The sequence below is a fragment of the Novipirellula aureliae genome, assembly GCF_007860185.1.
GTDB lineage: Bacteria > Planctomycetota > Planctomycetia > Pirellulales > Pirellulaceae > Novipirellula_A > Novipirellula_A aureliae.
Genome location: NZ_SJPY01000005.1, coordinates 230,685 through 288,355, shown reverse-complemented (window position 1 = coordinate 288,355; position 57,671 = coordinate 230,685). Strand labels below are relative to the sequence as shown.

Below are 57,671 nucleotides of genomic sequence, written 5' to 3'. Positions count from 1 at the left end.
AACGGGGCTTTTTTCGTTTTTCCCTGTTTGCAAGGAACCTTTCCCATGAACCAAAACGACCTCAATCGTGCCGTGGCGGCAGCTACCGGAGACACGGTCACCGCAGTCAAACGCCTCGGCTTCATGATTCTGGACCCGTCCATTCCAATCGAAGAACCGACCGATCCCGTGCACGGCGGTCGGGTCATCGACTGGGACGACTTCGACCTCTTTCGCAAGGATCTCGATGAAGGCCGCTTCGACCCCGAAGCCGCACTCTGCTAACGCGATGAAACCTCATCGCAAAAAGCACCCAACCGTAACGAACCGTCGCTTCCCCATTCGGGGACAGCGGCGGCTTCGTTTTTCCAAACGTAAGTTTACTTCCCAGAAACCAAAGAGAACCAAATATGAAGGTACTGCTCATCTCAAATGACGCCGGAGGCTACGCTCACCACGTCGAAGCTCCCGACAACACTACCGTCCAACAAATGTTCGAGCGGCACGTCGGCACATTCCATGCCGACAGCTATTTGATCCGCGTCAACCGCCAACCCGCTGCGGCAGATCAACCGCTCCGCGACGGAGACCGCGTTTCGTTCACACCGCTCAAAATTGAAGGCGCTATTTGATATCCGCATTCATTGCCCAGTCGGGCTGGTCGGTTTGTAAGTGGCTGGCCATCTCGATTGGGCTTCTTTTGGAGCCAATGCAATGAAGAAGGAACTCAAGAACGATTACCGGGCGGCAGTCGATATCCTGCAAGCACTTCAAGGCGTTCCAACCCCCAAGGCGATGACTGCACTGGACGAATCGTTCAATCAGTGTCGTCGCTGGCGAAGACGGCTTGAACTAGCCAATGCAAGGAACTGGAAGGCCGCAGCGAACGATTCCGCCGACAGGCTGGGTGGGGCACTCGACATTCTGCGAATGCGGTCGACTCACGCCATCGACAATTTGACTCGCCAGACCAAGCCGCATCTCGAACCGACGGAAACGTCCGTCTATCGGGACATCGAAGGGCTCCGCGGCGAGTTTGAACACGTGACGATCGATCGTGCAAACCAGCGAATTACGGTTCGGACATCAAGTATCTCACTGGAGTACGTTGAACTGGGAAGTTTCGAGATTTTCTTGAACTGGAAATTTATCAAAGAGACGTCGCCCTACGACGTGCTCGCAGTGGAACCGAACTACCCATCATCCAACCACAGCGTTACCCATCCTCACGTGCAAGGCGAATCGCTTTGTGAAGGGGAAGGTTCCGACGCGATCCGGCGTGCCCTCGATGAGGGCCGCATCTATGACTTCTTCTGCATCGTCGATCACGTGCTTCGGAATTACAACCCCGATTCGGCCTACGTGCAAATCGAAGATTGGAACGGAGTCAGTTGCAAAGCATGCGGCGACAACGTCGACCAAGACAAAGTCGTTGGCTGCTGTAAATGTGAAACCGAACTTTGCCTGGATTGCAGCACATCGTGCGATTCGTGCGGCGACCGGTTTTGCAGTGAATGCATCTCGTCCTGTGGTTGCTGTGTCGATGATGTCTGTCAAATGTGCCTGAAGTCGTGTAACGACTGCGGCGATTCTTTCTGTAACACCTGTCTCTTTGAAGGAACCTGTGATGATTGCATCAGCAAACAAAACGAAGCGAGCGAAGAAGAAAGCCGCAACACCGTACAAACGGTCGCTGCGGTTCACGCCATATGCGATGGCAAAGCTACTGTACCTGCGTGACGTCGGCCCCAGCGAAGTCGGCGGGTTCGGCATCTCCAACGCTGACGATCTGCTACTCGTCGAAGACATCCAACTTGTTGAACAAGTCTGTTCGGTCGTCTCGGTCGAATTCGACGACGACAGCGTCGCGGACTTCTTCGACCAACAGGTCGACATGGGACGACAACCAGAGCAATTCGCCAGAATCTGGATTCACACACACCCCGGTGCCTCGCCGTCTCCAAGCGGCACGGATGAAGAAACGTTCGAGCGTTGTTTCGGAGGCGTAAATTGGGCGGTGATGCACATCATCGCTGTAGAAGGCAACACCTACACGCGAGCACGTTTCAACGTCGGCCCCGGCACCGAACGACGCCTGCGGTCTCGTGTCGAGTTCGACTTCGAGTTCCCCGCAGCCGATCACGAAGCGTGGTTTATCGAATACTGTGACAACGTGACCGTCGACGATCCGTTTACGTCGCGTCGTCCGTTTGCCGAGTCTTACGACTTGGACTGGTGGGAGCAAACTCCTTCAGCAGCCGATCGCTGGAGCGACAGTCTCTTGGAGGCGGTCAGTTGAACGTGGCTCAGAATCGTTTTGAACGTCAAAGCCAACTGGTCCCCATGGACCGGTTGGCGGATGTCACCGCAACGGTGATCGGCGTCGGCGCTATTGGTCGTCAAGTTGCGTTGCAACTCGCGTCAATCGGAACGCCGCGAATCCAATTGATCGACTTCGACAGCGTTGACTTGTCCAACACGACAACGCAAGGTTACCGAAAACATGAAATCGGCTGGTCGAAACCGTTCGCAACCTCACAAGCCATTAGTGAAATCGACCCCACCATCGAAGTCATTCGGGTGGAAGATCGCTTTCGCCCACGTCAAGAGATTGGCAACGTGGTATTCTGCTGCGTCGACTCGATTATGGCGCGCACGGCGATTTGGCGTTCGATTCGATCGCGAGTTGGTTTTTGGGCCGATGGCCGGATGCTCGGCGAAGTGCTGCGAGTGCTTTCCGTTACGGATAGCGATGCCGAAGCCCACTACGCTTCCACACTCTTTGCTGCGTCCGAAGCCCAGCGAGGGACCTGCACATCGCGAAGCACGATCTATGCCGCAAGCATCGCCGCGGGGATCATGGTCCATCAGTTCACACGTTGGCTCCGCGACATCCCAACGGACGCCGACACCAGCATCAATTTGCTATCCGGCGAATGGACCGTCCGCGACGCATCCTAACGAAACGAATGGGTCATTAGCTTTCAACAAGGCACCCAGCCCCGCACATTCTCGATTGAGGTCAGATGGAAGGTCTAGCAGGATGGATCCTCATCGGCGTCGTCGCATGGTGGTATTACAAGTCCAGCAAACTCAGTCGCCACCACCGCCGCAAACCACCGGAACGTCGTGGCCGCCCTTCGGGGCGGTCACAGCGTTCCTTTTTTAACTATCAGTGGCCACGTAAAGGAAAAATCAATTGGAAAAATCCAAAGTCTGCCTTTCCATGGACAGATCTGAACGCTAAACATTCGCACGGTCGAAAAGACCGGAGCATCCGGCGTCGGCCACGAATGGCACGTAGTTATCGCTAACTCGTTTCACTAAAACGACATATACAAGAAAGGCCTCACTTGCTTAGATGGGTTTACCACAACTTCATCTTCGGCAAGGAGGCCTCTGTGATGGGCAGTTTGAACCATAGTGCATTCCGTGAACAGATCAGATTCTTGCGTCGTCAGTTCTTACAGGGCGACGGTCTACCATTCACCGACGTTCTTTCAGAACGGTCTATTTCCGATGCACTGTCTCAAAATGGCGTCTGTTGGAAAGAAAGGGTCTACTCGCCGCTCGTAACTCTTTGGGTATTTCTTGGGCAAATCCTGAGCACCGATCAGTCGTGTGCATCGGCTGTCGCCCGGTTAATTGCTCACAGGATCTCACGCAATCAAAGCCCTTGTTCGGCAGAGACTTCCGCCTATTGTCAGGCACGAAAACGACTGCCTGAGAAGTTCTTTTCAGATGTTGCACGCAGAACAGGGCGCGCCCTTGATGAGATTGCTAAAGCTGAGTGGCTGTGGCATGGTCGCCGCGTCTATCTGTACGACGGCACGACGGTAAAAATGCCGGACACGGCAGATAATCAATCAGAATATCCCCAGCCGTCGTCTCAAAGGCCGGGTCTAGGGCGTCCAATGGCGAGAGTGTGCACTATCTTTTCACTTTCGTGCGGAGCTGTCGTCGACATGGCAATTTGCGCATACTCGGGTAAAGGCCAAAGCGAACTCGGTTTACTCCGTCGATTAATGGATGTCTTTCGTTCGGGTGACATTATGGTAGCAGATCGACTTATGTGTTCCTGGGGTGAACTGACCGCACTTCAAACCCGTGGCGTGGATTTTATCGTCAGACATGCTACCACTCGCAAGCTTGATTTCCGTCGTGGGCAACGCCTTGGCAAAGACGATCAAATCGTGAACTGGCCAAAGCGACGCGGACGTACAAAGGCATCCAACGCCTATCGGAAGAACTTGCCGGACAACCTAAAGGTGCGAGTCTGTCGCATTCAGATCGCTCGACCAGGTTTCCGCAGCAAAGTGCTTGTCGTCGTCACAACCCTCTTTGATCCGATTGAGTATCCGAAAGAAGAACTCGCCTTGCTCTACCGCAAGCGATGGAATGTCGAGTTGGACATCCGATCATTGAAAACGACTTTGCAAATGGACATGCTGCGTTGCAAGACTCCAGATCTTGTTCGCAAGGAAATCTGGACTCATGTTCTTGCCTACAACCTGATTCGCACAATCATGGCCAGGGCCGCTCACGAAATCGACATAGAACCGCGTACGATTAGTTTCAAAATGACCCTGCAAACGCTGAAGGCTTTTCAACCAGTCCTTGCGAACTTGAGACACTGTCCTTCGGACTTCCGGCAGCAATTGTACGACCAAATGATCGCAGTAATTTCAATCCATCGAGTTGGAGATAGACCAGACCGCTTTGAACCAAGGAAAATTAAACAGCCTACTCGAAAGCATCATGACTTCCTGCACGTGCATCGACACGAAGCGAAACGTCAAATACTGGAAGGACTTACGAAATAACTACGTGCCATTCAAGTCGGCCACCGGTGCGCGAAAATGGCACCCCGAAAGTCGCGTAGGTGGCCCGGACCGATGCGAATTTGCTTTCCGTCCCAGAGCCGTCGGCTTGTCCAACTTAGTTTAATTACCCGCACACATAACTCACATCGGTCTTGCGTTTCGGACTCTGATTATCCGCAAAACTGTTTGCTTTTGGGCTTGTCTCGCGCCAGCTAACCTCAGCTTTCTTGCGTGCGAACGTGGGCTTTTAGGAACTCTTCAGCATACCGTACGCCGCCCGCAAATTCTTCGCCTTGCTCGATCGACAAGCCAAGGTCAACCGCAAGCTTTTTTGCTTCGTCAAGTTCTTCGGCAGTGAAAACGCCGGATTCTACGTTTAACGCGTAACCGTGAAGCAACCGCATCGCAGGTACGGGCTCGTAGTTCCCCTTCTCCTCAATTGATTCAACGACAGACAAAACACTTTGATCGTAATGTGGCCCTCGCTCGCCTCCTTTCTGAGCAATCCGCTTGAGCCGTATTACCATGGGGGCTTCGGCCTGATTGCTGGACGTAAAGTGAGAAAGAAGTTCGTTTCTGTATCCGTGAATCGCATCTGCTTCCTCGCTCGGACGTGAAAGATCTAGTATTTTAGCGTTGAACGCATCCACGAGTAGACTAGGCGTTACGGAACATCGATCCATCGTTTCGGCAGCAGCTTTGGTGACGAAATATTCGTCGCGAAGTGCCATGTATATGTCGACAACTTCCTTCACGGTCGTTTCGTCGTTAGTGTTTTCGGATTCGTTCATAGCCTTAATTCGTTCGCATAGGGCGGTGGTTTAGAGGTCGATTACCGATTTGCTGTCGGGTCATCCACCTTAGAATTGTACGGAGGAAGATCGATTTTACCTATTTTGATTTGTCTGACCGAGACGAATGACGTCAACTTGGTTGTGAACGACCGCCGCGAGTTGCGGCCGGCACGCGGAGCTGGCGGTTGCATCGTCCGAGCAGATTTGTACGTCTCCCAAATCCGCTTCGGAATCACCGCACGCAGCGGACGCTTCATCCGAGTCGGAAGTGAAGTGCCACGAGAACACAACCGCCAAACACGTGATTTTCGTCTGATCCGACTGTCTAATCTTCGTTGCCACAACGATTTTTGAGACACACTAAATCCAAAATCGGATTTCGCTCGACCAACGAATCGCCGATCCGATGAAAGTTGGCATCTCATTAAACGACCGTTGGGTAGCGCTGTCTCAGGTTCAACGAGAAAGTGAGACCGATTTAGCATTTTCGCACACCACGTTGTCGATGGCAGATTCTGCCCTCCCGGAGACCATCTTTCAATATCCAACGCTTCCAGCTAACGCTCATGCTGCCTGCTCTCCATCTTTCTCGGTATCATCAGAAGATGGCAATTCAATATCGCCATCGATCCCGAGCTTCCGAAAGAATACTTCGTTACGTTTCTTAGCACCGACAATGAGCTTCTCGAACGTAATGATTTGCAGCAGTGCGTTTCCACGGGACATATGCACAGTGAAACCCTATCCTTCCGGCGACTTAAAATAAGTGTAGCCAGACATGTACTTGGTCAGGTTTTCAACAATGTGGTGTCAAACCTTTGCCTCGCCGTAGTCTTACCAAACTGGTTCGACATAAATCGTCGCTATGGGACACTGGCATGTGTAATCGCCGGGCGCCGATCACCCGCTAGCTCAGCGTTTGCCGAGACCGGTTGACGTAAAAACTACGCTGGGCTCTATGGACTATCACTCCCCTCAACCACACCCCGGAGCATGACCACCGACTCCGGGAACTTCGACTTGGTGGCACACCCGCCGCACGCCGCAACCTCGCCAGTTGCAATATGGGACGTTCACGCACACGTCCTTCCGGCAGACACAAGTAGATGTGGAAAAGTACGCCATCGCACCCAAACCAGCAGTCCGGGCTGCTTCATCAAGTCCAGGACGTCCGACGGCACCTGCCAACTCGCCGACGAGTCGCCGGTCGCAGTTGCAATCGAAATAACCGCTCCGATCGTAGCATTGGTCATGTCGCATGCATGCCGCGTCAACGGGGTCGCGTGGAGGTGTACGGTAAGTCGGGTCGCCGTGCCCGGGACCGCAATAGTTGCCATGAACAGGCATTCCGGCTGCTGGGAAGAGCCCGGTCTGCTCGCGATAGGCGTAGGGTCGCACGACTCCGTCCCGAAGGACACCCGCACGCAATCGTGGTAGTCTCATCGTCTCTCCAAATCTTGGGATATGTTGACACAACCTTAAATGATCGTTGATGCGAGACGAATTACTCCAACTGCAACTCCGCGATTGAAGCCACCTGGTGGATTCCGTGTGCAGCCTCCATTGGTATGCACGCCCACAAGTTCTCCTGCGATAGACAGAATAGGTGACCCGGACGAACCTCCCTCTGTGTCAATGGAACTGTAAGTCATGCGGCCGCCAATATTATCGCGGAGAGGACCAGCCTCAACCTCTTTGGGTCTTCCGTTCGGGTGCTGGATCACGCAGAGTATTTCACCGGGGACTGTCAAATCCGTAGCTGCAAGGCTTATAGTGCCGTACTTGTCGCCGGGGAAATCGCCATCGCCGTTCGCACCCAGCTTAACGATTGCGAAGTCCAAGCCGCCTAACCGGTATTCCTCTAAACCTAATATAGGGAAACTGTCTGGCACTCGAACACTTCCGGTGGCAGCATCGATCTGGTACTTGAAGTTTACCCTCATTAACTTCGCGATTTCGTCCGACGACACCGTCTGGCCGCCTCGTTTCGGACAAACCCACCCGTCCGGGCCGTTGTCGAGTCGGTCGAAACAATGCCCGGCTGTAATGAAATGGTCGCGGGAAATCATTCCGCCAGATCCCCATCGCTCCCCTGAAACGTTTCCTTTGTTATCGCCCTGTGCTGTGAACTGGGAGGCTAAGTCGTCGAGCCACTGGAGCTGCCCGATTTTCGGCTCGTGGAGGGCGACAAATGCCTGAGAAACACCTAGCGTGCCATCGTAATTCTCAACGTCTTGAAGGTCGTTCGGACCGCAGATTGATTCTTCACTGACAAGTCGATCAATCTCGGTTTCGATGTTTGCTAGTGTCTTTGCCGCTTCGTCACGGCGTTCGATGAGAGACTTTAGTTGGTCAATCGGGTTGGGTGGAGGAGCCAAGGAGAACCCTACAACCTTTGGTGGAAAGGGAAGTGAACCTCGATTGGAAGCCATGAGTAACTCCGATAATTACTGGATGAATCAGACATAATGGCGACAGTTCGCCGCAACTCAAACAGGGCGGCAGATTGCTCTACAATGACCTCGCCCGACTTTATCTTTCGCCGTCACTGACACGGCCGCGCGACCGGGGCGGTGTTGAAGTCCCAACCTCCGTGTTGTTCGCACCACGCGGTCGACTTATACCCAGCCGATTCTCCCGGACAAACGAACCCAGCAGTTGACACTGTCGCGACGAGTTCGTGATTAATAGTGGGGGCGTCAGTTACAGTGAGCGTACCGAGGCTACATACTTTAATAGCCCCCTGGCTGTGGATCTGTCCGCCGCCAAGGTCTGTTCGAAGCGAATCGAAAAGGACACTTCGGCCATCGAGAAGCAACCCGTCGGCATCGTCGATGCCAGCGGAGTCACTGCTCTCACGTGGGGCAAGGCAGTGCTTTCGATTCCCCGCCGTGATCCAGATTTGCTGGCTCGAACTGTTGATGACATCACCGGAGGCTGACACCCCCGACATAATCGGCGTGGGAACAATAGAAGGGAGTCCAGACCGGAAACACCCTCGTCGGGAAATCGGAAGTCTCATCGTCTCTCCAAATATTTGACCGCGGGTTTGATTCCTGCGGACCTACGAAGGTCCACCCCTTAATTCTCTTCATGAACAGTTCTGGATAACGAGCTGCATTGACGCCGCCGTAGCGAGGCAGGGCACTGCGCAACTGGCCAGTGCAGGAGTCCACCCGACAGCATAGAGGCAGCCAGCACAGGCTGTACCATATGCGACCGTACCCAGCACTCCAGCAGCACAAGCGACTAACTCGCCACGGCATGCAGACCGGCGTGTAAGACAAACTGGATCATCAAAGTAAGACGCACACATTCTTCCGGGGTTGCGCCAATTACCACAGGGGTAGTTGGGCCCACGACGGCGACAGTCTTCATTCGTGTCACATCGCGATGGCTCGATGCCGGCAGGATGGTAGGGCTCAGCCTTTGCGCCCACGCGGTTTACGCCTCGAGACTGTTTAGGCATGATCATAATCGTAACTCCTTGTTTGGGTTTGGAACCTGTTTAACGTACGAACCACGCTCGAACTGCTCCGACCGTAACTGGCACAACATCGCTGACATCGACTGTAAACCGGTATGCGCGTCTGACGGTCTGCACTTGACGTTCCGGGAAGAAGAACATCAGTTTTACATCCCAACAGTCGGATTCTGGGCGGCAGACTGGGCTTCGCTCGATCTCGATCGTATCTAGTTCGAGCTTCTCGCTCACCGCCTTTTCAACTATTGTTTCAATGTTAAAGGCGTTGGTTGCAGCGAAATTGATTGCCCGATCTTGGGGAGTCTGTCCGAGGTTCCGAAGCTCGAAATAAACTCGCTCTAAAATGTTGTTTACACCCGCTTGAATGATATTGATTCGTTCGGCGAATTTCGCCGTTTCAGCGGGCGTCGCTCCTGACTCTGGTGGAGCAGGAGCGAGGTTTTCGACAAGTGCGTTTGTTGACCAACTGAACATTCCCCGCAGTTCTGGAATGATGGCGGGAACAACTTGCCCACTAGAAAGGCGGACGGAGCCAGCGATTATTCCAGGAACGGAAATGCGCTCGACACCTTCGGATGCCTGGTCTCGTAAGAAATTCCGAAGTTGTTCGTGGGCCGTTGCGGCGTATGGTCCTGCGGGGAGAATCGCGTAAACCGCGGTCGAGTCAATGCTCAGCGTCCAAATCAGGGACGCAGCATCCCAAGGGTTTTTTTCCAGATGGGATAGCAACTGTCCCGTGTCGTGCGGATTAGGCAGCACATTTTCCGCTGGGGCATCCATCGCCTGCGCGAACCCGTCGCGTCTGGCCTCAGTCCCGAAGTCAAACCCAAGCTGGCCGAGGGCGTACACTAGTTGTGGCGTCTGCCGCATTCCGCCGTTACCGCCTCCACCGCACCCGCACCCTCCTCCTGAGCCGGACGGCAACAGGCCGCCTTGGGCGGATTGAATCGGAAGTCGAATTGCCGATGAAGCTTCTGTGGGAGAAGCGTCTGGGGAAGTTGTCGACTCGACATTTGGGGACGACATATCGGCCTCTGTGTGGATCAGATCAGGATTGGGTTGGTCATCAGCCATAAGTTGTGCTCCAGGAAAAATTATTGACTTTGCTTTAGTGATGTTCAAGCGACCGCCGAGCAGTCGGAGACAGTCTGTGGTGGGCTGTTGGTCACAATTGATGGCGGTATCTAAAATCACATCCTTCACTCGTCTGCTGCCGAGCCTTGTCCCATCACGGATGAGATGCAAACTCATTAGAAGGGCGACAACTCCACTCACAACGGGGGTTGAATAACTGGTTCCAGACTCAGCGCCTACTCTCGCGCCGGGAACTGCACCTTTGATTCGATCACCGGGTGCGAGAACTCCTCGCGTTCGGTATTCTTCGCCCCAGTTACTGAAGTCTAGAGGATGGCCTGCGGCGTCCATTGCTCCAATGGGCAGAACCGCTGGTAGTGCGGCAGGAATGTGAAGGCAGTCACAACCCTGATTCCCTGCTGCGGCTACGATTAGCACGCCCGACCGGTCGCAGTTGCGGATCGCGTCAGCCAAGATCGGGTGCGCCGTTCCCGTTGGAGATAACTCGCCGCCGCTGATGTTGATGATGTCCGCTCCGGCCACGACCGCTTGATTGATGGCCCTAGCAAGGTCGAGCTGGGAGCAAGGTACAGGAGACCGACCAACCACATCCCTGAATACGGGTACGATTAGCCCCCGGCATCGTGGAGCGACACCCTTCACTGGCCCGTCGTGACACCCAAAGATGATGCTGGCGACATGAGTACCGTGTCGAGTTGCGAGTCCATCGTCTGGTACGCCACCCGCGATCGTCTCTAACTTTTGTAGATTGGCACCGTGGAATGCCGGGTGACTCAAATCAACAGGACCGTCCAGAATAGCAATGCAAACTCGCTCGTCGCCTGTTGTCGCTTTCCACAGGTCAGCGAGACCGTCAATGAGATTGTCGATCTCTTGTTCGCTTTCGGTAGAACATTCACTCAAGTGCACGTGCCCCTCCAGCCAGAAACCCGCAACTAGAACACCAAACACCACCTGGGTATACCCAACTAGCCTGGTAGTACTGCAAGATATACGTCTAAAATTCAGGTGTCAAGTGAGCAGGGCATTATTTGTCAAATTAAAGTGCCCCCATTTCCTTTGCATTTTTCACCTGGGTTTCCAGGTACCATTTGTAAAAATCGGAACCGTTGGATTCGGACCAAGAATTTTAGTAGACCGACACACAGACCGCATTTTCCGTTCCACGAAAATCGTGTTCATTAAGTCGCCGTTCCGCACTCGCCAGCTCGATTTGGCTGAAATCACCTATGACATGAATTGTCTACAGCAAAAGCACATCCATTCCAGCGACTGATAGTCTGCACCGGAAGTGCAAGCGAATAAGTCACACAGACGAAAATGCAAAACAAAGTCTCACAAAAAGACCGTTGGGCCGAACGGTCTCAGAAACGGCAAGTTTGTGACACTGGAGACGTTGATCTCGCGGATAGCAACTGTCAGCGGTGTTCCCAAACTCAGCGAGTTTGGCAGAGTGGCTAGAAACAGAGGTTTGTCCAACCGACTTGAGTTCAGCTTGGCCCAGACTTGCATCGGCTTAAGGAAATCGTCCAGTTGTTGTCGAATGCAGTTGCGAGCTGTAGGCATCAATCAAACTACGGACTGATTTTTGGTCCTGGAGCCTTTTCCTCCATCAACGACAGTGATATTCGGACCCGATGTCTAGATCTTTTCGCGCGGATCGAGGAACTGGGCTCATATATATGGCGACAGAAATTGAAAGCTAGAGCGTTAAACTCTTAACTTCGATCTGTCATCATTTGCCCTAACGAAGGACGATCAGTAGGATCGCCCGATCCACTACCTAACAGTCGTCAATGCTGTAGCGTTCTCGAATCTTCTCCCAAAGATACTCAGGCACAGGTCCGGTCAGCGTACCATTGAAGTCTGAAACCAAAGAAGCTGTGTGGCTCTCGCCAAGTTTCAGCTTACCCAGAGCAATCGCAAGTAGAAACTCGTAAGCACCCTCGCCGACACTCGTTCCGGACTGCCCGAACACTGTCGAAAGGATGCTCCGCATATCCTCACTCAGCGAATCGTCGAGCGAATAGTCCAGTTCTGAAAAATACGCGGCACGCAGAAGGCTCGCTTGAATGATTCCATCGTTGAAACGCTCGAAGCACCGAGGCGATATCACCCGTCTGACATGGTCATCTTGATTCAACGAGTTTTCTCTGTTGCGTTTACCCTGCCTAATGTTGTGCAAAACCGTGACGATTGTTGCATACGCATCGGCCTGCGAGGGAGGTCGATCAGCCCAGTCCTCTGACGAATAGTCGAAATCCCAAAACGCAAAACTCGGACGAAGTTTAAGGGGATCGCCAGCGGGGCTAGACAGAAACAGATCATTGGCGAGCCCTCGATTGGTCGATGAAAGAGACTCTCGAACTATCTCTTTGCGCCGTTGAAGATCGGAAGGCGGCGGTTCCAGCGAACTTGATAGCAGTTTTAGCTCCGCTTCCCAAGCCGTTTGTCCTTCTGGTCGCCACGAGGGCAAATAGAATTCGTACATGATCGAGACATCGTGTTCTCGCGGGCCGTGATCACCAAATCGGAGGTGTCGCTGAACGTCTTGCGAGAGGACTTGGTCTTTGGTTCGACAGAAGGCGATTGCATACTTAATGGCACCACCTCTTTGAGCGTATCGGAGGCTTTTCGATACCTCGGACAACCCTCGACCGGTGGAGATCGCGGACGCGGCCACGATGGTGGTTCCGCCTAGTTGCGGGTCTTCGCCGCCCAGTTCCTGTAACTCCTTTGCCGATAAAATATCGGCAGTGACTCCGTGCTCGTGAGCAAATATCGCGATTCGCCCTGCGAAGTGCTTTGACGCCTTATCGTTTAGGTGAACGATCCGCCGTGTGTTGACTGAAACAAGGTGCGAAACGAAGCGATCAAAATCATCTTTGAGTCCGGCAACGTGACTGAATAGGTCTGTTGAGAACAGCGGGACGAGGTCCAGATAGACCTCCCGAGATGCACTGCTACTGTCCGCTTCTCGATAATTCGCTTTGAATATTTCATGGCCCACCAAAGGCTCGAAGAACTTCGAGGTGTTGGGGGGAGCGTCTTTTGCTCGAATGAGTACCGGTTCGACTTGCGGGCCTTGCGGCATAAACTGCTCGTGCGACATCCGCACGCCAGTTGAACCAAGGCACATCGGACAGGAATCCGCCGCGTAGCTATTAATCTTACTCAGTCCATCGGGATTGTCTGTTGCGTGAAACGTCAAGTCGCAAAGAATGCTCTGTGCCTCGGAGCTTTCTCCCAAGAAAAAGATGGTTAGCGCGTGTTCGATCTGTGGCTCTCGCCGAACAATGCCTTCGATGAGCTTTCCGCTTGTTGACGCTGACACCAGAACGAGAGCATGAGCGGCATCAATGAAGGGATAATTGTCAAATGACTGATACGAGCCGAAACTGTCGATGATACTTTTGGACCGTGAATCTCCGAAACCGGTGAATAGCCGCAGCATGGCAAACGCGACTGAATGAATCGCGCCGGTGTCCGTATAAATCCGCGTCATTTCGTCTGGACATGAGGCTAGACAACAGGCCGCGATGAACTCAATTTCAACGCCTCGGACTAAGACGTTGGCCGTCCTCAAGAATGCGTCGCAGTGACGTCCCGATGGTTTGATAAAGTGAAAAGCGGATGAGCCCCTAATCAATCCTTGATGGCGATCAAACAAGCACGTCAGACCTGCACGGACGATTCTCGCTATGTCGGGGTGCTCGCAGTTTTGCAGTCCATCTGCCCCAAAGCAAATTTGACTGGCCACTGGGGTATCAACGTATCGCGAAGCACCAGGAAGTCGTTTGAGAAACCTGTCTGATTCACGAATTCGTTGGAGATCCGCTTTGATAAAGCTGGGGCCAAGTAGAGCGACATCATCGGGAGGCGAGTTCTCGTCGCAGTAGCGACGAACTTCGTCTAGAAAATCGTCTTCGTGCGAGACACTCGTGGCATAGCAAATCAATGTTACGTGAGACGTTCTCTTGAGTCCCCGAACCGGAAAAGTAAAGATGGCTGACATGGTTCTCTCCTACTTCAACGGGAACAGAATCGTAAACACTGTTCCCGCTGTTGGGGCCATGCCGACGGGCCGCAGGCGATGCTCTGGCGAGAGTGGCAGTCTGGGGCCATCGCTTCGTTCCTTTTCGCCAAGCGGGGACGCGATGAAGTCTCGCAACATCGCAACTCGGCCGGTGCGAACTCGAACCAATGCCGACAGGTTGTCGAGCGTGTTCATTACGTCAAAAAGACCGACGCCTCGATAAGATTCAGATGACGACGTGCAGTGAAGTCCAAGGCACGAAATGCAAGCAGCATGCTCGTCTTCGATCGTTTTCTTGGACTCACCTTCCTGTCGACTCATCCACCGGGCTGCCAAGCCTGGGCCGGCATCAATGACTGAGAGTTCGGCGAGATGCACATATTGATCGGGTCGGCGCTCACCGACACTGAGCATGTAGTCGGCAATCTTAGTGTTTGTACCTGCAGCACGATGAATGCTTGCGATGGGCAAGTATAGGCGCGTGAATAGGATTCCACGAATTGACTTACGTAGCGGAACTTCATCAACGTCGGAGCGTGCCCAATCGTGGGTGTTGTGCATAAGCTCGAAGAGAATTGCTCCCAATCCATCGAGTTCAGATTGGTTTTCTTCGACAAACTGTTCTGAGCGGCGTCCGATTAATAGCTCGGCAAATCTGCGAAATTCAGATCGTTCGCGAAACGCTCCATTGGCATGATAGAACGGAGTTATGAGTCCTTTGGTGCTATGATCGACACATGGCAAGAAGGTGCGGTGCCCGTAGACTGCATTTGCGATTGCCTTTTCAAGAGAGCCCTTATCCGATATTTGGTTCTCATCCGTAATTCCCAGGCTAGGCGAGGCGGTGACGCGATCGACCCAAGCCTGGCAAGCTTGGTAAGCTTGTTTCCGACACGACTGGTTTTCAGCAGTGAGAACATCACCGGCCATAAGCATGGCAACGAATCCGTAAGCGCGCTTCGAGAACTGTTCGATCTCGTGAGCCAAGTCCGAGTCCTTGCCAATTCCTCTGAGCAAAAGTCGCCCAGCAGGATGACGCTCCGACCAGGTCATGAGGAACTGAATCAGCGCAGCTTCACCACCGAGTACAGCCCCTTTTATCTTCCCGTAAGTCTCAACGTCCTGTTCTGGCTGCTCGCTGATCAAGTCAAGGTAGTCCTCGACCCTAGAGACGTTGATCTGTTGCGTGAGTTGTATTCGTGACATCAAGATAGGTTCTGTCTGACAAATGTAGTGTCCAATGAGACGGGAACTGAATCCACGCAGAGTGAATGTAACCGAACGCATGCTCGCGGGAAACTTGCTGATGGCAGGTTGGAGCGGATCGTCAAGCAAGCCCTAATTCCAAAGTAGACTTTAATGGAAGCCTCGTCGTAAGCGCACGGTGGAGTGCGTTTTGGGGGGAGGTGCGATTCTGGGGGCTTTCAGCCTTTCGTTGTTGAGCGATTTTTCATTGATGGCTTGGGTTTTGGGCGAGCCAGCGGTCGGGGAGGAGATCTGTTAGCTCAGCCTGGGATGGATACTGAACGCGTTTTTTGAGGGTGTCTTTCAGGTAAGCCCAGGGTTCAACCTGGAGATTCTTGCAGCTGGCGATGAGTGAGGTCAGGATGGCGGCTCGCTGGCTCGCGCGTGGGCTGCCGACGGAGAGTGGTGTAGGCCCGGGAGTCTCACCCGGGCCCCAACCCCAAACCGGACGTGCAAGCTTTCCCTGCATCCGGCTTTCCAGAATGCCTTGATCCGCGAGAACGAACAAGCACTCGGTCGCACGCCACCGCGATCCATTGCGGTTGGTGCATGAGATCTGATACACAAAGAAATATGGACGCACCTGCTGGCTTACAATCTCATCCGTACGGTCATGGCGCAGGCAGCTGTCCGCCATCATCTGGAACCTCGCACCACCAGTTTTAAAGGGACCGTGCAAACGCTTGAAGCGTTTCAGTACGTTATTGGATCGATTGGGCCTCCGAATTCGCTGAGTCTCTCGCAGCTTTACGGTCAAATACTTGCTGCGGTCGCGACCCATATCGTCGGACATCGACCCGGCCGTGTTGAGCCTCGGCTGCATAAGAGGAGACCGAAGCACTACGGTTATTTAACAAAACCGAGAAGCCTGTACAAGAGCAATGCGACAAGGCAATTAAGGAATTTAAGGAATTAACTACGTGCCATTCGTGGCCGACACCGGAGTCAGTTAGGAATACCGACGATCGTTCTTGTGTGACAAAGCTGCTTTTAGCGGTTAACGGAAGGATTTTACGTCACCGCAGTGAACGAAGCGGTTGACTCTAATTTACGAAAGATTGTACCAATGCTAACGCCCGTTGCCATAGGACGTACGTGATCGCGCAGCGACTAGCATAAAAACCATGTTGTCCGGCCAGTGACGCGGCGAACGCGTCTCAATCGGAGGAAGCATTGAGCTTGGCTTCGCAATCGGCCACGCACTCCGCGACATGACTAACCAGAACGCGTTTTCGAAACGGTTGACGTTGCGTTACGATTTATCTTCCAATGTGGAACCCGTGGTCTTGCGGCAAAACCATGTTGGACGGCACTTCGCCACGTACCGATGCCAGATTCGACGAATACCCGGAATCTCCTTTTCGTTCACAAGGCGATGATATTGCGGCAGGGAAACGATCCATCGCCACATGTCGTAGTCCGCATGGTCGGGCGGAAATTCGTGGCACCCAGACCAATGTGTCGCACTTTCCCAACCGGAGCATTTGACGTTTAATTGTTCGCCATCATACCAATGCCAGTTCGGCCAGTACCACGTAACGCCAATGTCGCCGTCATCGCACTCAGGTTGATGATCGTAGAGCTCGTGGAGCCTGATCGCAATCCATTCCGGCGTGCGAATCACGCCGCGAACGTTGCGGTTTAGAATGAAGTGCAATCGTTGTTGCGTCTCGGTTGTTAGGGGCTCGGCAGTCGCGACGACAAGCGTACCAGCCAGAAGACGCAAGGGGACGACGTGATTGTCGTACGCGACAGACGCTGGAACAAGTTCCGCGATGGTGTCGCTACCAGTGATAAGTTGGCGATCACTCATAGTTTGTGCCGTCCAACGGAAGGTTTTTACGTCACCGCCGTAAACGAAGCGAGTGACTTTGAATTACGAGAGATTGTACCAATGCGAACGCCCGTTGCCAAAGGACGACGGTGATCGTGCAGGGACTAGCGTAAAAACCATGTTGGGCGCCCCTACTAGCGGGGTGAATCACCCATATCGTCAAAGAAATTTCGTGGGTTTGAGCAAAAGCGATGCGCACGCGATTCCAGAATGTGCGATTTCAAGAGACAAGGTTCAGGTGGAACAACGGCCCGTGTCTCCATGAGGTACAAATGGCAATCCAAGTCCGACACGCAGCGGCAAAATGCAAAAATTGAGTCCGAAGTAACGTGGGGCAGTGCGAGACGAGCCGACAGTGAAGTCAGCAGGCCATTGTCGAACCAGCATTCGATCAGGACCCCATCCTCGATGCCGAATTGGAAGAGTTCGTCGTCCCATGATTGTTTAGGCGGGAACTCGCGAGCGATCATGTCTCGGAATTGCGACAGTGGTTGATTGTGCTTCCACCAGTGTTCGGTATCCAAGCCATCTTCGGTCATAGATGCGGAGACGTATGCTTCGGCGTCAGGCACGATGATGTCTGGCATCAGTTGCACGTCGAATTGCCAAATTGCCATCTGGGGCGTCCAGCGGAAGGTTTTGCCGAGGCCGTTCGTGACGGGAGCGGAGAACGTCGCAAGCCGAATGATTCTACCAACGCCAGAAAGCGATGGCAACCAAAGGGGGCGTCCGCGGCATGACCTACCAGAAGGCATTGCCGAAGCGGCTGACGTGACCAACCGAGCGGTTCTCCAATGCCGAGGCCGAGGCCTTGCGGCAAAACCATGTTGTCGGTTACTCGCACTGGACGTTTTTTGCAGGGTCATCATTGAAGGTCACCACTCCTTCCGGTGACAACCTGCGGACGATATCCCGACACATTGACGCATGGCCGCCAGAAGTCACACGGAATCGCCGGTTGTGGCGTGGTTCAGTACAGTCATGGGCAACCAATGCGAAAATGTCGGTGGAACCACATTCAAGACAGCGAGCAGTGGATTGACGACTGGCACGCCATGCCCGTCGAATCGGCAACGCTACGCGTTCACGTTCAAAGGCGGGCCGACCAAATTCCACAAGGAGAATGTGGTTTGGATCGTGGAGGTCGGCGATACGGGAATCAAGTTCCGCAATTGTTGGGATGTGCTCCGCAGCAACGATCATCGAACATGCATAGCACCAAGCGCCGGTCTGCTCGACAGAAAGCAAGGTGTCTCCATCGAGTTGGTAGTTGCAGTCCCAATGCAGATACACGTCTCCAGGGTCAGTCTCGTTGATGATGTATTCAGTAAAAGAAGCCATCTGTGCCCGACAACGGAAGGTTTTTACGTCACCGCTCCAAACGAAGCGGTTGAGATTGAATCACGAAAGGTTAATGATACGCCGGCACCGTTTGAATCGCAAACGAAAGTGATCGCGGAGCGACTAGCGTAAATACCATGTTGTGCGGCCGTCAACTCCGACGGCGACGTCTGGCATGCCGTGGTCTGTATTAAAATGATTCTCCAAATAGTCTCGAACACAGTCACTGCTTCACAATCGGCTTTGCTACGTTTTCCGAGACACGTAAAATGCGAAAGCGATTCTTGTGCGACCGACGATTCGCCGCTCGGGACGAAGAACGGCGTCTCATAAAACGACCCCTGGACCGAACCGTCTCAGGAACGACGCGTAAGTGAGACAATCTACGCGATTCCTGTGCCTACCAGAAGAATTCGGTAGGCCGGATTAGTGTTATTTGTGCGAGTCTGCTAAGATGCTCCGAAGTCGGCGCCGGAGTACGCTGAAATCGCTGAGTCGACCTCCAGCCCCGATTCTTCGACGGCGTAAACACGTGGATGCAATTTGCTGAATCACTTTTGGAAAGTCAGCCGGAACGGCCTTGACCGGTTGTCCATGTCATGAATCGCGGGCGAACACTGCTGGCCTGATTGGTGTCTTCAGGAGATACCTGTAAACTGACCAACCAAAAATGGAATTTAAGGAAATGAGCAGCACGGGCAGACGGCGACCAAGGGCAGGCATGACGGTTCACGACGACATCCTTGCGTGGTCGAGCGACCAATCGCACTGGAAACGCGATGCGTTGCAGCGAATCATTGAAAAGGGCGGCTTCGATCGCACTGACACGGATGAACTCACGGCAGCTTGTCGTGATGCTCATGGCTTGAGCGAAGATTCGGCACCGGACCTGACGCTACTGGCGGCAGAGCACATTCCTTCTCGCGATCAGGCGGGCCGCAAGATCACGCTTCGATCGATTTGCGAAACTGAAAACGTCAACGCTCTAGATTCAAATCAGGAGTTGCTGTTTGCTGCATCCGGATTAACGGTCGTGTTCGGGTACAACGGATCGGGGAAGAGCGGGTACGGGCGGATTTTGCGTCGTGCCTGTCGTGCCCGCAGCAAGGGCGATCCGATCCTGCCCAATGTGATGGGCGATGCGACGGACGAACCCGCCAGTGCGGTTATCACCCATGCTGTCGATGATGTCGATCAATCCCCTGCAAAATGGATCGACGGGCAGCAGTCTCCCGATGGACTCGGTTCCATCAGCTTTTTCGATTCCGATTGTGCCTCGGTGCATGTTCGCGACAAGAACGATGTCGCCTTCATCCCGTTTGGTCTTGAAATCCTGCCAACACTCGGCGATCTATGCCGCTCGATTCAGGCGAAGCTGGATGCGGAAAAGAAACGTCTCGAAAGTGAAACACCCTCATTTCTGCGAAACCAACATGCGACCGGCGATACGAAGGTGGGAAGAACGCTGGCCAACCTAAATGGGTCGACGAAGCCTGATGATTTGGACGTGCTGGCATCTTTGAATGACGACGACTTGAAACGGTTGAAAAAGCTTCCGATTCAGTTGGCTTCTGATCCGAAAGCGGAAGCGATAAAAACTCGCGTCCAAGGTGGCCGCATCACGACACTGAGTCGTTCGCTTGCTGGAGCTGAAAAAAAAACTGTCCGACGAGGCGATCATTGTCATTAAAACTCTTGCCACCGACGCTGCGGTCAAAGCCAAAGCTGCTCGGGCGGCGGCATCAATGAACTTCAATGATGATCCGTTGGACGAGATCGGCGAGCCTGTTTGGCGAGAACTATGGGAAGCAGCCCGTCGGTTCTCCACGGTTGCAATCCCTGACGCAGATTTTCCTGTTACTGAAACCGACGATACAGTTTGCGTTCTATGTCAACAGACACTCGATGACGATGCAAAGGATCGGCTGAAGCGTTTCGAGAAGTTTGTTCGTGACGACAGTGCCCAGCAATCTGCAAAAGCAGCGATCACCCTAACGAATGCTGTGGACGCATTAGAGGAACTTGATCTCCGTGGGGAAGGCCTCCGTGAGCAGTTGAAGGACGTGGACGCCGTCGACAAGGCGGTCGCTCAGGCAGTGCGGGATCAGCTTGCAACTCTGCTTCGACGCTGGCGAGCGGTTCAATCCGCACAAGAGTCTAGCAATTGGTCATTTGACGTCCCCGGTACGCTCAACGATGTTGGCGACCAACTAGGGGCGCTCATCAAAGAAGTCGCTGTTCGTGCATCTGAAACGGAAAAGTCAGCCGACGCTGCAGAACGTAAGAAGCTATCGGATGAACTCGCAGAGCTACAGGCCCGTGAATGGCTGGCAACGGTACTGGGTGACGTGAAAGAGCATGTTTTGCGACTTAGCGATATCACCAAATTGAAAAAGGCGATCAAGGACACCAAGACGACCGCCATCACGACAAAAAGCAAAGAGCTGGCCAAGTCTTATGTGACCGATCGGCTCCGCAATGTTTTTTCCGACGAGATCAAGAAAATGCAGCAAGGCGTTCGTCGGCTGAACGTGGAGCTGGTTGCTGCCGAAGGGAGGCACGGACGCACCTACTACCGTGTACAGCTTGTCGGTGCCAGCGATGCGAACGTGGGCACGGTCGTCTCGGAAGGTGAGCATCGTTGCATCGCTCTGGCTGGGTTCTTATCCGAGCTTGCGACTGAATCAACGAAGTCGACTGTCGTATTTGACGACCCGGTAACGTCGCTCGACCACTATTGGCGAGGCTGTTTCGCGAAGCGGTTGGTTGAAGAAGCCGCCGACCGGCAAGTCATCATTTTTACGCACGATATCGTTTTCCTGCACGACATCGTGAGTGGAGCGGAACAAAATGGCGTTCCGATCGAGTTGCGACGGGTGCAATCGGATCGAGATAACTGTGGCTTCGTGAACGACGGGCTGCCATGGATCGCCCAAAAGACGCTGCCAAGGATCGATGAGTTAGAAAAGCGCGCAAGAGCAACTCGAAGTGATTTCGACGCCCACAACGATGACGAATACGAGCGTTCGATTTTTGGGCTATACAGTGATATACGTGCAACCGTCGAGCGGGCCGTCGAAGAAAAGCTCTTTCTCGGAATCGTTACTCGGCATCAAGATTACATCAGTCTTGGTAACCTGAAGAAGGTTTCGACGATCACGCTGGACCAATGTGAGCGCCTACAAAAGCTGTTCAAGCGTTGTTGTGATCTCACATCCGCTCATGACCGAGCATCGCTGCGAGGCTTTGGTGTACCGACGCCAGACGACGCAATCGATGATCTTGTCGAATTGCGTGCGATCGTCGACGATGTGAGGGAGAAACAAAAAGCGGTGTAAGTTAGAGATGCCCAAAACCTAGCTGATGCAGGGCTTCTCCTGACGGGTGGCCACGCACAGAAGACGCAGCGTCCTTGTTCTTCCGGAATCTAACTCTTGACGGTGACCGAACGAGCCCATTCGTCGTCCTAGCCGATGAGGGTGGCTTGGATAGCCGGCACTGCGTTCTGTGGATTCCACTTCCAACGTCGCATCATCCGCTCATAGGAGAAAAAAGTGGTTGGGGGTGGCGATTCGGCGATGCCAGCACGCCCCGGCGGCCGACTTCGGAAGATCAACATTCCGACCACCGGTCGATGAAGCCAGAGCATCGAAATTCATTTTTTCAAGACATTCCACTGCACTCGGGAGCGTCGGCAAACGGCAATGCCCGCCAGATTGATTCCGACGCCGTATAGGCACACCGTAGATGGAAACTCTGCCGCCTCTTGCCCGGTTCAGCACCCTGCTGGACCGGGTTTTTCGATGCTCAAACCGCCGCGAACGCGGGGATCAAGTTCTTCGCCTGTGAGCCATGAAATGGGCTCAAACCAACTCTGGAGAATGAAAATAACGGGCTCCCATCGAAAGCGTATCGGAAGTCGTTTTCGTAACTCGTTGCTTTGCAACGGTTTGCGGAATTCACTTTCAAAGTTGAATTCGTGTTAGTGGTGTCCTCGACCATTGCAAATTCAACTTTCCGCCGAAAGTATCTGCAACAGAAGTGCGCATAGCGTACCAATGGCCGATTACGTTTAGGTGATGCATCATGCTGCAATTGCAACTTCCGTTTCCTCCCTCAGTCAACCGCTAATGGCGACTCGTTAGCAGCAGCCCGGCCGGAATGGTCGCAGCGGCCAGCGTGGACCATAGGAACTTAGTTGGCCACAAGCGCCAAGTCGGACCTCTGCGATGCTCGCTAGAAGCCGTGTCGGTTGCCGTGTCATTCATACGGTGGTCCTCATCGCATGAAATAAACCGCCCTCGTGATGAAGGCGGTTTCGCATGATTAGTGCCCTTCCCTGCAATCAGTTGCAGTTCGGATCCTCCCTCGGACTGCACGGTGCTGGGGCAGCGGCGACACTTTCCGTCCCCGGTCGCTGCCCGGATCCTTTGGATTGCAAGCTTGACTGCTGGCGATGCTGAAGGTCATTCCAGCCCACCACGCGCCCACCACGCAACGGCAATGACTTGTTTCGAATCATAGAATTCTCCTGCACAGGAGCTCGAATGTACCGGTGGACGTCTCCACCACTCTTACGTAGGCTATATTGGGAACACCCCACTCGGGGGCCATCAATCCTGTAGACTCTAGAAAATTTTGCGATTTTCCTGATTTTCGTCTGGACGAGCGTAAATCCGTCCGCCCGCACAACCATCGAATCCATCTTGCGACAGCGATTCGATATCCATCCAAGGCTATTGGTGTGGCTGGACGCTATTTTTGCGGGGTTCCAGTCGAGAAAATTGGCATCACCGAGAGACTGATCATGCAAGAGCCATCACCCGAGACACCGCCTCTTTCGTTTCCCTACCCGCTTCAAAAACCAACGTCCCGAGACGGGGATGATCTGTTGGTGGACTGGATTCGTAATCATTCCAGTTACCTGACCGTCGGTGGCTTGGCGGCCAAACTCGGTCGCGTGTCCGCGTTCATCGGGGGGACGGTCAACAACTGGTTTCTACTGATTTCCTGGTTGTTGGGAATTGCCTACACGATCGGCGTCAACCACTTTCGAATCCTGAACCATCCGATTGCGGCTTGGTTCTGGCTGACCCTTGCGATCAGCATCGTTGTCGGAATCGTCTTCCGAAGCCGCGGAACGACGAAGCAGAACGAAAAGTCGGCGTCCCAAAAATCCAAACGATGGAATCCGACCTCGCTACGCTATCGCATCCTGGGTTGCATCATCTTAGCAAGTGGCATCGCCGTGGTCGTGGTGCTGATGCCGATGACGGTCGAGTGGATTCGCGATTTTGGCCGGTACGGCCAAGGCACTTCCTGGACCCTCGCAGGAATTCTGGGGGCAATCGCAGCATCGCTGGGAGCAATCCAAATCCTAATTTCAAATAGGATGCGATGGGTTTTGGCGCTCCTGCAGGTCCTGGCGGCGTTGGTCGGTATCGGTGTTTTGCTAGTGGGGTTACTGATCGCAGAAGAGTTCATTGTTTACGGGAATATCTTTCGTTTCATTGCCTATTCCGGATCAACTTATTTCTCGCTGTTTAACCCCAGACTGATCGCGATCATCTTGGTCGCCGCGTGCATTGGCATCGGTGTGTGCGTTTATCGCAAGGGGTATCAAGTTATCGCAAGGGGTATCAAGTCTTCGTAGATAGCAAATGGTGGAAGCTCGATTGGACGATCCGATATCAGCTTTTTTCCTTCATCGCGTTTGTGGGCATTTGGTTCGGGGTTGGACTGTGGATGAACGGCGGTGAATTTCCGCTGCACCGCCGGGATTTTGAACAAAGTCTTGCAAAGGTCCGATCGGGCGTCGGTCAACAAACGCGACCGGTCAGTCGATTCGCCAGTGTGGTTCCGTCGAGTTCCATTACGAGTCTTGGCGATGATGGAAAAGATGCGTCGAAGCCGTTGGTGGTCAATGCTGCGATCGAGCAAGTGGTTGTTGAACCGACCGCCGCGAGCGAACTCGACCATGCGTTGGCATCGCGGAGGAGTGCCTGGGACAGGGAATCCGTTCTGGGCGAACTGTTCCCCGAAACCAAAAAACTGTTTGATGCACTGGCACGCCGTCGCATTCGACTCGCCGAGCACTACAACCTTCGTCCACACGGATTGTTTGGGGCGAACGCCTCGATTGAGAATCGAGCCGACTGGGCGATCGACTATTTCGATGCGGCTCAGCGATTTGTGGATCTTGCCGGGGAACTCGCCGATCTGCCGCCGACTCATCTTGCACAGCTTCGATCGATTGTATCGGAAATCAATCGGGATGAATTAAAGCGTGAATTGATCACTCGGTATGAGGGAGATTCAACGGAGGAAATTCAGCAGTTGCTGCTGACACAGACAATCGCTGAAGCGGCATATCAGATTCAACGAGAACGTTTAGCAAACAGTGGACTTCCTAGGTTGCCGAGTGGAAGCATTGATGTGGCTGAACTGAAAAGTCTAATCGAACGAGAGTGTTCGGAGTCACGTGCTATGGTCACTCTGAATCGACTAAAGCAGAGAACTGTCAATGCCTATCATCAAGCAGAATATGTGAGCTTGATGGAGCGGGATCAAGAGGAATTGCAGGGGTTTACTCGGTCGGGTCAAACGATCGCCGCTAACGGACAAGTCTTGCTCATTCTAGAATCGCTCGATTCTGAATTGGAATCAAAGTTCAAGAATCTGATTCGCTCGGAAACCTTTCGCTGTATCCTCTTTCAATTGGATCAGAAAACGCTCGAACAGTTGCAAGTGGAGGAACTAGTCATTGATTCTGAATCGGCGTCGGTGATGACCTCACTGCTTGAAATGCTGCAGTTAAGCGATGAAGACCTGGTCGAGTTGGCAACGCGATGCAACAGGGAGTCTGAACCGGTTGAGCGACATCAACTTGCCTTGTCTGTTGTATTGAGACGAGCACTGGACGCCAGTGCCGAAGACCGCTTGGATTGGCTGAGAGCGGTTGGTCAACTGGCAAGGCCTGAGATCGACGAAGATAGCGACGATAAACTGGAAAAATATCAGTCGACTCCGGCACAGAGGTGGAGCCGTGACAATCTGGCTCGCGGGATCATGGCCAGATTCGCCGTTGCGAGCAATCGGCCCACGGAGGTAGTGGCTGTTGACGACGTGGTGCTGGCTATAAAAAACGGTGGTGTACCACTGGCGGACATCGGGTCATTGCGATCGAGAGTGATGAATCAGGCTCTCTGGCTAAAAACGCATCTGTTTCTCGTCCTGGGACTGCTCGTTGTACTGTTCGGATTCTTCGTCGACGTCAACGCTAACTCGATGCACAGTTACTATCGAAACCATTTGGTCAACGCTTTCTTTGTGAGTCGTCCGCGATCGCAGGCCGGTGATACTCGCAGTGATGACTCCGCAAATCCTTTGCTGGCGAGAGATGCCGTTTTGCCAATTTCTGAAAACGGGTTTCGATTAACCCAACTCTCACCGAAGAACTGCGCGGCACCGTATTTAATCGTCAACGGGGCACTGAATCTTCAGGCGGTCGACGACCCGAAGCTCCGTGATCGCAAGTGCGATCCATTCTTTTTCAGCAAGCGGTTTTGTGGCAGCGTTCGAACTGGATTCATACGTTCGGGACTGTTTGAGCAAGTTCACCGCAAGATGAACCTGGGCACAGCGATGGCTATCTCTGCCGCTGCGGTCGCGCCCAACATGGGCCGGCGTACCAACGGATTCCTTGTGTTCATCATGACCCTTCTAAATATTCGGCTTGGCTATTGGGTGCCCAATCCGGCTTCTTTTCTTCGAACTGCATCGAAAGGAGCGGGTGCAACTGGCATTGGCCAGACCGTATCCGCTGAAGATTCGTCTGGCCTATTGGACAGCGGGAAATTGTCAACGAAGTCTTTTGTCGTCGATTGGAAAACTGTCTTTCAAACCGAACTGGACGACGAGATATCGCCTCGGCGAATTGCCGCGTATCCAGAGTCGTCCGAGCGTGAATTACGACTGAAAGAGCTGACAAGTAACAACGATAATCACCTCACAGGACTCGCGTTGTCAGGTGGCGGAATTCGCTCAGCGTCCTTCGCTCTCGGCGTGCTTCAAGCAGTCAGCGATATCGGAGTCTTCCTGCATATCGATTATCTGTCAACCGTTTCCGGTGGTGGCTATACCGGCTGCGGTTTGAGCGTCGCGATGGCGAGAGACTGCGTAAATGCCGCAATGGATGTGAACGGCGACGTCGGCAACGATGGCGACAAAACCGAAGATAATCACGATAAAGTATTCCATGACGAGAGGGGGCGTGCCTATGCGAACCGGCGATTGGCAGCGACTTATTACGCACGCGAATTGATCAGCAACTTGCACACTGAGAAAGACTGGAGCAACGTGAGCGATGGAGGGCATATCGAAAATCTGGGTGCGTTCGAATTGCTCAGGCGACGGTGTCGGCTGATTATCATCAGCGATGCGGAGGCAGATCCGAATTATCAGTTCGACGGTCTAGCAACTCTGATCCGGTTGGCTAAACTTGAATTGAATACCGAGATTGAAATTAAGGTAGATTCGATTCGACCCAAGTGGCCAGTTGATCAATCGGGAAGACCGATCGAATCCAAGACTGGTGTTCGAGAATATGTATCACAATCTCATTTCGCCATCGGTAAAATTAATTATCCACCGAACGAAACGGCGACAGAGGGACAGTCATTGGAGGCAACTTTGGTTTATCTGAAGTCATCGATAACCGGAGACGAAGAATTGCCGATTTCCGAATACCGCGATCGACACCCGGAGTTTCCACATCAACCAACATCCGACCAGTTTTTTGATCAGGACCAGTTTGATGCATACCGACTTCTCGGGTGTAAAATCGCCCTGGACGCATTCGGTCAGAATGAATCGAAGGCTGATACGCGCCATGACGTGTTCAGAACGTACCAAGACTTCACCGCGTGGGTTGAAAACGCTCGTCAGGACTCCACCACGAACTAATTACAAGTTTTGCTTACCCCGAAAAACACATTTCATTTACGGTGTAAAAGTACAAACCTTCCATTCGGCGGACGAAACACCAAGGGGTGTTAGCAGCGTCACCGAAAAAATTCCATCCCTGATATCCATGCAGCTGTATATGAGAGAGATGCAAGTCATTTAGGAAACATTCCTGAGCAGAACCGGAATTTCTTCTCAAATCTGATGTTCTGGTTCACGTACCACTCGCTTCTCCTATGTAACCCTGAGAGAGACATTTGTTTTCGAGCGATTAAGTGCCGGCGATGGCTGACGCCCTGAACAACGAGATCCGTTAAAACACTTTGGGGCCGACGAAGGCTTCGGGGGATGCGGGATCGGTTGAGCAGCACAAGTTGATTGAGCAAATCGCTGCGGACAAACATCTCGCTCGCAGGGACGCGGGTCGGAAGCCGAATCGCGGGTTGCGTTTTAACAAGATTTGGTCGCCATCGGCGGTCTGATACTTATCCTAGAATCGCGATGAGCACAGGGCTGCCGGGGATGGCAATAGGATAACAACACGAATGTTGAAGATGTTGTCAGAGATTATGGAGCAAGCATGGCGTGGCGGAGCTCCCCGCTCTTCATCCGCGCCGGGATGCTTAGGGTTGTCACCGCAGGCGAACAACGACACAGCGAGCAGCAAAACGTTGAGCCTAGGAAAGAGCATAGGTTTCAGTTGGATACTGGGTTCCAACGGATTCGTCCTCGATCGCCATCTAGAATCAGCCGCTACTCGGCGGAGGTAGGCAGTGTTCGTCTTAATCACTCCGTCTCCTTAGTTCCCTCGAGCATTCGAGACTCAGCAACTTTTTGCAACTCGGTCAGAATCTCGGGATACGCGCTGGCCAGATATCGAACCACGCGAGCGTTGTCGAGAAGCGACTTTAGGTAGCCGACCGCAATGACCAGATTCAGAACGTTCTTTCCGTGGACTTCGTCGATTTGCTTGAAGTCCTTGGCCAATGCGTCCATTTCTCGTTCCATCCGTGCCATATCGATTGACGAAAGACCATCGACTTCGCGGGAGCTGTCCTTGTCAACCAATAGTTCAGCGGATGTCGCGGCAATCAGACATTTCGAGTAGCTGTCCGAAAAGTTGTTCGTAGCACACATCAATTCGGCCATTTCGATTTGTCGCATCGGAATGACCTTTCGCATCTGAACGAAAGTAGCGTTTGTTGCCTTTCTTCCCTTCAAGAGCTCGACAGCCTCTGGACAGATCCCAACCAAAAGGTCGCGTTTCTTTCGGATCAGTGCGACGTCGATGTCAAGCACGTCGGCAATCTGGCTTTCCGAAACACCGCTCTTGACTGCCTTCATGATCATGAAATGTTCTTGGATTGAAGAGAGACGGTTCACTTTGTGGTTGTACGTGTAAGCTTCGTCGTCGAGTGCGACCAAGCATTTTACCGATTCAATCTTCAGTTCCATCAGCACGTCATATCGAACGTTGCCATCTAGGAGCATGAATTGCCCACGGCTTCCTTTTTCGCGATGAACGACCAGAGGTTCGATTAGTCCGATCCGTTTGATTGACATAACGATCTGTCGATACTTCACCGTGTTCTTTGCGTTCTTTGCAATCTTCCGCATTGGGAGAATATCCGATAGCGGAATTTCGCGAACAACAGTCTCGCATGCAAGTTGTACTTTAGTGTTCATGTGAGAGGACCTTTCCTACTGAGTTCAGTTGCCAAGTAGGCTGGCATGGTATCCAGATCCTCCGATCGCAAGAGTTCGACAAACTTTTTGTCTTCAACAAGTTGTCGGATGGCAGAGACGACAAACAGCAATCGTGTTTCGCAGAGCTTCGACTTCTGGACCACCAGCCGCTGTTTCGCCGACTCGGTTTGATAGGTTTCCAGAAGTATCTTCCCCGACACCACTGAATTAGCGCGTCGTGGCCCACTTCGCAAAGACTTTCCATCAGTGTGTCGTTTTTCAATCAAGCGTCGCGCCGCGAGTAGCCTCTTTCCCCGCAGGTCGTTTGACTCGTAGGCTTCGGTCAACGCTCGTTGGATGTCATGATCGTCCGCGACCGCAATAGTCACGGCAACACTTACCGGAATCTGCCCTCGTTCCACCGCCATCAACAAGCGTTCCTCACCTCGCTGAATCAGCTTGACGATGCCGCGAACGTAAGAAACCGCGAGATCAGTCTTCTTCGCGATATCGGCAAAAGAGTTTCCACGTTCTTTCATTGCTCCGATCTCATGCAACATCTCGACGCACGAAGGCATTCGCCGAGCTAGATTCTCCACCAAGCTCATCAAGAACAGCTTGTCCTCGGAGACGTCAGTCACGATCGCTGGGATTTCATTTTGCCCGAGTGTCTCGTAGGCTTCATATCGCCCTTGCCCGCAGACCAACAGGAATTCGTCATCGCTGCCCGGTTTCGGTGTGACGGTGATCGGCTTCTTCAGCCCGATGTTGGCGATGTTGTTGACGATCTGGCGAAACTTCGTCTGTCCTCGATCGCGGGGATTGACCACCGTAATCTTATCGAGTGGTATCAATCGAATTTCTTTTTCGTTTGGCGTATTCATGCTGCCACCTCGATTTTTCTGCGTTCGGACAACGAAGTGAAGTATTCGAGACTGTCGAATTGGTACGTGTCCAGGTAGACGCCGTTGGACTCGCACAACAGCAATCGCGGGGTTTGTATGTCCATGATCGGTAGCAGGTAATAGTCGGCCACGTGTTCGTTGGCAGCATCCATGCGCACGAGAATCGTGATGTCGGGGGCAACCTTCTGTTCGACATTGATCATCCACCGCAGCGATCCGGCCTTGGTTTGCCGACAGCGAGATAACACCATCGACGCACTGTACTCGCCGTTAATCAGAAGCAGATCGGTGTCCACATCTTGGGTCACCGATGCACCCGCGGCGCCTAGGCGGGCCATCACGTCGCCAATCAAGTCCGGATACATTTCACGAAGCTTTTGATTGATCTCGATATACTCGTAGTCACGGTCAGGTTGGTAGCCCGCCAGACGATACGCCCGAATCAAGCTGCCGAATCGCGTGCGGTAAGTCGAAGATGTTGGAGTGTTGTCGGCTGCGTCGATTAAGCCAGCGGACAGAGTGGGGCTCTGTTCCATCAGCGATCGTAGGCAGGTAATCATCTCCTCATCGCTATAGCACTTGGCTCGCTCGCGAATGATCCCTTGTGCGGTGTAGAACAGCTCCTGGCTGACGACGGCGGCGAACGCAGCGTCTTTCCGAATCCAGATGTCTGGTTCGTTGCACACGCGACGCTGTTTCAATTTAAACGACGTTCGATTGTAGACGTTGTTGCCAATGTATTTCTCATTCGTGAGCAATTGGCGAATCGTACCGCGATTCCACAGTCTCCCCAGATCTGTGTTAATCCCCTCTGAGTTCAATTGCTCTGCAATTTGTCGCTCACGTTGTCCTTCGACGACGAACATGCGATATACGCGATTCACTGTCTCGATTTCTTGCTCTGGTCCTTTCACGAGTATCACACGATCCGTTTGCAAGCTCTTGCATTCGCCGCGAGCAAGTTGGGCCTTGGCTTCGCCCGTTTGGTCGATCAGCATTCGGCGTAGCCCGAACCCAGCCGGCCCACCCTGTCGGTAGCCGAGTTCGATCAATCTGCATTGTCCTTGGAAGACCTTTGTCGACAGCTCACGACTGTACTCGCCAGCCATCGCTCGCTTGACGCTCTTGATGATCGTAGACGTTGGCCCGCCGTCGTTCTCGAATTGCTCAGCACAGTAGTGCACCGAGATACCGGCCCGTTTGCATAGATACTCGTAATAGGCGCTCTCGTCGGCGTCTTGGAACCGCCCCCAGCGACTCACGTCGTAAACAAGAATTGCTTCGTAATCGGCCACTCCATTTTGTACGTCTGCGATTAACGCTTGAAGAGATCGACGGCCAGCGACGTTCAAACCGCTTTTGCCTTCGTCGGCGTAGGTCTTCACAATCTCGAAGTTGCGCTTCCTTGCGTACTCTTGAATGATGTCGTCTTGATTGGCGGTCGAGTACTGCTGATGCTCGGTCGACATCCGAACGTACTGAGCAGCTCGAACCAGTTTCATCTCAGTTTGATCTGTGTTTGCATGCATGACGGAAACTCCTGCATTGTTGACAAGTTGGGTGTGTTACAGCAAATGGGCCGTCCAGTTGCACCCATTATGCCGAGTCCCCGTTTGATTTCCGTTTGATTGTCCGTGATTCTGTGTTTGATTTGCGTTTGATTTTCAAGCAGTGATCAAACGAGTATCAAACGATAGAACCCTGAGTTGGAACCATCAATCGCGCAAGACAGTTCGGCCATGCCTCCCAAGGCGAGTCGATCTCGAAGGCGCTTTGCGACGCCTCGGATGCTCGAATTCTCTCGCTGGCCTCCCCAAACCTCGTCGAGCAGAACGTCGTAAGAGATGAATTGGTTCGGCGAGCGAGAGATGCGTTCAAAGAATCGAAAAAGAAGATTGTTGCCGAGAAAGCAGATTCGGCCTTTCCACAGAACTGACTGGGAGTGCGGGTCCACGAGCGAGTTCGGCTTGGATCCGATCATCCGGAACGTTTGGATCGTAGTCGATTCTTCGTCGGAACCAATTTCCTGATTGAGCAACTCGATCGCCAGTTCGAGTTGCTGAACCGCGATTGCGTGGCTCGAAGCAAGTGTGGCGAGAGCTTCCCTGATCGCTCGCATTCTTTCAATTTGCACAGTAGGCTCTCCCGACTCTCTCGACTTAAAACAACGAGATTCGTCGCGGAATTTTGTACTCGCCAAACTCTAGACTAGTCAAACGCTTCCGACAACGGTTGAGTTGGATGAGGACTTTCGAGCTTGAGCGGTGTTTCATGTTCGTGTGACGTATCGTCGGCCGAAAATGTTTTTTGCAGAAGATGAGATTTTTGGCGAACCATCGGGATGCGAATGCGTCTATACTTTTTGAACACACAAGTCACATTCACGCTAGGAGCGAGTAACGAGCTTTCTGATGTTAACGAATATTCAATCCAGTCGACTCGAACAGATACACGAAGGCAATCTCTTCGGCGGGCAACCGTTGAATGATAATGCCCCGGCGTATTCGCGTCTGATGTGACACTCGCTTTCATTAGCGAACGACTTCTTTTTGAAGGCTCGGTGTCACGCAGACGCCAGAGCCTTTTTTCGTGTCCGTATCGAACGGGCAAACCCAACAACGAACCCAATTTGGGCTGGTAGCTGAGAAGGTCTAGCGGCGGTCTGAAGAACCGCAGGCGAGGATTCGAGCGCCTCCCGGCCCACTGACAAGGAAGATATGCGCCGACGGAATCACCCGCGGCGAACACAACAAACAACATCGGATACAGGTGCAGATGGAAGCACGCCTGCTTTGGGAGCAGGAGGGTCTCGGTTCGACTCCGAGGTGTCCGACTTATTGAAACGACAACGGTAGTCGAGGGCTGGTCGCCCAAATCCGCCTGATACGCGGGTCGCGCTGAGTTCGATCCTCGGGACTACCACTGAGTTAGGCCGTAGGTTTTTAGACCGCAGGCCGTAGGAAGAAAGACAGGAAAAAACAATGCGAAGCATTCGACAGACAGACCTAAAGCCTAAACGCCTAATACCTAAAGACTATTTAGGGGCTGTGGTGTAACTGGCAGCATGACGGACTTTTAATCCGTTCGGTGAGGGTTCAACTCCCTTCGGCCCCATTGGCTACGCATCGGCGTGTAGCTCAGGGGTGAGAGCGGCGTCCTTATAAGGCGACGGTCGCGGGTTCAATTCCCGCCACGCCGACTGACGAAAGACTCGAGTCCTGAGGGATGAGTCCTGAGTATGAAATCTCAAGACTCGCGACTCAAGACTCACAACTAATTTTGGGATTGTGGCAGACAAGGTAATGCATCGGACTCTTAATCCGAGCGATGTGAGTTCGATTCTCACCGATCCCACTTGAAAATAGCGATTAGCTATTAGCCGATAGCGATTAGCTCCAGCATGAGAAGCTAATTGCTAAAGGCTAACCGCTAATAGCTATTACAGCACTGATGGTCTAACGGCAAGACTCCTCCGTCGTAACGAGGTGATGCGGGTTCGATTCCGGCTCGGTGCTCTTGAACGCTTCGGCGTATTGATCTTTGACAATTTGGTAGTGATGCATTTTTGCGCCCATGATGTAGCGGTAGCCTGCTGCCTTGCCATGGCGGAAGTGTGGGTTCGACTCCCACTGGGCGCTTTGCAAAATCCGGTGTGGCCCAATGGTAAGGCGGCTCCCTGTTAAGGAGACGAGTGATGGTTCGAGTCCATCCGCCGGAGCTTCGCGAAGTTTGAAGGGTGAAGCGAGAAGTGTGAGATAGCTCGCTTCGTTTCACACCTCGCCCTTCAAACTTCCGCATATTCAGTGTCCTTGGCCGAGCGGCAAAGGTTCCGGGCTTCCAATCCGGCTAGGTGGGTTCGACTCCCACAGGACACTCTTTCGATTGGTTTTGTTTAGGAAATACTCATTCCGGCGCGTCGTCGCGACGTGAGCCTTTGAAGCTCGCAGGTCGGGTTCGATTCCCGGACGGAGTGCTTTGCAAGTTTAGTTACGCCGGAGTAGCAGTTGTTGGTCGCTGCACCTCGCTCTGAACGAGGAGTTCATTGGTTCGATTCCACTCTCCGGTGCTGTGGCCAGATCTGGTGTTGGTTTCCAGAGACTCACTGTGAATGAGTTTGTCACCGGTTCAATTCCGGTTGGTCACCCTGGGATAGCTGATTAGAAGTCAGCCGATTAGCAATTAGCTCGGACAAGAAGGCTTCTTCGCAACAAGCTAACTGCTAACAAGCTAATCGCTAATATGGTGGCAATTTCCTCTGGGAAGGAAGCTTGATTGTCTATCAAGTCGCTGCGGGTTCGACTCCCGTTGCCATCGCTCGGTAGTCCATAGCAAATAGTCTTTAGTCTATAGAAGAAATGCCTACAGACTATCGGCTAAAGACTATCAACTATCTCGGCGTGGTAGATTCTGATGGCAGAATCGCTTGGTTCTCAGCCAGGAGTCCGCGGGTTCGATTCCCGCTCACGTCACTTGGCTAGCTGATTAGCTGTTAGCCAATTAGCAATTAGCTTATTGGGGGTCAGGTTTTGCTAACCGCTAACCCGCTAAAAGCTAACTCGCTATTCCTGGAAGTCACCCGGCCGGATGAGGACACTGTCTTGAAAACAGCTGCGGTCAAAAACCGTTGTGGGTTCGAGTCCCACGGCTTCCGCTTTGTATAGCGAAATAGCGATTAGCCAGTTAGCGAGTTAGGAAGGAAATGTATTGGTCCTGGCAGAGCGGCTTCAGGCTAAATGCTAACACGCTAATTGCTAACAAGCTAACCATGGGAGCGTTTCCACACGGGAGGTTGTAACCCTTCTGCCTTTAATTGTGTGGTAGTCGGCGAGAGGTGCGATTCCTTGCGTTCCCACTTTGAAATACACACGTCTCTGGTGTAACGGTAGCACTGCTGATTCCAAACCAGTTAGTCAGGGTTCAAATCCTTGGGGACGTGCTCTTCGGATCGACAACAGTCCCGTGGTCCAACGGCGACGATGCTTGGTTCACATCCAAGAGGCGATGGTTCGATTCCATCCGGGACTATTTCGCCTAGATACGCCAACCGGCCGAGCGGCTCGACTTAAACCCGAGTGTTTGCAGGTTCGACTCCTGCTCTGGGCACTGAAACGAAAAAAGAATGCAATGCTTATTCCGACAAAGGCGGTTCGAAGCACGTATTTCCGTCTACCCAGACGCGGCCATCGGACCATAAAGAGATTTTGCAGGACTTTAGTGGATGCCCCAACCAAGCAACGAGCCGATCGAGCACCTTTCGTAGCCGCTGGGGTCGCGGAAACGGCAGTCCGCCAATTGTGGTGACTTTGTAGGATCTCGATGTCAAGTGAACAATCATGTCAACCGACGAGTGGAAATCGTCATCTTCGGCTAGTTCATACCTCAATAGCTTTTCTGATTTCCGAATAGACGCCGCCATATCTGTTGTAAGCGCCCGATGCAGCTCCTGGCGAATAGCTTCCGATTCATCGTCAGTGGAAGTCACTTCAGGATGATTGGCATCCAACCAAGCGTTCAATTCTTTCCGTTTATTCGCAAGCGGTGCCATACGTTTAGGAAGGCGTTTGAAGCTGGGTGATTTATCCACTTCGCGGTCATCGAGATCTGGAACAGTCGTTTTTCGACGCGTTAATCTCAGCAAGAAATCAGCAAAGTTAACACCCGCGACGGACGCGTTCCCCTCGCTATCGCAGTGAATGATGGCGGGCGAATTTCGAGTTTGAAACCAGAATGCCACAAAGCCCCCGTCACCCAATCTCAAAAAAGGGACGAAACGGTTTTCGGGGTCAAACCCAAGCAAGTCCGATGGCGCGGTGTATTTCACTGCGAACCAACCGCTATCTCCCAACTGTGATTGACGACACACATCAACAAACATCTTAAAGGCCGCTGGCAGGCGGAAGCCTGAAGGAACCCGACGTTCAATTCCTCGAACATTGATCTCATATTTCACGATGGCCTCCCAGCTTTGTTTTGCAGTCATTTGAGCGATGGTTAAACATCAACTAGAAATGTACTGATGCCTCCGTTCAACATCAAGGTAGGAGGTAAAACCCGCGTAATCATTGATTGCCACGAACCATTTTCATACTTCACCCTTCTAACTTCATTCATGGGGCGCTCGTCCAACGGGAAGACGTCTGTTTTGCATGCAGAAAATCGGGGTTCGATTCCCCGGTGCTCCACTTCAGTTAGCCGTTTAGCTTTTAGCCGAATCAGATTTTGCTAAACGCTAAACCGCTAACTGCTAATTCGCTTTACCAACGCTGAGGTAGGCCAACGGCGAGCCGCTTGTCTTAGGAACAAGTGCTTGCGGGTTCGACTCCCGCCCTCAGTACTTTGGTAGCAAACAGCGAATAGTCCATAGTCTTTAGAAGGAGATCTTTGGCTCTTGCTAAGGACTATCAGCTACAGACTAAAGGCTACGACGCTGTGGTACGCAAACCGGCAAAGCGGCGAATTTCAAACGTTCGTGTTTGAGGGTTCGACTCCCTCCCGCAGTACTTGACGAGTCTCGAGCAGTGAGTCTTGAGTCGCGAGGACAAGCTCAGGACTCATCGCTCAAGACTCACATCTCCATCGATGCGGGTGAGCCAGGCTCATCCGGGCCTCATAAGCCTGGACCGTCGGGTGCGACCCCCGAACCCGCTACTTTTGGCTAGCTGATTAGCAGTTAGCTTGTTAGGGACTAGCTTTTTCGGATGGACCGGATTAACGCTGCCAAAACTTTCGATGTCTCGGTCAGTTTAGTTTTCAGTTCTGGCGTTTCATCGGCAAAGCCGAGGCGGAGTGCGAGCGATGCCTGATACTCAACCTCTCGAAGTGAGCCGTATGCGATGTCTAGGAAACGAAGGAAGTCAGCTTCGCTTTGACGTCCGCATCCTTCAACGATGTTCGATGGGATCGACACCGCGGCCCGTCGCATTTGCGATGTCAGTCCGAATTGTTCTTCTCGCGGAAAACTCGACGTGAATTTGTAGATCAACAGTGCAACTTCATCCGCCAAAGTGAAGGCCCGAAGTTTCGTATGGTCTCGCATGTCTGCTTCTCCTGTTCTTTGCTAATGGCTAACTAGCTAAATGCTAACAAACTACTCCGATCGCGTGGTCCAGCGGCTAAGACGCCTGCGTGACAAGCAGGAGACCGATGGTTCGATTCCATCCGTGATCACTATTTGAGTGGTGAGTCGTCAGCGATGAGTCCTGAGGGCGATTGCTCATATCTCAGGACTCGTGACTCAAGACTATTTCGGAAGGCAGCCGGATACGGCTCGCCGGGCCGGTTTGCTACACCGTGCGACCCCTCGGGGTCATGAGGGTTCGACTCCCTCGCCTTCCGCTTTTGCTAGCCGTTTAGCGGTTAGCAAATTGGCGGATTAGCAAAGATGAGATTAGCTAACTGCTAACAAGCTCAATGCTAACCCGCTAGTCCTGGCTCGATGGTGAAACGGACATCATCTCTGGCTTCTAACCAGAAGTTCCGGGTTCGATTCCTGGTCGGGCTACTGCCGATATTCGCAGTCACGTTGGCTGCCGGCATCCATTCGCTTGTTTGACACTTTTGAAAGGCAATGTCATGAGCATGCAAAGCATCGAGCGTCAATTCACGCGGATTGGTGCTCGAGTAAACGTTCACCCGCCAATTGTTCGGCGTTGGGGAACGACTTCCGTAGAAAAAGTTTCGATCGACATCGGCAATGACGCCGAAGGCGAGTTCTTCGATATTGCGATTCAGCCGCCACAATTGGCCGAAACGCAAGTGATCGACGTCCAGCCTTCGATGCGACACCTGCTGTTGATGTCGCGACAAGACGACGGAAAGCACAAGTTCTTGTGCGGACACGACGAGCGACACTGGTTCGTTGCAGCGGTTCCCGAACGGGCAGCCGTTTCATCTGTGAAGACAGCTTTCGACGCGCTCAAGCCGGTTGCGGTGCGAGCACTCGAGAACCGTCTCGGCGTGAAGCCGCGGAAGCGGAATCGTCGACGCAATGAAGCGTTCATCCGTCAGGGCGAGTGGTTCTTCGTCCCGGTCGATAATCCGGCGTGGGTCGATGAGCGTCTCGTTCTACGCAGCGAGCCGATCGCACGTGGTGGTGGAAAACCGCACATTTGCGAAGAAGTGGTTCGACAGGGCGGACAACTGGTTTACATCAGTAACCAGCACCCGAACGGATTGACCGAGGGACAGCGACGGCGATTGATTAGTAGCGAGCCTGAACTTCGTCATCTGCACTGGGTCGCTCAACGTCGAAACCCAAGCGTGTTTGTTCGCGGGCGAGTTCGCCATCCGGATCACAAGACGATCATCTTGAACGGTTGGCACCAAGTCATGATGAACACTGAAAATGAGTCGATTGCAATGCGACATGTCGCGTTCATCGACTAACACGCGGCTCTCCACCACGGTGGCGAGCCTTTTTTAGAGTCGCGAGTCGTGAGCGATGAGTCCTGAGTATTGGCTCATAGCTCAAGACTCAAGTCTCGCGACTCTTCCAAGCCGACGTGGCTCGATGCAGAAAGGCACCGCTCTTGGCAGTGTTTCCTTTTTGGCTCGCTCATACGGGTGCCCAGTCGTCGGCTCTTGTGACTATGAATGATGAAGACAACCAAATGACTCGCGGGTGTGCTGGATAGCATGACAGTCTTCGAAACTGTCGGACGCTTGTTCGATTCCTGGGCGGGTTACTGATTAGGAGTGAGTCTTGAGCAATGAGTCTTGAGGAAGAAATCTCAGGTCTCACAACTCGAGACTCACACCTCACCTACGTTCTCGGAGTGTGCCGGATTAGCACGCGACTTTGCGAAGGTCGTAGACCAGGTTCGATTCCTGGCGAGAGCACTCGATAGTTGATAGTCCGTAGCCTTTAGTCTGTAGGGAAATCAAGAATCGCTGCGAAGCGATTTGAGGAGCCCATACGTGACCTTCGATGTTTCGACGACTTTGTCGTTGAGTCTCGTGGCGACATCGGCGGGTAGGTATTCGAGTCTAGCTGCGATGCTGAGTTGATACTCGACTTCGCGTGCGGAGGCGAACGCCATGTCGAGGAAACGGACGGAGTCCGCTTGCGATTGGCGAGCGCAACCTTCGACGATGTTGGATGCAATCGAAACGGTTGCCCGACGAAGTTGAGATGTTAGCCCGAACATTTCCTCACGCGGAAATGTCTTGGTAGCACGGTACAAGTCCAAAACCAATTCATCGGCCAACTCAAACGCTCGCAGTTTTCTGTGATCTCGCATTTCATTCCTCCAACTTCCTAGAGACTAAAGACTATCCCCTAAAGACTACCAAAACGCTGGAGCCAGATGGCTGGGCAATCCGCCCTCGGCGGATCGAAGTGGGTTCGACTCCCACCGGCGTTTCTGACTGATCGACTGCAGACTCTGATTACATCTTGAAAATGTGAACCATCTGAGTTGTCCCTTCGCCGATTGGTCTTTGCATAACACAACACTTTCACACTCAAACCGGAGTAGAACAATGCGATACGAACACCTGTATGATGACGACAACGCCCAATGCTTTCGAGCCAATGAGCAAACGTCGTAAAGGCTACCCGTCAGAAACGAAAGTCAAACGCGGAGTCCGAATCATCCAAGGCAAGCAACTCGAGGAAAAACTCGGCCGCAACGACCTGTGCCCATGCGGCAGCGGTCAGCGGTTCAAACGTTGTTGCCTACGATCGGGGCGTCTGTGATGGAGTCAATCGCGACGACTACTTTTAGAGACTGAAGACTGAAACGAGTCTTGAGGGATGAGTCCTGAGTCGTGTGAGGATCAAGTTGACGAGCGAAGTGAACGGATGAGACCAGCGAGCACCCTTGCTGTCTCATCCGCTTGATTTGCAAGTCGTTCGGCGGTCTCGCCGTTTGTGTATTCGAGCCGTCTTGCGATGGTCAGCTGATATTCGACCTCTCGAATGGATCCAAGTGCCATGTCGAGGAAACGTAGGAAATCTGCTTCGGAGTTCCGCGCACATCCTTCGACGATGTTGGATGCAATCGAAACGGAAGCTCGGCGAAGTTGCGACGTCAGACCGAACATTTCATCCCTTGGGAATGTCCTTGTTGCTGAGTAGACAGACATGACAAGCTGATCTGCTAGTTCAAACGCTCGTAGTTTTCGATGATCCCGCATACGTCACCCTTTTTTCTCAGGACTCACAACTCAAGACTCACCCCTAAATACTACCAAAACGCTGGAGCCAGATGGCTAGGCGGCCGGCTGCAACCCGGTTTAAGTGGGTTCGACTCCCACCAGCGTTTCTTGATCGACCAACTGACGAATCGGAATACATCTTTGCTAAAGAACCGTCTGATTCAAAACCTTCGCTGGCCGATCACAACACAAAGGAAGTTGCGAGTCCTGAGTCACGAGTCTCGAGTTGTTAGTTCGCTCAAGACTCACCCCTCAAGACTCAAAACTCCACAACACACGATTGACTGCCTGATTGGACTACATTACCTCGACTGTCGTGGGTTCGAATCCTACCGAAGTAGTTTGAGATGTGAGGGATGAGCAGTGAGACCTGAGTAAGAACGCTCGGGTCTCAGGACTCAAACCTCAAGTCTCTTTTCGCTTCGTAGCTCAGTTGGTAGAGCATCGAAACGTCTGATTAACAAACTTCGTCAATCGTTTTTACACAACAACCACAGAACAAGGCGACTGCCGGTTCGGAGTACATAGGTTAGAGCGCGTCGCGAGAGCGGCGAGGTCGCGGGTTCAAGTCCCGCTCGGTATCCGCAAGGAACGCCGATAGCTCAGGAAAAAGCCTCTGGCCACAAACTTCGTCGCCCACCATACACGACATTGAGAAGTTTGAAGTGAGAAGGGTGAAGTGTGAAACGAACACGACTTTCACCATTCACTCTTCACTCTTCACTGGCGTTTCCATTCCCCAATCGTCTCGAGAGACTGAACTATGCGTGTTTTACATTCCTGTTTCGCGATTACGACCGGCCGCGAGTAATCCATACTCGCGGTCCAGCAGAGAACACACATGCACAATTCATTCTTTTAACGATTGCGGAAACATGAAAACCACAACCGAAAGCCGATCCAAACCCGTGACGACCGTCGCGGCCAGGATCGCAGGCGAAGACATCAGTGGAAGTTTGAAGGGTGAAGTTAGAAGTGTGAAAGCAATCACCCAAACCTGTTTTTTTTTCAAACTTCACCCTTCACTCTTCAAACTTCTCTTGATCGCTTTCGACACACGACAGCAACAACTCGTCCGGCTTGACCGGGACAACGGCCGGTCGCTTTGGAAACAAATGCGAAAGGCTGCGAAGAAGAAAACGAAATAGAAAGCGCACACGATCGACTGCCGATTCGGAGTACATGCTTCAGGAGCCGGGTGTCGTGGGTTCGAGTCCCACCGGCGCAATTCGAGTCGTGAGAGATGAGTCGTGAGACCTGAGTAAAAACGCTCGTGTCTCAGGGTTCAAAACTCAAGACTCTTTTCAGCGCCGTAGCTCAGTGGTAGAGCACCGTAATACCCTCTGGTCACAACTTCGTCGATCGCGTTTTTTGCATCACTACTTCATTTTACGCAAATCATACGCCGCGTGCTTTCCTGCCCTAACTTCGTTGGACAGAGGCGCGCGGCAACAAGACACACTCGGCTGCCGGTTCGGAGTACATGGCAAATGACCGAAAGGTTTAGCGGGTTCGAGTCCCGTCCCGTTAGCTTTCTCGAAAGCGTCACGGGTTCTCTGACCAACACTTCGCCGAGTGAGTTTTTACTTCGCCGTAGTGGATCTTGTTAAAGATCCCCGGCTGCCAGGATGTTTGACAACATCCACTACCTGTAGGAGGTCAACATGGCCAACAAGTCTCTATTCCAAAGCATCACCAGCGTCCTGCCACGAGCGACTGTCGTCAACGAAGCAGGCGGACCAGCGTACAAGCTGTCTGCGAAGCACGCGCTTGCGCAAATGGCGGCGACCGGCACGTTCGGTAACGTCTACTACACGTCCGCGCAAAACCAACTCGACGCGATGCGAAAGCTGATCGACGAGATCGACGACAACGAGTTCCTGGCAAAGCTGGCCGTCTACTCACGTGAGCGTGCTTACATGAAGGACATGCCGGCGGCGCTCTTGGTCGTGTTGTCGACGCGAGACACCAAGCTCATGCACCAAGTCTTCGACCGAGTCGCGGATAACGGCCGCGTTCTACGCACCGTTTTCCAAATGACTCGCAGCGGACAATTCGGTCGCAAGGGTCTGTCGTCTTCGCTGCAGCGTGCGTTCCAGCGATGGCTCAACGACGCGTCAGTTGGCAAGTTGCTCTCAGCTTCGATCGGAAACGATCCAAGCCTGCGAGACGTCTTGCGAATGGCGCGTCCAACGCCAAAGGACAACGAGCGTCGAGCACTGTTCGGATGGTTGACCGACAAGCCAGTCGAGAAGTGGTCACCAGCTACGGCTGACAACCTACCATCGACGGTGCAGTCGCTGGTCGCTTACCGAGCAGCCGACACGGCCGAATCCCAAACGTTGATCGCTGGCGACTCTCTCACAACAGTTCGATGGGACTTGCTAGCCGATGCAGCCAAGGGACCGTTGGTTTGGAAGGCGATTGCCCGACAAATGGGACCGCAAGCACTGCGAATGAACCTCAATACGCTATTGCGTCACGACGTGTTCAAAGTAGCTTCGTCTCTCCGAGACGGTGGTGTCAGTCTTGGAAAGACTGACCTACGTGGAACCGACAACGCGATGATCGACTACGTGGCCGGCCGACTGGCTGACCCGGGCGCAATCGCTCGCAGCCGTCAGTTCCCGTACCAGTTCCTGGCAGCTTACATGAACGCATCGGACGAGGTTCCAAGCAAGATCAAGACTGCGCTACATGACGCGGCCGAGATTGCGTGCGGAAACGTGCCAACGCTACCCGGACCAGTCATCATCGGACTCGACGCGTCGGGTTCGATGGGGTGTGCTGTCACGGGCAACCGTGGTCGCGGTGGAACGTCGAAGATGCGATGCGTCGATGTTGCGGCACTGTTCGCAGCAGCGATCCTGCGTCGTAACCCAGACAGCGTCGTGATTCCATTCGATACGCAAGCTTACAAGGCGAAGATCGATCCAAGCGATACGATCTTGTCACTGTCAGCACGCTTGTCGAAGTACGGAGGCGGAGGAACGGACTGCTCGTTGCCATTTGTCGAAGCCAACACGCGATACGCGAAGCAAGCCTTCGCCGGCATCGTGCTGGTCAGCGACAACGAAAGCTGGATCACCTCGGGACGTCGTTACGGCTACGGCCAAAACGGTTCAACCGGAGTGATGACCCAATGGGAGAAGTTCAAGAAGACGCAGCGTGGACACGGCGTTGTCGATCCAAAGCTAGTCTGCATTGACATTCAACCCTACGGAACCAGCCAGGCACCCGAGCGAGACGACATCCTGAACATCGGCGGCTTCAGTGACGCCGTGTTCAACGTAGTCAGCTCATTCCTAGAAAACGACGCATCCCGCTTCGTCCGCGAAGTCGAATCCGTCGAACTGTAACGTGGGGTAAGCATCCTGCTTGCCAACTATCGCAAGCTAGAAGCTTACGCCACAGCCAAAACGCCCGTGGAGGAGCAATCCCCCGCGGGCTTTTTTCTTTTCGTTAGAATCAACCGCATGAAGACAGATAAGCTAATTGTATCGATCAGCAAACTATTGAGCTTAATTCTCCGGCATCAACCGGAAGTCGTTGGCTTGACTCTCGACGAAGAGGGGTGGCTAGACGTCAATGAGCTGATTGCCAACGCAAATGAACGTGGAAATCAATTGACTCTCGAACTGGTTCACGAGGTTGTCGCGACGAGTGACAAGAAACGTTTTGCGTTAAGTGAAGACGGACTTCGGATTCGAGCCAGCCAGGGGCATTCGGTTGCAGGCGTTGACTTGAAACTTGAGGAGACAACGCCACCGGCTACCCTTTGTCACGGAACGGTCGCAGCCTTCATCGAGAGCATCCGAGCGAGCGGTTTGCAAAAGCGATCTCGAAATCATGTGCATTTGTCTGCCGATGAAACGACCGCGCGCAATGTAGGATCGCGACGAGGCAAGCCGATCATCCTGCTCGTCGATGCCGCGGCAATGCATCAGGATGGTCACCGATTCTACCTTTCGGCCAACGGGATTTGGTTGGTCGAGATGGTGCCCACGAAGTACTTGACATTCCCTCGCTCGAGTATCCGATGAAATACGGATTTCTATTCCTGTTGCTGGGGATCGCGATCAGCGTAGCGACTGCGCGATCGGGAGTGGATTTGAGCAAAACACAGCGTTCCAATCCACAGCGAACATAGCCGACGCTATTGCTGTGTACGGGATTTTGCCGTACAATGGCCTCTAGCCGCTTCAGGAGAAAGATGATGCCGACTAGTAACACAAAGATGGCGAGAATTGAAACACGCGTTTCAACGGAAAAAAAACAATTGATTGAGCGAGCTGCAGCCTATCAGGGATGCAGCGTATCAGAGTTCGTGATCGCGAACGCTGAACAAGCCGCCAAGGCGGTTATCGAAGAACATGAGCAGCTCAAGCTAACGCGAGCACAAAGCCTCGCTTTAGTGGAAGTGCTGCTGTCAACGCGGCAGCCCAACAAACGACTCCGTGACGCGGCAGTTCGGCATCGTAAGGAAGTTGAGAGACGATGACCGAGTACGTTTGTGAGGCATTAAGTCGAAAGCATGATCGTAAACAGTTTGATTGCGGTGTCGAGGAGTTAAATTCGTATCTTGCTCGATCGGCAAGTCAGGACGTGAAGCGAAAAGTCGCTGCCGTTTTCGTGTTATGTCCTCAAAACGACTCAGGGAGGATCGCTGGTTTCTATACACTTTGCTCAACGTCCATTGAATTGATGGGTTTGCCAAAAGACGTGCAAAAACGATTACCTCGCTATCCCCAAGTACCCGGCGTCTTGATCGGTCGGCTAGCAAGAGATATCGATTTTCCGGGGCTAGGGACTTTGTTGTTGGCTGATGCTCTTTCTCGCTGTGTGGAAGCATCTAAGCAGATTGCGGCAAGCGTCATCGTCGTCGATGCAAAGGACGATGCCGCTCGGCAATTCCATGAAAAGTTCGGCTTTCAGATACTTCCACGGCTGCCGTCACGATTGTTCTTTTCAATGGCAACCGCCGAGAAACTGTAAAAGTACGCGATGAATTTGATAGAACTAGCCGCAACCGTGTTTGGATTTCTATGTGTCTTGCTTACGATTCGCCGGAGCGTGTGGTGTTGGCCGATCGGACTGGTGCAAGTCACGCTGTTTATTTTCGTGTTCTACGATGCAAAACTATATTCGGATTTGCTGCTACACGTCGTTTATGTTTTTCTTCAGTTCTATGGTTGGTACTGCTGGACTCGTGACGATGCAATTGACAAAACGTTGGTCGTCCAATCTTTACCGGCATCGCGGCTTGCGATTTGGATCGCAATCGTGGCGATCGGCACCGCTGGATGGGGCTGGGCAATGAGTCGCTGGACCGATGCGTCACTTCCCTATCCCGATGCTTTTACGACAGTTGCAAGCTTGGTCGCACAATTCTTGCTGGCCCGACGATACGTTCAGAACTGGGCCTTTTGGATCGCAGTCGATGTCGTCGCAATCTGGGTCTATTTTACGAAGGAACTCAATGCCACTGCGGTGCTGTATATTGCGTTTCTGATTCTAGCGAGCATCGGGTTGGCGATTTGGAAGCAGCGACTGGCGATCCAATCCTGTCCTGCATCCATGCGAACCGAAGGAGTGTCGGCGTGACGATAGGGTTGACGTTGGGGAAGTACGCACCACTCCATCGTGGGCATCAGTTGGTCATCGAGCGAGCTTGCGCAGAAAATGAACATGTGATCGTAGTGATTTACGATGCCCCGGAAGTGACTCGAATCTCGCTCGAGAAACGGGCCGGCTGGATCAAGACACTGTACCCGAATGTCGAGGTGATCTTGGCAAAGGATGGGCCGACAATCGTTGGTGATTCTCCAGAAGTCACGCGATTACACGATGCTTACTTGCAGCGATTACTTGCTGGTAGGAACATAACGCATTTTTACAGCAGTGAGTTCTACGGCGACCACGTCAGTCGTGCATTGAATGCGATTGATCGCCGAGTTGACGAAAGCCGAAGTTCAGTACCGACATCGGGTACCTCTATCCGATGCGATCCTTTTCGGTACCGCCACTTTCTAGATCCGGTGGTTTATCGTGATCTGATTACGCAAGTTGTCTTTCTTGGCGCTCCATCAACTGGGAAAACCACCCTCACATCCTACTTGGCAGAGCAGTTTAAGACCAAATGGGTTCCAGAGTACGGTCGCGAATATTGGGAAAAACATCACGTCCAGCGACGTCTTACACTGGAGCAACTAGCCGAGATCGCGGTGGGACATCGCCAGAGCGAGGATCAAATGATCGTCAATGCCAATCGCTACCTATTCATCGATACGGATGCGACGACCACTTATCAATTCTCTATGTACTACCACGACCAAGCCCATCCTACGGTTGCCAAGTGTGCTGATGAGAGTCGCGATCGCTACCAAGTTTTCTTTTTGTGCGATACTGACATTCCCTACGACAACACATGGGACCGTAGTGGCGAAGTTCACCGTGAGAACTTTCAAGAGGCGATCGAATCAGACCTGAAACGGCGAGGTATCAAATACGTTAGAATCGCTGGTCCGCTTGAACAACGAGTTAAGCGGGTGACCGAGATATTGAATGCACTCGAAATAGAAGCGATCTAGTGAAAAATAAAGCCATTGTCGGATGCCTTTTGGGAACCGCCGTCGGCGATGCCCTCGGTCTGCCTTATGAAGGCGTATCGCCAACGCGGGCACCAAAGCTGCTTGGTCCGCCGGATCGGTACCGATTCTTCTTTCGCCGCGGAATGATTTCCGACGATACCGAACACACATGCATGGCGGCTCAGTCGCTGATCGAAGCCCATGGCGATGTCGTTTTATTCGCACGTCGTTTCGCGAGTCGACTGCGATGGTGGATCCTGGCTTTGCCCGCGGGGGTCGGTAAAGCGACCGCTCGAGCGGGCATCAAACTTTGGTTGGGTGCGAAGCCTGCCAGCGCCGGAGTGTTCTCTGCGGGCAACGGGCCGGCGATGCGAGCCGCGATTTTCGGCGCGGCGATCGATGACTTGCCATACATGCTCGAATTCGTGCGTGCATCGTCACGGCTGACACATACCGACCCCAAAGCGGAGTACGGAGCGATCGCGGTGGCCTTGGCCGCCAAGCACTCTCGCGAACATCCGTCGATCGACACGAACCTTTGGCTCGAGGAAGTTGTCACTGCGGTTGGTAAAGATGCATCGGAGTTCATTGGTCTGCTTCGACAAGCGATCGACAGTGTTACGGCCGGCGACTCGACGAAGGTCTTTGCTCAGTCGCTAGGTCTTGTACGCGGCGTCACCGGCTACACCTATCACACGGTACCGGTCGCCATTCACGCTTGGCTCTCACACCCAAGAGACTTCCGCCGTGCAGTCACGACGATCATCGAGTGCGGTGGCGACGCCGACACAACCGCAGCAATCGTTGGCGGGATCGTCGGTGCCGGCGTCGGGGAAGATGGAATCCCGTCAAATTGGATCCAAGGGATAGCTGAGTATCCCCGCAGCGTTCCATGGATGCGAAACCTCGGCGAAGCGTTAGCCGTAGTGGATCTTGTTAAAGATCCCTCGCAACAAGGATCTATAACAAGATCCACTGCCAAAGTTGCAACTGTCAATCCAATTGCAGTTTTGCTTCGCAATCTGCTTTTCCTGTTCATTGTTCTTTTTCACGGCTTCCGCCGTCTTGCCCCACCATACTAATGAATGACGATCGCGACCAAATCGAAGCCAACCTACGCCTGCATGTCGATCGGCTTGCGGGATTGATCGGCGTACGCACTTTGAAGAAGCCAAAAACGATCGAAGCGACCATCGGTTATATCGAAGGTCAATGGTCCGAGATGGGATACTCGAATGAACGCGAATGCTACGACGCGATCGGCGACGAGGCGACGAATCTGATCGTCGAACAACCGGGACGCAAACGGCCCGACGAGATCGTACTACTCGGTGCCCACTACGACACCGTCTCCACCACACCAGGTGCCGACGACAACGCATCGGCCGTGGCCGTCTTGCTAGAAGTCAGCCGATTGATTCGCGAACACACGGGACGCCGAACGGCACGCTACGTCGCATTCGCTTGTGAGGAGCCTCCGTATTTCAATCTCGACTCGATGGGCAGCCAACACCACGCTCGCCAGTCACGTGTTCGTGGTGACAACATCGTTGGCATGCTTTGCCTGGAGATGGTCGGCTACTATTCTCTGCACAAGGGCTCGCAGTCCATTCCGCCAGCGATCCCTAAATGGCTGCACCGGTTCTTCCCTCAGCGAGGCAACTTCCTCGCCGCGGTCGGCAACATGCCATCATGGAAGCTCAACTGGCAATTCCGACGCGGATTCAAACGAGGAACACGGCGGATGCCATTGTTTTCGATTTGTCTTCCTGAGAAGATCAACGAGATCCGGCTCAGCGACAACAGTTCGTTTTGGGACCAAGGCTATCCGGCATTGATGCTGACCGACACCAGTTTCCTTCGCAATCCAAACTATCACCAAGCCACCGATACGCCCGAAACGCTGGACTATCCCCGCATGACCGAAGTAACCCTCGGCGTGGCTGCGGCGATGCGACGGATACTTCGATAGCTGGATCGGCAATGGGCGTCACCGCACTTTCTTCTTTTCGACCTTCACCGTTCACTCGTCAAACTTCAGTGACGCCGTGTTCAACGTTTGCCAATCGTTCCTAGAAAACGACGCATCCCGCTTCGTCCGCGATCTTCGAGTCCGTCGAACTGTAAGTCGAAAGTCGAACAAACCGAAACGCCCGCGGAGGAGCAATCCACTGCGGGCGTTTTTTGTTTGCCCTGAGGACGCTGTACTGAACCGATGCGTGGCGATAGTGTCTCAGTTGGCTATGAGAATCACATCCATCGAATCGAAACTGCTAACCGAAATCCGATTCCTCAATTCAGGACACGGGCCAGGCGACTTCTACAACGACGTCGTTCCGGTTCACCACGGCTACGTTGACGCATTGCCCCGCGGAACGTCTGCGATCGTGGTCACAGCCGATCTGCAAGGCCGCGAGACATTCGAGTCAGCCAACGGTCATCCGCTTCGGCTCCTTGGAGAAGTCATTCCAGGGATCTTGCGAGCGGATGTACGGCCAGATCTCAGCCTTCCATCAGGCGACATTGGCGTCTTGCTCGCCGGAGATTTCTACACTGTCCCAGCACTCGACAAACGTGGTGGCTCGGGCGACGTGCGGCCCGTGTGGGACGCGTTCGCCGCTGAGTTCGACTGGGTTGTCGGCGTGGCAGGAAACCACGACACGTTCGCGGACGGGTCGAACCGGCCGAGCTTCACTGGCCCGGTTCACTTCCTAGACAACGACCACGCAACGATCGGCGGCGTTTCGATCGCCGGACTGAGCGGCATTCAAGGTAACCCAAGACGCCCCTGGCGACGCACCGAAGACGACTATGTCGAGACACTTGGCATGCTCTTGTGCGAGGAGCCAGCGATCACACTCTTGCACGATGGACCGGACGTTCCAGGCAAAGGCTTCCGTGGATCACCGCGAATTCGAGAAGTCTTCGAGCAATTCGAGAACACGCTTGTTGTTCGGGGGCATTCGCATTGGCAGGAGCCTCTCGCGGAACTTTCGTGCGGAACGCAGGTTTTGAATGTGGACGCAAGAGTTGTTATTCTGACAGAGAACGAAACATGAAACCACTCATGTGACGCCATTTTCGACCTCAACGACAAACCCATTATTATTCAGTTTGGCTGCGAGGTTGCAGCATGAACAGTTGATGTACTTCGTTGCACCGCGAGTGAACATCCCATAGTTGCTGATACCTTTCTCGTCGTGCAAATGACCGAAAGCGTGAATCTTCGGCTTGATCCGTTCTTCAACGTGTCGGCGCAGTGCAGCGCAGCCGACCTGAACGAGTTCCTTTGACTCGATGTCGTGCGTGACATCCAAAACACCCTTTGGCGGTCCATGCGTGACAAGGATGTCGACATCATCGGGAACGGATTGCCAAACGAGATCAAGGTGTCCTCGTTTTTTCATATACGCCCAATCGTGAAAGCGAGGCGTGTAGGGCGAACCGAACAGTTTCAGCCCGTTCCACTGCATCGACTCATGAATCAGGAACCGAACACCGGGATACTCTTCGGCGCGGATCAATCCCTGTTCCACAGCCGTCGAATGATTTCCAGGCACGAACACCTTTGTGTCGATGTTCAACGCCGAGTACCAATCAAAGAACCGTCTCGCCTCGGGTTCATTCATCCAAGCATTTCCATGCGTCGACTCATCACCGCAATGGACCACCATATCCACATCTGGAACCTGCAATCCATGGTGCTCGTTGTGAGTGTCCGAAATGAACCAGATTTTCATGCCGTCAGTCTCCTCGCTGCGTCTATTCACCGTACTTGGCCAGAAACTTGTTGGAGATCGTCTTGAAGGAAATGCGATCATCTCCAGAGCTGCGAACCCAAACCAGCCCCTCACGTTCCGTCTTCGGATTCAAAGCACTCTTGCCTTCGGCCAACGCCAAAATCGCATCCATACTATAAGGCACACGCACCGGTAAGAACGAATCGATCTCGCAGTAAATCACTGCGTCACCATCGGCAAACTCGCCCTTTTTCGTGACGCACTTCCAACCGTCAACAACGGCCAATTCAATCATGTCCGCCCCATTGATTGGTCGTATCTCATGAACGGTGCAGATCGTGGCCAGTTTTCTCATTTGAAATTCGCGAAGAAACGATGGGCGGTTACCAACGGAGTCATTTCAAGATCAGGAGTCATAGAATTGCGATCAGGTTCACGGGTAGTAACGACTTGTCGCGATTGGCGGTACAATCGGGTGCAGGAGGATGCAAACCATTATGACGAAAAGTGGAAAAAAAACGTCGCGAAAGCATGCGATGAGCTTCGGCCAGCTTCAAAAAAAGATTTGGAAGCAGAAAAGCTTGACGAAGAAGCGTCCCGTGAAGAAACGATAAGCTGCACTTGTGTGGTGTTCGGATCCATTTCACCTGAACAGGAGTCTTGCGCTGATCACTTAGCGAGTCGCTCCGAGACTCGCAAATCCAGCGTTTCGGAGGGACTCTGCTACGAGCCTGCGGCCTTACGTCTTCATTACCATCCGCAGCACTTTCACAACCAGCAGCACCCAAGGCGTCGCATGCAGCACAAGATCGAAAATATCGATCGGTCGCCGCAGCGTCCCAGCAACGAGCATTTTGAGTTTTTCCCAAATATGCGGTTCTGGCACAAACGGAGCCAACCCCAGAGTCAAAGCCGCTACAACAAACAAAAACAACGGAGCACGGTCTAACCAGTTCATTCCGAATCTATTTTCACGTGGTGGATCTTGCCAAAGATCGCATCGTACAGGATTTGGGAATAAATTCTAGATTTCTCGCCCCGTCAAGGACGCTTTTGGACCTATTAAAGTAGCCACCAAGTGGTAACAAGCCTTTTGACGACGGTCGTTTCCCATTCGGCCGATTCTCTGAAAGGTTTTCTCGCTGGTGCGGTGTCCGGCTTGTTCGGACGTTTGCCCTGGTACTCCCATTCCAGGCGAATGTGTTGCAACGCCGAGCCAGCGTTTTTTGGCATTTGGTGGGAACTAGACGCATCCCGCTTCGTCCGCGATCTTCGAATCCGTCGAACTGTAACGTGGGGTAAGCATCCTGCTTGCCAACAATCGCAAGCTAGAAGCTTACGGCACAACCGAAACGCCCGCAGAGGAGAAATCCCCCGCGGGCGTTTGTTTTTCGGGCTGGATCAGCAACCGATATCGCTATTTCGTATTAGATGTTCATAATCGTCGTGGAAAGGTACCCGCACTCGCATCAGGTGCCGATGATGGCACGACTTGTAGCTGCAAATACTGATCAAGGAAGCCTGAACAAGCTATTGATCTCCGAACGCCATTCTATGTGCTTCGATGCGCCGCTCGTCACGAGACTGCGGATTGTCGACGCTCAACATTTGCTCGATCTGCTTCAAGTTGACAGGGCGCAAACAAACTCGGCCCAATGTTGATCCGCGAATTGGGTCAGAAACGTCTATTCTTGCTTCTTTGGCATGCAAATTTGCGGCTGGGTAAATAATGCTGCTTGTCGGATTCGCCCGCTGGCTGATCGCGTAGACAACAAGTTGATAAAGCATTTCTCGCGGCAAGGGCTTATCCCATAGGTCGCGATACTTTGCGTCCAGTATAGCGCAGAGATGTCCGTCCTTTGTCACCGCGTAATCTGGGCGGGGAGTTGGTGACTGCTTCCTCTGCGGATTAAAGTCGGGATTGTACCGCATCATATTCTTCAACCCCTGTTCATCGACGACACGGTGATCACTTAGATGCTCAGCCAGGAAGCGTGACATCAATGCCTGGAAGAACGCATTCATGTCGAACAGGAATCCTGGAAGGCGATTTGAGATTGCTTTACCTTCGAGAGTGATCCCTTCCGATTCAACTAGCAATCGGATGATCGACAATGCGGCTGTATAGCTCCTGGTAAGGCGGTTGGACTGGCGAGCGACCTGATTCATGGTTGTGGAGTTAAGTCGGATGCTTGAAACGGACTCCTCCATTAGCGACGCCAGCCGCCGTGAATCCCGTCGCAAATCCAAATTGCTCGCAAGCGATCCCGCCAATCGAAGCCCTCCGTGCAAGACTTGGTTGAACAGGGTGTCTTCAATTCGTGGATAGTGGCAGCATGGTAGCTCTGCCGTCATGAGTCCACCTTCGCGAGCGATCCAGCCGATGTCGATTTGACCGCGTGGCGACGCCAGTCGTTCGCCCCTTCGGACATAGGCTCGTTGCAAGCCACGTGAAAGTAATTCCTGCGCCTCGGTGTTCAGCTGAGCAACCAGCAAATCTTCAAACCCACATGGCTCGGCGAGATGGTTGGCATCGAAAAGCAAGTGAAGCTTACGAAACCCGTATGCATATCTAAGCAAATTCAGTAACGAGGCTCCCGGAAGCTTGGGCATTATCGTTACCGTCAAACCTCCGAGGCGTAGCCGTCCTACATGTGAAAGCGCCTTGATTTCGAGACCATTGCGAAGTTCGTTTAGTTCAAGCCTTCTCGACCGAGTCAGCGTTTCCGCGGCAGCGAAGGCAGAACTGCCGGAATCAAGGAAAAAGCCACGTAGGCACTCATGGGTTTCTGGACTTGCTGTTTCCCACTCGGAGAGCACAATCGAGTGCGCCGCGATCGTCATGGTTCTTCACCATCGACCGATCCTGAAGCATCATCATCGTCGCTCGCGTCATTCGTCTCGTCGTCGTCTTGCGATGAAATATCCGAGCTGAGTCCTGCTGCTGTCCGTTTGATATCGCTGAACGACGTCAACAAAGCTGCAACCAAGTCATCCTCGCGTCCCGCTTCGAGTAGTTCTTGGCGTATCTCTTGCTTATCGGAATCGACAAGCTCATGCCCAAGAATGTTCGCAAGTGCGGTGTAGTCCTCGTAGCAGTATTCCTCGAGTAGCGGAATGATGTCATCCCGAATTGCACGCCGTAGGACTGCGATCTCCTTGATCGGACTACCGGCTTGAAGCAAATATGAGTGGCCAATTTGCAGGTTCCTCGCATCGCGGCCTACATGCTGCCGAATGCGCTCGTTCAACGCCTCGAACCAGGCACGCAAAGGAATGCCACTTACTGTCGAATCCTTCAGGACCTTGCCGTCTGGCATGAGTTCAATGAATCCAAAGCGACGTCGAAGAGCAGCGTCAAGCAGAGAGATTGAGCGATCTGCGGTATTCATCGTCCCAATCAAAAACACATTCTTTGGAACCGTGAAGATATCCCCGCTAACAGGTAGCGTGATTCGTCTGCCGCGTTTGTCTTTCTCCAAAGTGGTCAACAATTCGCCGAACACTCGCGGAATGTCCCCGCGATTGATCTCGTCCACGATCAGGAAGAAGCTCTTGTCGGGAAATGTTTCGGCATCGCGACAGAGCTTCTTGAAAACGCCTGGGCGCAAGTCAAAGGACACTTGGCCGTTCACCGTTGTCGGCCGATAGCCTTCGAGGAAATCCTCGTATCCATACGCGGGGTGAAAGCAGCACATCCGAACGCATCCTGACTGCTCACCTTCACCCAAGATCGTTTGCTTCTCGATTTCGCTTAAGTTTGCAAACAGTTTTCCGAAATGAGAGATGGCAGCCAAATCAAATGCGGTTCTCTCAGCCCAGAAAGTTTTTCCGGTACCCGGAGGACCGTATAAAATCACCTGCGACTTGCGAGCCAATACGGATTGAATACGGCCTGCGGTCTCCTGCAGGCGAATTGGCCGAGACGGAGTGATTGCCGGAGATGTTTTGCCATTAGAGACAACAGCCCCCGATTCGTGGACCTTTTTTTCGGCCTCCACGATATTCTCGTCGTGCCTGCGAATCTCACGAACAGTTGATCGCAACCCCTCCAAGACTGGCATCTTCCACTCGTCAAGGCTCAACCATTCAACACTTCGCTGATGTGGGAACTCGAATTTAGGGTCGTATTCGTACTCCCCCGTTACGCGTCCAATACCTAACACTGTCGCGCCGTCTGACGCCAACACCCAATCGCCTTCGCTTATCGTTGCAATGAACTGTGTCAATTGCGAACAGTCCTGGCCAGCCGCGATCGCGTTCTGATTCGGATAGGCTTCCACCAGTGCTTCTTTCAGCTTCACCCGAGATTCCTTCTTGGCTTGTACCCAAGAAAGGTCGCCGAGCTGCTTCCATCCCACTGCGATGACGTTTCGCTCTTTCATCATTTCCCAATGACTAACACCATCGTCACCACCGCGAGTTCCGACACGCCAGTACTTGTGCAGACGTCCCTGAACCGCATTAAGTGACGCGGTGAATTGATTCATCCGAACGCCCACTTCGGATGCTGCCGATACGAAGCGGCCGGCGCAGATGTAGCGTCCGTCGCCCTCAGGTGGCAACTGCTGGAGTTTCAGGAGGTGGAAGTGTTGCCAATCCGGACTATGGAAATCATCAAGCTTTTCGGGGAATAGCAAGCTGAAATACTTGTGCCCCCACGCTAACTTGCTGACTTCGGGAACAACTTCGTCCATCTGATCTTGAAGCTCAGCATACTCGTCATCTGACGCATTCTCTGGCAACTGAGCAAGCAACTCAGCTCCTTCGATCAACTGATCACGATGCAAGCGAGCGGCCTCAATCGCGTCGTCGATTGAAACATCAATCGGCTTGCCGTTATCCGCGGCCATCTGCCATCGCCCGGTTTCTTTTCGTCGGAAGATCCGGAACTTCAATGCACTCCCGCCAGCGATGCTTCCAAATTGCTTGGTGTCAAATTCTTCATCGCTCTTGAACTCCAGCCAGTAGACCAAACTGTCTCGATTGCCGTGGTCATGCAAAAACTCAAGTAACGCCTCACCATCCATTCCGGCCAAGACCTGTGGCGAGAACCGCTCGGAGAACAATGAATAGGATGCATCTAGCTGATCTGCGGTATAGACCCGGCCTTCTCCCAAGAGGCTTTCACAAGTCGCAGCTAGTTCATCGCGTTTCGATTCGCTAAGCATCGTCGATCCCTCAGGTCGCGAAACTCGGCGCACCTCACTTAGCCTGCGACCATCCGCGACTTTCCAGTCGTACCAGCCGTTCGACGGGGATCCTTTCACGATAACGCCAGCACTACTTGGTGCGGCAAAACGGTGGTCTTTCATGAATCGGTACAGATCGCCGAATTCCTGAAGCACTCCCTCAGCAATCAGCTCCTCACGGATTGCTCGCACATTGGGTCGGCAAGATGACGTTACCTCCTTCCTGGCCGTCGAACCTTCTAGTACCGTGAATCCACTTTGGTCCATGACGGCAACAGCATCAGCTTCGCCAATCTTAAGGTACAACTTCTCAGGTTGTTCATTCGTCATTTTCGTATTCCAAACATGCTTCTGTAGTCCAAATTCTTAGTTCGATTGTATCGGCGCTTGTCCGCACCATTCGAGTGCGGGGCTCGCCGGTGCCCTGTACCATGCTGGAACCTTTCCAGGTTCAACCAAGAGTGGCACGTACTCTATGTCGCAGGTTGGGTTCACTGCTTGCCTAAACCGATCAAGCACCTGCTCAGGATTCAGGTCAATTGCTCCAACTCGCCGAAGATTCCGATGCTTTTCACAAGCATTGCGCATCAACTGGGCTAAAAGTTCGTCGCTTGTGGGCAACGAGAAACCGAAGAGCAGGATTGATTCTGCCTCTTCTAACGCCGCGCGAGCTGCTTGCCACATCGTGCCAATCTGCGGAATTTCACCCAGATTCTTGCTCATGGTCGGGAAGACCATCACAGGCACACAGGCTTCCCCGCAGTACTCGCAGGCAATTTCACTAAATGGGGCACAACGACAATCGGCGTCAATACACTCCTTCGCACAGCAGCTTTCGCAAACACAACGACGCCACGCAATTGACCCATGCAATTTGATTAAGCTGCCGTGCCAGCGACGCCCCAGATCACGTCGAGTCTCGCCGCACGAACATGAAAACTGAAGAAGCCTACGCATTTTGCAGTGTGGACAATTGGCATTACGGCAATGGACTGTTCCAGTCCGTGCAGAGAGTATGCTTTCGGCAATGTTGTCGTAGTTCAGCGATATGTAGGACGTGTTGAAACCCGTGCGTGCGAGAAGATTGACTGCCCAATTCTCATCGTCCATTGAGATTTGGTCGGACAATCGAAACAGCGTATAGCGCCCGAGCTGATCTCTAAGCACTTGCAACTTGGGAATCCAATCCTCAAACCAACCGTCTAGCATGAGGGCGTTGGCGGTTCTCGCTTGCTCTAAAGTCAACAAAACACGCTCGACATTCGCGTCGGAGACAGTTGGGCATGAACGATCGCAGCCGACCTGAACCACGAACTTGTGAAGATCGGGATATTCCCGCTGGTTGAGCCTATCGAAGTAACCTTGCATCAACGGCGTACCGCCATCGGTAGCCGCATAGGAAAAACCTGCGCCCAAAACCACTAACGATGTGCCGTGGAAGTCCCAGTCGTCCATTATCACCCCCGCCGCTTGGCGTCTTAAGTCACAAAACGTAATGTATCAATCCAATAAACACTTAAAGAACGCGTCTTGAGCATCCTTGTAGAACTCAATGCTGATTTTGGTCCAGAGTTCGTCCGGCAGATCGTTGAGTTGCCGGCGGGCTGAGACTGGCATGAGCAGGGTTGCTGCTTGCTTTTCGATGGCGACTTCGGCGATGGCGACTGGGTTCGGAATCATCTCAACTGAGCCACCGAGGTTCAGCGATCCGACAATAATCATGCCGCCCTTTGTGCTGCGTTCCAACAAAGAGCTTGAAAGAGCGACGAGCACTGGCAAGCCTAGACCTACGCCGCTGTGGTCGT

50 protein-coding genes and 22 tRNA genes (1 of these 72 only partly in view) are annotated in these 57,671 nt (G+C 53.0%); 47 read left to right on the top strand and 25 right to left on the bottom strand.

Translation table 11 applies throughout. The features are described from left to right. The first annotated feature begins 45 nt into the window (after positions 1-45). From Q31b_RS16095 to Q31b_RS16070, 6 genes are all read left to right on the top strand, one after another. Positions 46-264 (top strand): hypothetical protein, encoded by a 219-nt coding sequence (locus tag Q31b_RS16095; RefSeq protein WP_146600684.1) that lies wholly within the window; start codon positions 46-48, stop codon positions 262-264. 125 nt (positions 265-389) lie between these two features. Beyond that, positions 390-611, top strand: coding sequence for a MoaD/ThiS family protein (locus tag Q31b_RS16090; protein WP_146600683.1), 222 nt, complete (start codon positions 390-392; stop codon positions 609-611). 82 nt (positions 612-693) lie between these two features. Continuing rightward, a complete protein-coding gene (locus Q31b_RS16085; protein WP_146600682.1) occupies positions 694-1,719 on the top strand; it encodes a hypothetical protein in 1,026 nt (341 codons plus the stop codon). Then, on the top strand, positions 1,694-2,278 hold the full coding sequence (locus tag Q31b_RS16080; RefSeq protein ID WP_146600980.1) for a Mov34/MPN/PAD-1 family protein: 585 nt from the start codon (positions 1,694-1,696) through the stop codon (positions 2,276-2,278). Before Q31b_RS16085 ends, Q31b_RS16080 begins: the two co-directional genes overlap by 26 nt. A 2-nt stretch (positions 2,279-2,280) precedes the next feature. Then, a complete protein-coding gene (locus Q31b_RS16075) occupies positions 2,281-2,940 on the top strand; it encodes a ThiF family adenylyltransferase (protein ID WP_231617658.1) in 660 nt (219 codons plus the stop codon). Between the two features lie 443 nt (positions 2,941-3,383). Then, positions 3,384-4,802: an IS4 family transposase gene (locus tag Q31b_RS16070; RefSeq protein WP_146600680.1), complete on the top strand. Its 1,419-nt coding sequence runs from the start codon at positions 3,384-3,386 to the stop codon at positions 4,800-4,802. 218 nt (positions 4,803-5,020) lie between these two features. Here Q31b_RS16070 and Q31b_RS16065 read toward each other — a convergent pair whose 3' ends face one another. After that, positions 5,021-5,593, bottom strand: coding sequence for a hypothetical protein (locus tag Q31b_RS16065; RefSeq protein ID WP_146600679.1), 573 nt, complete (start codon positions 5,591-5,593; stop codon positions 5,021-5,023). 105 nt (positions 5,594-5,698) lie between these two features. Between Q31b_RS16065 and Q31b_RS16060 the strand changes: the two genes are divergently transcribed. Continuing rightward, positions 5,699-5,950 (top strand): hypothetical protein, encoded by a 252-nt coding sequence (locus Q31b_RS16060; protein WP_146600678.1) that lies wholly within the window; start codon positions 5,699-5,701, stop codon positions 5,948-5,950. 210 nt (positions 5,951-6,160) lie between these two features. Here Q31b_RS16060 and Q31b_RS28340 read toward each other — a convergent pair whose 3' ends face one another. From Q31b_RS28340 to Q31b_RS16050, 3 genes are all read right to left on the bottom strand, one after another. Next, positions 6,161-6,328, bottom strand: a complete 168-nt coding sequence (locus Q31b_RS28340) for a hypothetical protein (RefSeq protein ID WP_197171649.1) — start codon at positions 6,326-6,328, stop codon at positions 6,161-6,163. 243 nt (positions 6,329-6,571) lie between these two features. After that, positions 6,572-7,039, bottom strand: coding sequence for a hypothetical protein (locus Q31b_RS16055; protein WP_146600677.1), 468 nt, complete (start codon positions 7,037-7,039; stop codon positions 6,572-6,574). Between the two features lie 35 nt (positions 7,040-7,074). Continuing rightward, positions 7,075-8,028, bottom strand: a complete 954-nt coding sequence (locus tag Q31b_RS16050) for a trypsin-like serine peptidase (RefSeq protein ID WP_146600676.1) — start codon at positions 8,026-8,028, stop codon at positions 7,075-7,077. A gap of 248 nt (positions 8,029-8,276) precedes the next feature. Between Q31b_RS16050 and Q31b_RS16045 the strand changes: the two genes are divergently transcribed. Further along, positions 8,277-8,537 (top strand): hypothetical protein, encoded by a 261-nt coding sequence (locus tag Q31b_RS16045; protein WP_146600675.1) that lies wholly within the window; start codon positions 8,277-8,279, stop codon positions 8,535-8,537. A gap of 567 nt (positions 8,538-9,104) precedes the next feature. On the opposite strand, the gene Q31b_RS16040 is transcribed toward Q31b_RS16045, so the two are convergent. From Q31b_RS16040 to Q31b_RS16015, 6 genes are all read right to left on the bottom strand, one after another. Then, on the bottom strand, positions 9,105-11,078 hold the full coding sequence (locus Q31b_RS16040) for a cyanobactin maturation protease PatG family protein (protein WP_197171647.1): 1,974 nt from the start codon (positions 11,076-11,078) through the stop codon (positions 9,105-9,107). A gap of 880 nt (positions 11,079-11,958) precedes the next feature. Continuing rightward, positions 11,959-14,190 (bottom strand): hypothetical protein, encoded by a 2,232-nt coding sequence (locus tag Q31b_RS16035; RefSeq protein ID WP_146600674.1) that lies wholly within the window; start codon positions 14,188-14,190, stop codon positions 11,959-11,961. Between the two features lie 9 nt (positions 14,191-14,199). After that, positions 14,200-15,417, bottom strand: a complete 1,218-nt coding sequence (locus tag Q31b_RS16030) for a hypothetical protein (RefSeq protein ID WP_146600673.1) — start codon at positions 15,415-15,417, stop codon at positions 14,200-14,202. 244 nt (positions 15,418-15,661) lie between these two features. Further along, complete coding sequence (locus Q31b_RS16025; RefSeq protein ID WP_197171645.1) at positions 15,662-16,249, bottom strand: transposase domain-containing protein; 588 nt, start codon at positions 16,247-16,249, stop codon at positions 15,662-15,664. Positions 16,250-16,708: 459 nt separating this feature from the next. After that, entirely contained in the window at positions 16,709-17,269 is a 561-nt protein-coding gene (locus Q31b_RS16020; RefSeq protein ID WP_146600671.1) for a GspE/PulE/PilB domain-containing protein, read from the bottom strand. A 155-nt stretch (positions 17,270-17,424) separates the two neighbouring features. After that, positions 17,425-18,159 carry a hypothetical protein gene (locus Q31b_RS16015; protein WP_146600670.1) on the bottom strand — a complete coding sequence of 245 codons (735 nt, stop codon included), beginning with the start codon at positions 18,157-18,159 and terminating at the stop codon, positions 17,425-17,427. Positions 18,160-18,217: 58 nt separating this feature from the next. On the opposite strand from Q31b_RS16015, the gene Q31b_RS16010 reads away from it, so the two are divergent. The 5 genes from Q31b_RS16010 (at position 18,218) to Q31b_RS28330 (ending at position 27,595) form a co-directional block, all read left to right on the top strand. Further along, a complete protein-coding gene (locus tag Q31b_RS16010; protein WP_146600669.1) occupies positions 18,218-18,763 on the top strand; it encodes a hypothetical protein in 546 nt (181 codons plus the stop codon). A 589-nt stretch (positions 18,764-19,352) separates the two neighbouring features. Beyond that, positions 19,353-20,321 carry a hypothetical protein gene (locus Q31b_RS16005; protein ID WP_231617617.1) on the top strand — a complete coding sequence of 323 codons (969 nt, stop codon included), beginning with the start codon at positions 19,353-19,355 and terminating at the stop codon, positions 20,319-20,321. Continuing rightward, on the top strand, positions 20,272-21,969 hold the full coding sequence (locus tag Q31b_RS16000; protein WP_146600667.1) for an AAA family ATPase: 1,698 nt from the start codon (positions 20,272-20,274) through the stop codon (positions 21,967-21,969). Before Q31b_RS16005 ends, Q31b_RS16000 begins: the two co-directional genes overlap by 50 nt. A 1,469-nt stretch (positions 21,970-23,438) precedes the next feature. After that, on the top strand, positions 23,439-24,284 hold the full coding sequence (locus tag Q31b_RS15995; RefSeq protein WP_146600666.1) for a hypothetical protein: 846 nt from the start codon (positions 23,439-23,441) through the stop codon (positions 24,282-24,284). Beyond that, positions 24,230-27,595, top strand: a complete 3,366-nt coding sequence (locus Q31b_RS28330) for a patatin-like phospholipase family protein (protein ID WP_197171641.1) — start codon at positions 24,230-24,232, stop codon at positions 27,593-27,595. Before Q31b_RS15995 ends, Q31b_RS28330 begins: the two co-directional genes overlap by 55 nt. A gap of 786 nt (positions 27,596-28,381) precedes the next feature. On the opposite strand, the gene Q31b_RS15980 is transcribed toward Q31b_RS28330, so the two are convergent. The 4 genes from Q31b_RS15980 to Q31b_RS15965 form a co-directional block, all read right to left on the bottom strand. Continuing rightward, complete coding sequence (locus Q31b_RS15980; protein ID WP_146600665.1) at positions 28,382-29,281, bottom strand: plasmid partitioning protein RepB C-terminal domain-containing protein; 900 nt, start codon at positions 29,279-29,281, stop codon at positions 28,382-28,384. Beyond that, the gene (locus Q31b_RS15975; protein ID WP_146600664.1) at positions 29,278-30,165 is read right to left on the bottom strand and encodes a plasmid partitioning protein RepB C-terminal domain-containing protein; all 888 of its coding nucleotides are present in this window, start codon (positions 30,163-30,165) and stop codon (positions 29,278-29,280) included. The genes Q31b_RS15980 and Q31b_RS15975 overlap by 4 nt, the downstream gene beginning before the upstream one ends. Next, entirely contained in the window at positions 30,162-31,715 is a 1,554-nt protein-coding gene (locus Q31b_RS15970) for a recombinase family protein (protein ID WP_146600663.1), read from the bottom strand. The genes Q31b_RS15975 and Q31b_RS15970 overlap by 4 nt, the downstream gene beginning before the upstream one ends. 146 nt (positions 31,716-31,861) lie before the next feature. After that, complete coding sequence (locus Q31b_RS15965; RefSeq protein ID WP_231617616.1) at positions 31,862-32,320, bottom strand: hypothetical protein; 459 nt, start codon at positions 32,318-32,320, stop codon at positions 31,862-31,864. 497 nt (positions 32,321-32,817) lie between these two features. Between Q31b_RS15965 and Q31b_RS15960 the strand changes: the two genes are divergently transcribed. The 16 genes from Q31b_RS15960 (at position 32,818) to Q31b_RS15895 (ending at position 35,289) form a co-directional block, all read left to right on the top strand. Continuing rightward, positions 32,818-32,889: transfer RNA gene (locus Q31b_RS15960), tRNA-Phe, on the top strand. A 57-nt stretch (positions 32,890-32,946) separates the two neighbouring features. Next, positions 32,947-33,019: transfer RNA gene (locus Q31b_RS15955), tRNA-Pro, on the top strand. Between the two features lie 208 nt (positions 33,020-33,227). After that, a tRNA-Lys gene (locus Q31b_RS15950) sits at positions 33,228-33,300 on the top strand. Positions 33,301-33,312: 12 nt separating this feature from the next. Continuing rightward, positions 33,313-33,385, top strand: a tRNA-Ile gene (locus Q31b_RS15945). A gap of 82 nt (positions 33,386-33,467) precedes the next feature. After that, positions 33,468-33,540, top strand: a tRNA-Lys gene (locus tag Q31b_RS15940). A gap of 90 nt (positions 33,541-33,630) precedes the next feature. After that, a tRNA-Thr gene (locus Q31b_RS15935) sits at positions 33,631-33,701 on the top strand. A 52-nt stretch (positions 33,702-33,753) separates the two neighbouring features. Then, positions 33,754-33,824, top strand: a tRNA-Gly gene (locus tag Q31b_RS15930). 8 nt (positions 33,825-33,832) lie between these two features. Further along, a tRNA-Asn gene (locus Q31b_RS15925) sits at positions 33,833-33,904 on the top strand. 85 nt (positions 33,905-33,989) lie between these two features. Continuing rightward, positions 33,990-34,061, top strand: a tRNA-Gly gene (locus tag Q31b_RS15920). 116 nt (positions 34,062-34,177) lie between these two features. Beyond that, positions 34,178-34,252, top strand: a tRNA-Gln gene (locus tag Q31b_RS15915). Positions 34,253-34,427: 175 nt separating this feature from the next. Beyond that, a tRNA-Asp gene (locus tag Q31b_RS28325) sits at positions 34,428-34,500 on the top strand. Between the two features lie 80 nt (positions 34,501-34,580). Then, a tRNA-Glu gene (locus tag Q31b_RS15910) sits at positions 34,581-34,655 on the top strand. 98 nt (positions 34,656-34,753) lie between these two features. Beyond that, positions 34,754-34,837 (top strand) — tRNA-Ser (locus Q31b_RS28320). 214 nt (positions 34,838-35,051) lie between these two features. After that, positions 35,052-35,122, top strand: a tRNA-Trp gene (locus Q31b_RS15905). Between the two features lie 17 nt (positions 35,123-35,139). Continuing rightward, positions 35,140-35,211 (top strand) — tRNA-Val (locus Q31b_RS15900). A gap of 4 nt (positions 35,212-35,215) precedes the next feature. Next, a tRNA-Leu gene (locus tag Q31b_RS15895) sits at positions 35,216-35,289 on the top strand. Between the two features lie 25 nt (positions 35,290-35,314). Here the strand turns inward: Q31b_RS15895 and Q31b_RS15890 are convergent. Further along, on the bottom strand, positions 35,315-36,166 hold the full coding sequence (locus tag Q31b_RS15890; RefSeq protein WP_146600662.1) for a hypothetical protein: 852 nt from the start codon (positions 36,164-36,166) through the stop codon (positions 35,315-35,317). Positions 36,167-36,297: 131 nt separating this feature from the next. Between Q31b_RS15890 and Q31b_RS15885 the strand changes: the two genes are divergently transcribed. The 3 genes from Q31b_RS15885 (at position 36,298) to Q31b_RS15875 (ending at position 36,686) form a co-directional block, all read left to right on the top strand. After that, positions 36,298-36,368 (top strand) — tRNA-Ala (locus Q31b_RS15885). Positions 36,369-36,448: 80 nt separating this feature from the next. After that, positions 36,449-36,520 (top strand) — tRNA-Leu (locus Q31b_RS15880). A 92-nt stretch (positions 36,521-36,612) separates the two neighbouring features. Continuing rightward, positions 36,613-36,686, top strand: a tRNA-Leu gene (locus tag Q31b_RS15875). 185 nt (positions 36,687-36,871) lie between these two features. Here Q31b_RS15875 and Q31b_RS15870 read toward each other — a convergent pair. Further along, positions 36,872-37,222 carry a four helix bundle protein gene (locus Q31b_RS15870; protein ID WP_146600661.1) on the bottom strand — a complete coding sequence of 117 codons (351 nt, stop codon included), beginning with the start codon at positions 37,220-37,222 and terminating at the stop codon, positions 36,872-36,874. Positions 37,223-37,280: 58 nt separating this feature from the next. Here Q31b_RS15870 and Q31b_RS15865 point away from each other — a divergent pair. From Q31b_RS15865 to Q31b_RS15855, 3 genes are all read left to right on the top strand, one after another. After that, positions 37,281-37,353, top strand: a tRNA-Val gene (locus Q31b_RS15865). 262 nt (positions 37,354-37,615) lie between these two features. Continuing rightward, positions 37,616-37,687: transfer RNA gene (locus Q31b_RS15860), tRNA-Arg, on the top strand. 71 nt (positions 37,688-37,758) lie between these two features. Further along, the gene (locus Q31b_RS15855; protein WP_146600660.1) at positions 37,759-38,571 is read left to right on the top strand and encodes a hypothetical protein; all 813 of its coding nucleotides are present in this window, start codon (positions 37,759-37,761) and stop codon (positions 38,569-38,571) included. Positions 38,572-39,065: 494 nt separating this feature from the next. On the opposite strand, the gene Q31b_RS15850 is transcribed toward Q31b_RS15855, so the two are convergent. Then, on the bottom strand, positions 39,066-39,425 hold the full coding sequence (locus Q31b_RS15850; protein ID WP_146600659.1) for a four helix bundle protein: 360 nt from the start codon (positions 39,423-39,425) through the stop codon (positions 39,066-39,068). A gap of 260 nt (positions 39,426-39,685) precedes the next feature. On the opposite strand from Q31b_RS15850, the gene Q31b_RS15845 reads away from it, so the two are divergent. Beyond that, positions 39,686-39,883, top strand: a complete 198-nt coding sequence (locus Q31b_RS15845; protein ID WP_146600658.1) for an SEC-C metal-binding domain-containing protein — start codon at positions 39,686-39,688, stop codon at positions 39,881-39,883. Positions 39,884-39,963: 80 nt separating this feature from the next. Here Q31b_RS15845 and Q31b_RS15840 read toward each other — a convergent pair whose 3' ends face one another. After that, complete coding sequence (locus Q31b_RS15840; RefSeq protein ID WP_146600657.1) at positions 39,964-40,323, bottom strand: four helix bundle protein; 360 nt, start codon at positions 40,321-40,323, stop codon at positions 39,964-39,966. Between the two features lie 57 nt (positions 40,324-40,380). Between Q31b_RS15840 and Q31b_RS28315 the strand changes: the two genes are divergently transcribed. From Q31b_RS28315 to Q31b_RS15790, 11 genes are all read left to right on the top strand, one after another. Then, positions 40,381-40,451: transfer RNA gene (locus Q31b_RS28315), tRNA-Cys, on the top strand. 768 nt (positions 40,452-41,219) lie between these two features. After that, complete coding sequence (locus Q31b_RS15835; protein WP_146600656.1) at positions 41,220-41,492, top strand: hypothetical protein; 273 nt, start codon at positions 41,220-41,222, stop codon at positions 41,490-41,492. Positions 41,493-42,008: 516 nt separating this feature from the next. Next, entirely contained in the window at positions 42,009-43,703 is a 1,695-nt protein-coding gene (locus tag Q31b_RS15830) for a TROVE domain-containing protein (protein WP_146600655.1), read from the top strand. 117 nt (positions 43,704-43,820) lie between these two features. After that, positions 43,821-44,387, top strand: coding sequence for an RNA 2'-phosphotransferase (locus tag Q31b_RS15825; RefSeq protein WP_146600654.1), 567 nt, complete (start codon positions 43,821-43,823; stop codon positions 44,385-44,387). Positions 44,388-44,581: 194 nt separating this feature from the next. Then, a complete protein-coding gene (locus Q31b_RS15820; protein WP_231617615.1) occupies positions 44,582-44,845 on the top strand; it encodes a type II toxin-antitoxin system TacA family antitoxin in 264 nt (87 codons plus the stop codon). Then, positions 44,842-45,339 (top strand): GNAT family N-acetyltransferase, encoded by a 498-nt coding sequence (locus Q31b_RS15815; protein ID WP_146600652.1) that lies wholly within the window; start codon positions 44,842-44,844, stop codon positions 45,337-45,339. Before Q31b_RS15820 ends, Q31b_RS15815 begins: the two co-directional genes overlap by 4 nt. A 9-nt stretch (positions 45,340-45,348) precedes the next feature. After that, positions 45,349-45,948, top strand: coding sequence for a nicotinamide riboside transporter PnuC (pnuC, locus tag Q31b_RS15810; protein WP_146600651.1), 600 nt, complete (start codon positions 45,349-45,351; stop codon positions 45,946-45,948). Beyond that, complete coding sequence (locus Q31b_RS15805) at positions 45,945-46,934, top strand: AAA family ATPase (protein ID WP_146600650.1); 990 nt, start codon at positions 45,945-45,947, stop codon at positions 46,932-46,934. Before pnuC ends, Q31b_RS15805 begins: the two co-directional genes overlap by 4 nt. Continuing rightward, positions 46,934-48,016, top strand: a complete 1,083-nt coding sequence (locus Q31b_RS15800) for an ADP-ribosylglycohydrolase family protein (RefSeq protein ID WP_146600649.1) — start codon at positions 46,934-46,936, stop codon at positions 48,014-48,016. The genes Q31b_RS15805 and Q31b_RS15800 overlap by 1 nt, the downstream gene beginning before the upstream one ends. After that, positions 48,016-48,906 (top strand): M28 family peptidase, encoded by an 891-nt coding sequence (locus Q31b_RS15795; RefSeq protein WP_146600648.1) that lies wholly within the window; start codon positions 48,016-48,018, stop codon positions 48,904-48,906. Before Q31b_RS15800 ends, Q31b_RS15795 begins: the two co-directional genes overlap by 1 nt. A 271-nt stretch (positions 48,907-49,177) precedes the next feature. Beyond that, a complete protein-coding gene (locus Q31b_RS15790) occupies positions 49,178-49,993 on the top strand; it encodes a metallophosphoesterase family protein (protein ID WP_146600647.1) in 816 nt (271 codons plus the stop codon). A gap of 6 nt (positions 49,994-49,999) precedes the next feature. On the opposite strand, the gene Q31b_RS15785 is transcribed toward Q31b_RS15790, so the two are convergent. The 7 genes from Q31b_RS15785 to brxL form a co-directional block, all read right to left on the bottom strand. Then, positions 50,000-50,674, bottom strand: coding sequence for a metallophosphoesterase family protein (locus Q31b_RS15785; RefSeq protein WP_197171636.1), 675 nt, complete (start codon positions 50,672-50,674; stop codon positions 50,000-50,002). Positions 50,675-50,696: 22 nt separating this feature from the next. After that, the gene (locus tag Q31b_RS15780) at positions 50,697-51,029 is read right to left on the bottom strand and encodes a hypothetical protein (protein WP_146600645.1); all 333 of its coding nucleotides are present in this window, start codon (positions 51,027-51,029) and stop codon (positions 50,697-50,699) included. A gap of 384 nt (positions 51,030-51,413) precedes the next feature. Then, positions 51,414-51,632, bottom strand: coding sequence for an RND transporter (locus tag Q31b_RS15775; protein WP_146600644.1), 219 nt, complete (start codon positions 51,630-51,632; stop codon positions 51,414-51,416). Positions 51,633-52,204: 572 nt separating this feature from the next. Continuing rightward, positions 52,205-53,518, bottom strand: coding sequence for an McrC family protein (locus Q31b_RS15770; protein WP_146600643.1), 1,314 nt, complete (start codon positions 53,516-53,518; stop codon positions 52,205-52,207). Further along, positions 53,515-56,196 (bottom strand): DUF4357 domain-containing protein, encoded by a 2,682-nt coding sequence (locus Q31b_RS15765; RefSeq protein WP_146600642.1) that lies wholly within the window; start codon positions 56,194-56,196, stop codon positions 53,515-53,517. The genes Q31b_RS15770 and Q31b_RS15765 overlap by 4 nt, the downstream gene beginning before the upstream one ends. 36 nt (positions 56,197-56,232) lie before the next feature. After that, the gene (locus tag Q31b_RS15760; RefSeq protein ID WP_146600641.1) at positions 56,233-57,321 is read right to left on the bottom strand and encodes a hypothetical protein; all 1,089 of its coding nucleotides are present in this window, start codon (positions 57,319-57,321) and stop codon (positions 56,233-56,235) included. 45 nt (positions 57,322-57,366) lie between these two features. Continuing rightward, positions 57,367-57,671 carry the 3' portion of a BREX system Lon protease-like protein BrxL gene (brxL, locus tag Q31b_RS15755; RefSeq protein ID WP_197171634.1) on the bottom strand. Its footprint extends 1,759 nt past the window's final position, so the window shows 305 of its 2,064 coding nt (coding positions 1,760-2,064); its start codon lies off the right edge, out of view; its stop codon occupies positions 57,367-57,369.

Bases quoted from the DNA above. Each gene is read 5' to 3' on its own strand.
- Q31b_RS15850 (WP_146600659.1), bottom strand. From the start codon at position 39,425: ATGCGAGATCACAGAAAACTGCGAGCGTTTGAGTTGGCCGATGAATTG.
- Q31b_RS16020 (WP_146600671.1), bottom strand. From the start codon at position 17,269: ATGAGTGATCGCCAACTTATCACTGGTAGCGACACCATCGCGGAACTT.
- Q31b_RS15975 (WP_146600664.1), bottom strand. From the start codon at position 30,165: ATGAATACGCCAAACGAAAAAGAAATTCGATTGATACCACTCGATAAG.
- Q31b_RS15980 (WP_146600665.1), bottom strand. From the start codon at position 29,281: ATGAACACTAAAGTACAACTTGCATGCGAGACTGTTGTTCGCGAAATT.
- Q31b_RS15815 (WP_146600652.1), top strand. From the start codon at position 44,842: ATGACCGAGTACGTTTGTGAGGCATTAAGTCGAAAGCATGATCGTAAA.
- Q31b_RS16085 (WP_146600682.1), top strand. From the start codon at position 694: ATGAAGAAGGAACTCAAGAACGATTACCGGGCGGCAGTCGATATCCTG.
- Q31b_RS16010 (WP_146600669.1), top strand. From the start codon at position 18,218: ATGGCCGCCAGAAGTCACACGGAATCGCCGGTTGTGGCGTGGTTCAGT.
- Q31b_RS15970 (WP_146600663.1), bottom strand. From the start codon at position 31,715: ATGCATGCAAACACAGATCAAACTGAGATGAAACTGGTTCGAGCTGCT.
- Q31b_RS15775 (WP_146600644.1), bottom strand. From the start codon at position 51,632: ATGAACTGGTTAGACCGTGCTCCGTTGTTTTTGTTTGTTGTAGCGGCT.
- Q31b_RS16035 (WP_146600674.1), bottom strand. From the start codon at position 14,190: ATGTCAGCCATCTTTACTTTTCCGGTTCGGGGACTCAAGAGAACGTCT.
- Q31b_RS16015 (WP_146600670.1), bottom strand. From the start codon at position 18,159: ATGATGACCCTGCAAAAAACGTCCAGTGCGAGTAACCGACAACATGGT.
- Q31b_RS16090 (WP_146600683.1), top strand. From the start codon at position 390: ATGAAGGTACTGCTCATCTCAAATGACGCCGGAGGCTACGCTCACCAC.
- Q31b_RS16065 (WP_146600679.1), bottom strand. From the start codon at position 5,593: ATGAACGAATCCGAAAACACTAACGACGAAACGACCGTGAAGGAAGTT.
- Q31b_RS15870 (WP_146600661.1), bottom strand. From the start codon at position 37,222: ATGCGAGACCATACGAAACTTCGGGCCTTCACTTTGGCGGATGAAGTT.
- Q31b_RS16070 (WP_146600680.1), top strand. From the start codon at position 3,384: ATGGGCAGTTTGAACCATAGTGCATTCCGTGAACAGATCAGATTCTTG.
- Q31b_RS15840 (WP_146600657.1), bottom strand. From the start codon at position 40,323: ATGCGGGATCATCGAAAACTACGAGCGTTTGAACTAGCAGATCAGCTT.
- Q31b_RS15890 (WP_146600662.1), bottom strand. From the start codon at position 36,166: ATGACTGCAAAACAAAGCTGGGAGGCCATCGTGAAATATGAGATCAAT.
- Q31b_RS16050 (WP_146600676.1), bottom strand. From the start codon at position 8,028: ATGGCTTCCAATCGAGGTTCACTTCCCTTTCCACCAAAGGTTGTAGGG.
- pnuC (WP_146600651.1), top strand. From the start codon at position 45,349: ATGAATTTGATAGAACTAGCCGCAACCGTGTTTGGATTTCTATGTGTC.
- Q31b_RS16055 (WP_146600677.1), bottom strand. From the start codon at position 7,039: ATGAGACTACCACGATTGCGTGCGGGTGTCCTTCGGGACGGAGTCGTG.
- Q31b_RS16030 (WP_146600673.1), bottom strand. From the start codon at position 15,417: ATGTCACGAATACAACTCACGCAACAGATCAACGTCTCTAGGGTCGAG.
- Q31b_RS16025 (WP_197171645.1), bottom strand. From the start codon at position 16,249: ATGTCCGACGATATGGGTCGCGACCGCAGCAAGTATTTGACCGTAAAG.
- Q31b_RS15835 (WP_146600656.1), top strand. From the start codon at position 41,220: ATGAAAACCACAACCGAAAGCCGATCCAAACCCGTGACGACCGTCGCG.
- Q31b_RS15825 (WP_146600654.1), top strand. From the start codon at position 43,821: ATGAAGACAGATAAGCTAATTGTATCGATCAGCAAACTATTGAGCTTA.
- Q31b_RS15770 (WP_146600643.1), bottom strand. From the start codon at position 53,518: ATGACGATCGCGGCGCACTCGATTGTGCTCTCCGAGTGGGAAACAGCA.
- Q31b_RS15785 (WP_197171636.1), bottom strand. From the start codon at position 50,674: ATGAAAATCTGGTTCATTTCGGACACTCACAACGAGCACCATGGATTG.
- Q31b_RS15795 (WP_146600648.1), top strand. From the start codon at position 48,016: ATGAATGACGATCGCGACCAAATCGAAGCCAACCTACGCCTGCATGTC.
- Q31b_RS15830 (WP_146600655.1), top strand. From the start codon at position 42,009: ATGGCCAACAAGTCTCTATTCCAAAGCATCACCAGCGTCCTGCCACGA.
- Q31b_RS15855 (WP_146600660.1), top strand. From the start codon at position 37,759: ATGAGCATGCAAAGCATCGAGCGTCAATTCACGCGGATTGGTGCTCGA.
- Q31b_RS15780 (WP_146600645.1), bottom strand. From the start codon at position 51,029: ATGAGAAAACTGGCCACGATCTGCACCGTTCATGAGATACGACCAATC.
- Q31b_RS15820 (WP_231617615.1), top strand. From the start codon at position 44,582: ATGGCGAGAATTGAAACACGCGTTTCAACGGAAAAAAAACAATTGATT.
- Q31b_RS15845 (WP_146600658.1), top strand. From the start codon at position 39,686: ATGATGACGACAACGCCCAATGCTTTCGAGCCAATGAGCAAACGTCGT.
- Q31b_RS16005 (WP_231617617.1), top strand. From the start codon at position 19,353: ATGACGGTTCACGACGACATCCTTGCGTGGTCGAGCGACCAATCGCAC.
- Q31b_RS16095 (WP_146600684.1), top strand. From the start codon at position 46: ATGAACCAAAACGACCTCAATCGTGCCGTGGCGGCAGCTACCGGAGAC.
- Q31b_RS16080 (WP_146600980.1), top strand. From the start codon at position 1,694: ATGGCAAAGCTACTGTACCTGCGTGACGTCGGCCCCAGCGAAGTCGGC.
- Q31b_RS15765 (WP_146600642.1), bottom strand. From the start codon at position 56,196: ATGACGAATGAACAACCTGAGAAGTTGTACCTTAAGATTGGCGAAGCT.
- Q31b_RS15760 (WP_146600641.1), bottom strand. From the start codon at position 57,321: ATGGACGACTGGGACTTCCACGGCACATCGTTAGTGGTTTTGGGCGCA.
- Q31b_RS15995 (WP_146600666.1), top strand. From the start codon at position 23,439: ATGCAAGAGCCATCACCCGAGACACCGCCTCTTTCGTTTCCCTACCCG.
- Q31b_RS15790 (WP_146600647.1), top strand. From the start codon at position 49,178: ATGAGAATCACATCCATCGAATCGAAACTGCTAACCGAAATCCGATTC.